The sequence below is a fragment of the Actinoplanes sp. NPDC051537 genome, assembly GCF_055586105.1.
This window is the reverse complement of sequence record NZ_JBVJIU010000012.1, coordinates 244960-297773: the sequence shown is the minus strand read 5'-3', so window position 1 is coordinate 297773 and position 52814 is coordinate 244960. Positions and strand designations below refer to the sequence as shown.

64 protein-coding genes (2 of these 64 only partly in view) are annotated in these 52814 nt (G+C 70.8%); 39 read left to right on the top strand and 25 right to left on the bottom strand.

Annotated features, from left to right (window positions below; all coding sequences use genetic code 11):
* A protein-coding gene (locus ACZ6TB_RS29535) for a PrsW family intramembrane metalloprotease (protein ID WP_465559152.1) crosses the window boundary here: on the top strand, positions 1–59 show its 3' end. It extends 1348 nt beyond the left edge of the window; 59 of the gene's 1407 nt are visible here — the last part of the coding sequence; the start codon falls outside the window, past its left edge; it ends in the stop codon at positions 57–59.
* Here ACZ6TB_RS29535 and ACZ6TB_RS29530 read toward each other — a convergent pair.
* A complete protein-coding gene (locus tag ACZ6TB_RS29530) occupies positions 50–346 on the bottom strand; it encodes a GroES family chaperonin (RefSeq protein WP_211216660.1) in 297 nt (98 codons plus the stop codon). The two genes, ACZ6TB_RS29535 and ACZ6TB_RS29530, sit on opposite strands and share 10 nt — an antisense overlap.
* On the opposite strand from ACZ6TB_RS29530, the gene ACZ6TB_RS29525 reads away from it, so the two are divergent.
* Complete coding sequence (locus ACZ6TB_RS29525) at positions 345–1775, top strand: AI-2E family transporter (RefSeq protein ID WP_465559149.1); 1431 nt, start codon at positions 345–347, stop codon at positions 1773–1775. The genes ACZ6TB_RS29530 and ACZ6TB_RS29525 overlap by 2 nt on opposite strands.
* 55 nt (positions 1776–1830) lie before the next feature.
* Here ACZ6TB_RS29525 and ACZ6TB_RS29520 read toward each other — a convergent pair whose 3' ends face one another.
* The 5 genes from ACZ6TB_RS29520 to ACZ6TB_RS29500 form a co-directional block, all read right to left on the bottom strand.
* Positions 1831–2163, bottom strand: coding sequence for a DUF1416 domain-containing protein (locus tag ACZ6TB_RS29520; protein ID WP_465559146.1), 333 nt, complete (start codon positions 2161–2163; stop codon positions 1831–1833).
* A gap of 5 nt (positions 2164–2168) precedes the next feature.
* Positions 2169–3017, bottom strand: coding sequence for a sulfurtransferase (locus tag ACZ6TB_RS29515; RefSeq protein ID WP_465559143.1), 849 nt, complete (start codon positions 3015–3017; stop codon positions 2169–2171).
* Between the two features lie 162 nt (positions 3018–3179).
* Positions 3180–3257 carry an Ms5788A family Cys-rich leader peptide gene (locus ACZ6TB_RS29510; RefSeq protein ID WP_322112171.1) on the bottom strand — a complete coding sequence of 26 codons (78 nt, stop codon included), beginning with the start codon at positions 3255–3257 and terminating at the stop codon, positions 3180–3182.
* A gap of 70 nt (positions 3258–3327) precedes the next feature.
* Positions 3328–4122, bottom strand: coding sequence for an LmeA family phospholipid-binding protein (locus ACZ6TB_RS29505; protein WP_465559141.1), 795 nt, complete (start codon positions 4120–4122; stop codon positions 3328–3330).
* Positions 4123–4186: 64 nt separating this feature from the next.
* Positions 4187–5188: a hypothetical protein gene (locus ACZ6TB_RS29500; protein WP_465559139.1), complete on the bottom strand. Its 1002-nt coding sequence runs from the start codon at positions 5186–5188 to the stop codon at positions 4187–4189.
* Positions 5189–5468: 280 nt separating this feature from the next.
* Between ACZ6TB_RS29500 and ACZ6TB_RS29495 the strand changes: the two genes are divergently transcribed.
* Both ACZ6TB_RS29495 and mshD read left to right on the top strand, forming a co-directional pair.
* Positions 5469–6185 carry a winged helix-turn-helix transcriptional regulator gene (locus ACZ6TB_RS29495; RefSeq protein WP_465559136.1) on the top strand — a complete coding sequence of 239 codons (717 nt, stop codon included), beginning with the start codon at positions 5469–5471 and terminating at the stop codon, positions 6183–6185.
* 9 nt (positions 6186–6194) lie between these two features.
* Complete coding sequence (gene mshD, locus ACZ6TB_RS29490) at positions 6195–7070, top strand: mycothiol synthase (RefSeq protein ID WP_465559133.1); 876 nt, start codon at positions 6195–6197, stop codon at positions 7068–7070.
* Here mshD and ACZ6TB_RS29485 read toward each other — a convergent pair.
* The 4 genes from ACZ6TB_RS29485 to ACZ6TB_RS29470 are packed head-to-tail and all read right to left on the bottom strand — an operon-like array spanning position 7051 to position 10099.
* Positions 7051–7464, bottom strand: a complete 414-nt coding sequence (locus tag ACZ6TB_RS29485) for a hypothetical protein (protein WP_465559130.1) — start codon at positions 7462–7464, stop codon at positions 7051–7053. The two genes, mshD and ACZ6TB_RS29485, sit on opposite strands and share 20 nt — an antisense overlap.
* Positions 7465–7475: 11 nt before the next feature.
* Positions 7476–7904: a MarR family winged helix-turn-helix transcriptional regulator gene (locus ACZ6TB_RS29480; RefSeq protein ID WP_465559127.1), complete on the bottom strand. Its 429-nt coding sequence runs from the start codon at positions 7902–7904 to the stop codon at positions 7476–7478.
* Positions 7905–7940: 36 nt separating this feature from the next.
* Positions 7941–8384: a universal stress protein gene (locus tag ACZ6TB_RS29475; protein WP_465559124.1), complete on the bottom strand. Its 444-nt coding sequence runs from the start codon at positions 8382–8384 to the stop codon at positions 7941–7943.
* Between the two features lie 8 nt (positions 8385–8392).
* The gene (locus tag ACZ6TB_RS29470; RefSeq protein ID WP_465559122.1) at positions 8393–10099 is read right to left on the bottom strand and encodes an MFS transporter; all 1707 of its coding nucleotides are present in this window, start codon (positions 10097–10099) and stop codon (positions 8393–8395) included.
* Between the two features lie 289 nt (positions 10100–10388).
* On the opposite strand from ACZ6TB_RS29470, the gene pstS reads away from it, so the two are divergent.
* The 4 genes from pstS to pstB are packed head-to-tail and all read left to right on the top strand — an operon-like array spanning position 10389 to position 14497.
* Entirely contained in the window at positions 10389–11489 is a 1101-nt protein-coding gene (gene pstS, locus ACZ6TB_RS29465; RefSeq protein WP_465559119.1) for a phosphate ABC transporter substrate-binding protein PstS, read from the top strand.
* A gap of 52 nt (positions 11490–11541) precedes the next feature.
* A complete protein-coding gene (gene pstC, locus ACZ6TB_RS29460; RefSeq protein WP_465559116.1) occupies positions 11542–12609 on the top strand; it encodes a phosphate ABC transporter permease subunit PstC in 1068 nt (355 codons plus the stop codon).
* Between the two features lie 50 nt (positions 12610–12659).
* Positions 12660–13709, top strand: a complete 1050-nt coding sequence (gene pstA, locus ACZ6TB_RS29455) for a phosphate ABC transporter permease PstA (protein ID WP_465559293.1) — start codon at positions 12660–12662, stop codon at positions 13707–13709.
* 11 nt (positions 13710–13720) lie between these two features.
* Positions 13721–14497, top strand: a complete 777-nt coding sequence (gene pstB / locus ACZ6TB_RS29450; RefSeq protein WP_465559115.1) for a phosphate ABC transporter ATP-binding protein PstB — start codon at positions 13721–13723, stop codon at positions 14495–14497.
* A 3-nt stretch (positions 14498–14500) separates the two neighbouring features.
* Here pstB and ACZ6TB_RS29445 read toward each other — a convergent pair whose 3' ends face one another.
* Complete coding sequence (locus ACZ6TB_RS29445) at positions 14501–15316, bottom strand: NUDIX hydrolase (protein WP_465559113.1); 816 nt, start codon at positions 15314–15316, stop codon at positions 14501–14503.
* 47 nt (positions 15317–15363) lie between these two features.
* Here ACZ6TB_RS29445 and ACZ6TB_RS29440 point away from each other — a divergent pair, with 47 nt between their 5' ends.
* Genes ACZ6TB_RS29440 through ACZ6TB_RS29430 form a run of 3 tightly spaced genes read left to right on the top strand, consistent with a single transcriptional unit; the run spans position 15364 to position 19054 of the window.
* A complete protein-coding gene (locus ACZ6TB_RS29440; RefSeq protein ID WP_465559111.1) occupies positions 15364–16341 on the top strand; it encodes a Gfo/Idh/MocA family protein in 978 nt (325 codons plus the stop codon).
* A gap of 13 nt (positions 16342–16354) precedes the next feature.
* Positions 16355–17401 (top strand): LacI family DNA-binding transcriptional regulator, encoded by a 1047-nt coding sequence (locus tag ACZ6TB_RS29435; RefSeq protein WP_465559110.1) that lies wholly within the window; start codon positions 16355–16357, stop codon positions 17399–17401.
* A gap of 30 nt (positions 17402–17431) precedes the next feature.
* Entirely contained in the window at positions 17432–19054 is a 1623-nt protein-coding gene (locus ACZ6TB_RS29430; protein WP_465559108.1) for a glycoside hydrolase family 13 protein, read from the top strand.
* A 12-nt stretch (positions 19055–19066) separates the two neighbouring features.
* On the opposite strand, the gene ACZ6TB_RS29425 is transcribed toward ACZ6TB_RS29430, so the two are convergent.
* The 3 genes from ACZ6TB_RS29425 to ACZ6TB_RS29415 form a co-directional block, all read right to left on the bottom strand.
* Positions 19067–20068 (bottom strand): inorganic phosphate transporter, encoded by a 1002-nt coding sequence (locus ACZ6TB_RS29425; RefSeq protein WP_465559106.1) that lies wholly within the window; start codon positions 20066–20068, stop codon positions 19067–19069.
* Between the two features lie 3 nt (positions 20069–20071).
* Positions 20072–20698 (bottom strand): DUF47 domain-containing protein, encoded by a 627-nt coding sequence (locus tag ACZ6TB_RS29420; protein ID WP_465559104.1) that lies wholly within the window; start codon positions 20696–20698, stop codon positions 20072–20074.
* A 106-nt stretch (positions 20699–20804) separates the two neighbouring features.
* Positions 20805–21764: a PI-PLC domain-containing protein gene (locus tag ACZ6TB_RS29415; protein ID WP_465559103.1), complete on the bottom strand. Its 960-nt coding sequence runs from the start codon at positions 21762–21764 to the stop codon at positions 20805–20807.
* 92 nt (positions 21765–21856) lie between these two features.
* Here ACZ6TB_RS29415 and sigJ point away from each other — a divergent pair, with 92 nt between their 5' ends.
* A complete protein-coding gene (gene sigJ, locus ACZ6TB_RS29410) occupies positions 21857–22726 on the top strand; it encodes an RNA polymerase sigma factor SigJ (RefSeq protein WP_465559101.1) in 870 nt (289 codons plus the stop codon).
* Here the strand turns inward: sigJ and ACZ6TB_RS29405 are convergent.
* The gene (locus tag ACZ6TB_RS29405) at positions 22709–23212 is read right to left on the bottom strand and encodes a DUF402 domain-containing protein (protein ID WP_465559100.1); all 504 of its coding nucleotides are present in this window, start codon (positions 23210–23212) and stop codon (positions 22709–22711) included. The genes sigJ and ACZ6TB_RS29405 overlap by 18 nt on opposite strands.
* A 55-nt stretch (positions 23213–23267) precedes the next feature.
* On the opposite strand from ACZ6TB_RS29405, the gene ACZ6TB_RS29400 reads away from it, so the two are divergent.
* Positions 23268–25340 (top strand): ATP-dependent DNA helicase, encoded by a 2073-nt coding sequence (locus ACZ6TB_RS29400; protein WP_465559098.1) that lies wholly within the window; start codon positions 23268–23270, stop codon positions 25338–25340.
* The gene (locus ACZ6TB_RS29395; RefSeq protein ID WP_465559097.1) at positions 25337–25759 is read left to right on the top strand and encodes an NUDIX hydrolase; all 423 of its coding nucleotides are present in this window, start codon (positions 25337–25339) and stop codon (positions 25757–25759) included. Before ACZ6TB_RS29400 ends, ACZ6TB_RS29395 begins: the two co-directional genes overlap by 4 nt.
* 85 nt (positions 25760–25844) lie before the next feature.
* Here the strand turns inward: ACZ6TB_RS29395 and ACZ6TB_RS29390 are convergent, their stop codons facing one another.
* Entirely contained in the window at positions 25845–26069 is a 225-nt protein-coding gene (locus ACZ6TB_RS29390; protein WP_465559096.1) for a helix-turn-helix domain-containing protein, read from the bottom strand.
* Between the two features lie 275 nt (positions 26070–26344).
* On the opposite strand from ACZ6TB_RS29390, the gene ACZ6TB_RS29385 reads away from it, so the two are divergent.
* Positions 26345–27214, top strand: coding sequence for a hypothetical protein (locus ACZ6TB_RS29385; RefSeq protein ID WP_465559094.1), 870 nt, complete (start codon positions 26345–26347; stop codon positions 27212–27214).
* On the opposite strand, the gene ACZ6TB_RS29380 is transcribed toward ACZ6TB_RS29385, so the two are convergent.
* Positions 27211–27573: a DsrE family protein gene (locus ACZ6TB_RS29380; RefSeq protein WP_465559093.1), complete on the bottom strand. Its 363-nt coding sequence runs from the start codon at positions 27571–27573 to the stop codon at positions 27211–27213. The two genes, ACZ6TB_RS29385 and ACZ6TB_RS29380, sit on opposite strands and share 4 nt — an antisense overlap.
* A gap of 25 nt (positions 27574–27598) precedes the next feature.
* Here ACZ6TB_RS29380 and mtfM point away from each other — a divergent pair, with 25 nt between their 5' ends.
* Complete coding sequence (mtfM, locus tag ACZ6TB_RS29375; protein WP_020513070.1) at positions 27599–27703, top strand: small membrane protein MtfM; 105 nt, start codon at positions 27599–27601, stop codon at positions 27701–27703.
* Entirely contained in the window at positions 27700–28308 is a 609-nt protein-coding gene (locus tag ACZ6TB_RS29370) for a heme-binding beta-barrel domain-containing protein (protein ID WP_465559089.1), read from the top strand. Before mtfM ends, ACZ6TB_RS29370 begins: the two co-directional genes overlap by 4 nt.
* Here ACZ6TB_RS29370 and ACZ6TB_RS29365 read toward each other — a convergent pair.
* Complete coding sequence (locus tag ACZ6TB_RS29365) at positions 28305–29024, bottom strand: aminotransferase class IV (RefSeq protein WP_465559087.1); 720 nt, start codon at positions 29022–29024, stop codon at positions 28305–28307. The genes ACZ6TB_RS29370 and ACZ6TB_RS29365 overlap by 4 nt on opposite strands.
* A 62-nt stretch (positions 29025–29086) precedes the next feature.
* Between ACZ6TB_RS29365 and ACZ6TB_RS29360 the strand changes: the two genes are divergently transcribed.
* The 8 genes from ACZ6TB_RS29360 (at position 29087) to ACZ6TB_RS29325 (ending at position 34500) form a co-directional block, all read left to right on the top strand.
* Positions 29087–29497: a Fur family transcriptional regulator gene (locus ACZ6TB_RS29360; RefSeq protein ID WP_465559290.1), complete on the top strand. Its 411-nt coding sequence runs from the start codon at positions 29087–29089 to the stop codon at positions 29495–29497.
* Complete coding sequence (gene ygfZ / locus ACZ6TB_RS29355) at positions 29498–30547, top strand: CAF17-like 4Fe-4S cluster assembly/insertion protein YgfZ (protein WP_465559084.1); 1050 nt, start codon at positions 29498–29500, stop codon at positions 30545–30547.
* Positions 30548–30562: 15 nt separating this feature from the next.
* Positions 30563–31393, top strand: coding sequence for a beta-keto acid cleavage family enzyme (locus ACZ6TB_RS29350; protein ID WP_465559081.1), 831 nt, complete (start codon positions 30563–30565; stop codon positions 31391–31393).
* Positions 31390–32310, top strand: coding sequence for an asparaginase (locus ACZ6TB_RS29345; protein ID WP_465559079.1), 921 nt, complete (start codon positions 31390–31392; stop codon positions 32308–32310). The genes ACZ6TB_RS29350 and ACZ6TB_RS29345 overlap by 4 nt, the downstream gene beginning before the upstream one ends.
* Positions 32311–32379: 69 nt before the next feature.
* Positions 32380–32784, top strand: coding sequence for a helix-turn-helix domain-containing protein (locus ACZ6TB_RS29340; protein ID WP_465559077.1), 405 nt, complete (start codon positions 32380–32382; stop codon positions 32782–32784).
* On the top strand, positions 32781–33233 hold the full coding sequence (locus tag ACZ6TB_RS29335; protein WP_465559074.1) for a hypothetical protein: 453 nt from the start codon (positions 32781–32783) through the stop codon (positions 33231–33233). Before ACZ6TB_RS29340 ends, ACZ6TB_RS29335 begins: the two co-directional genes overlap by 4 nt.
* Before the next feature lie 71 nt (positions 33234–33304).
* Complete coding sequence (locus tag ACZ6TB_RS29330; RefSeq protein ID WP_465559072.1) at positions 33305–33619, top strand: DUF2516 family protein; 315 nt, start codon at positions 33305–33307, stop codon at positions 33617–33619.
* Positions 33616–34500 carry an alpha/beta fold hydrolase gene (locus tag ACZ6TB_RS29325; RefSeq protein WP_465559069.1) on the top strand — a complete coding sequence of 295 codons (885 nt, stop codon included), beginning with the start codon at positions 33616–33618 and terminating at the stop codon, positions 34498–34500. Before ACZ6TB_RS29330 ends, ACZ6TB_RS29325 begins: the two co-directional genes overlap by 4 nt.
* Here the strand turns inward: ACZ6TB_RS29325 and ACZ6TB_RS29320 are convergent.
* Entirely contained in the window at positions 34497–35477 is a 981-nt protein-coding gene (locus ACZ6TB_RS29320; protein WP_465559066.1) for a PKD domain-containing protein, read from the bottom strand. The two genes, ACZ6TB_RS29325 and ACZ6TB_RS29320, sit on opposite strands and share 4 nt — an antisense overlap.
* A gap of 147 nt (positions 35478–35624) precedes the next feature.
* Between ACZ6TB_RS29320 and ACZ6TB_RS29315 the strand changes: the two genes are divergently transcribed.
* Both ACZ6TB_RS29315 and ACZ6TB_RS29310 read left to right on the top strand, forming a co-directional pair.
* Entirely contained in the window at positions 35625–36041 is a 417-nt protein-coding gene (locus ACZ6TB_RS29315) for a hypothetical protein (protein ID WP_465559064.1), read from the top strand.
* A gap of 125 nt (positions 36042–36166) precedes the next feature.
* Positions 36167–36952: an EI24 domain-containing protein gene (locus tag ACZ6TB_RS29310; RefSeq protein ID WP_465559060.1), complete on the top strand. Its 786-nt coding sequence runs from the start codon at positions 36167–36169 to the stop codon at positions 36950–36952.
* 107 nt (positions 36953–37059) lie between these two features.
* On the opposite strand, the gene ACZ6TB_RS29305 is transcribed toward ACZ6TB_RS29310, so the two are convergent.
* The 4 genes from ACZ6TB_RS29305 to ACZ6TB_RS29290 all read right to left on the bottom strand — a co-directional run bounded on the left by ACZ6TB_RS29305 (position 37060) and on the right by ACZ6TB_RS29290 (position 40899).
* On the bottom strand, positions 37060–37233 hold the full coding sequence (locus ACZ6TB_RS29305) for a hypothetical protein (RefSeq protein ID WP_465559058.1): 174 nt from the start codon (positions 37231–37233) through the stop codon (positions 37060–37062).
* A gap of 369 nt (positions 37234–37602) precedes the next feature.
* Complete coding sequence (locus ACZ6TB_RS29300; RefSeq protein ID WP_465559056.1) at positions 37603–38613, bottom strand: LacI family DNA-binding transcriptional regulator; 1011 nt, start codon at positions 38611–38613, stop codon at positions 37603–37605.
* 4 nt (positions 38614–38617) lie between these two features.
* Positions 38618–40042, bottom strand: coding sequence for a GH1 family beta-glucosidase (locus tag ACZ6TB_RS29295; protein WP_465559055.1), 1425 nt, complete (start codon positions 40040–40042; stop codon positions 38618–38620).
* A gap of 92 nt (positions 40043–40134) precedes the next feature.
* Entirely contained in the window at positions 40135–40899 is a 765-nt protein-coding gene (locus ACZ6TB_RS29290; RefSeq protein ID WP_465559053.1) for a maleylpyruvate isomerase family mycothiol-dependent enzyme, read from the bottom strand.
* 57 nt (positions 40900–40956) lie between these two features.
* On the opposite strand from ACZ6TB_RS29290, the gene ACZ6TB_RS29285 reads away from it, so the two are divergent.
* Entirely contained in the window at positions 40957–42024 is a 1068-nt protein-coding gene (locus ACZ6TB_RS29285) for a UDP-N-acetylmuramate dehydrogenase (protein WP_465559052.1), read from the top strand.
* A 6-nt stretch (positions 42025–42030) separates the two neighbouring features.
* Here ACZ6TB_RS29285 and ACZ6TB_RS29280 read toward each other — a convergent pair whose 3' ends face one another.
* Complete coding sequence (locus ACZ6TB_RS29280) at positions 42031–43320, bottom strand: carbohydrate-binding protein (protein ID WP_465559050.1); 1290 nt, start codon at positions 43318–43320, stop codon at positions 42031–42033.
* A 68-nt stretch (positions 43321–43388) separates the two neighbouring features.
* Positions 43389–43889: a CAP domain-containing protein gene (locus ACZ6TB_RS29275; RefSeq protein ID WP_465559049.1), complete on the bottom strand. Its 501-nt coding sequence runs from the start codon at positions 43887–43889 to the stop codon at positions 43389–43391.
* 383 nt (positions 43890–44272) lie between these two features.
* On the opposite strand from ACZ6TB_RS29275, the gene ACZ6TB_RS29270 reads away from it, so the two are divergent.
* From ACZ6TB_RS29270 to ACZ6TB_RS29220, 11 genes are all read left to right on the top strand, one after another.
* Positions 44273–44971, top strand: a complete 699-nt coding sequence (locus tag ACZ6TB_RS29270) for a response regulator transcription factor (protein ID WP_020513053.1) — start codon at positions 44273–44275, stop codon at positions 44969–44971.
* A gap of 71 nt (positions 44972–45042) precedes the next feature.
* Positions 45043–47400, top strand: coding sequence for a chemotaxis protein CheW (locus ACZ6TB_RS29265; protein WP_465559048.1), 2358 nt, complete (start codon positions 45043–45045; stop codon positions 47398–47400).
* A 1-nt stretch (position 47401) separates the two neighbouring features.
* Positions 47402–47839: a chemotaxis protein CheW gene (locus tag ACZ6TB_RS29260; RefSeq protein WP_433298547.1), complete on the top strand. Its 438-nt coding sequence runs from the start codon at positions 47402–47404 to the stop codon at positions 47837–47839.
* The gene (locus ACZ6TB_RS29255; RefSeq protein WP_465559046.1) at positions 47839–48711 is read left to right on the top strand and encodes a hypothetical protein; all 873 of its coding nucleotides are present in this window, start codon (positions 47839–47841) and stop codon (positions 48709–48711) included. Before ACZ6TB_RS29260 ends, ACZ6TB_RS29255 begins: the two co-directional genes overlap by 1 nt.
* Positions 48712–48724: 13 nt before the next feature.
* Positions 48725–49918 (top strand): protein-glutamate methylesterase/protein-glutamine glutaminase, encoded by a 1194-nt coding sequence (locus tag ACZ6TB_RS29250; RefSeq protein ID WP_465559044.1) that lies wholly within the window; start codon positions 48725–48727, stop codon positions 49916–49918.
* Positions 49915–50760 (top strand): CheR family methyltransferase, encoded by an 846-nt coding sequence (locus ACZ6TB_RS29245; protein WP_465559042.1) that lies wholly within the window; start codon positions 49915–49917, stop codon positions 50758–50760. The genes ACZ6TB_RS29250 and ACZ6TB_RS29245 overlap by 4 nt, the downstream gene beginning before the upstream one ends.
* 7 nt (positions 50761–50767) lie before the next feature.
* Complete coding sequence (locus tag ACZ6TB_RS29240; protein ID WP_465559040.1) at positions 50768–51151, top strand: response regulator; 384 nt, start codon at positions 50768–50770, stop codon at positions 51149–51151.
* Positions 51151–51639 carry a chemotaxis protein CheX gene (locus tag ACZ6TB_RS29235; protein WP_465559038.1) on the top strand — a complete coding sequence of 163 codons (489 nt, stop codon included), beginning with the start codon at positions 51151–51153 and terminating at the stop codon, positions 51637–51639. Before ACZ6TB_RS29240 ends, ACZ6TB_RS29235 begins: the two co-directional genes overlap by 1 nt.
* Positions 51636–51998, top strand: coding sequence for a response regulator (locus ACZ6TB_RS29230; protein WP_465559037.1), 363 nt, complete (start codon positions 51636–51638; stop codon positions 51996–51998). Before ACZ6TB_RS29235 ends, ACZ6TB_RS29230 begins: the two co-directional genes overlap by 4 nt.
* Before the next feature lie 7 nt (positions 51999–52005).
* Positions 52006–52494 carry a hypothetical protein gene (locus tag ACZ6TB_RS29225; RefSeq protein ID WP_465559035.1) on the top strand — a complete coding sequence of 163 codons (489 nt, stop codon included), beginning with the start codon at positions 52006–52008 and terminating at the stop codon, positions 52492–52494.
* A gap of 125 nt (positions 52495–52619) precedes the next feature.
* Positions 52620–52814, top strand: the beginning of a protein-coding gene (locus tag ACZ6TB_RS29220) for a flagellar hook assembly protein FlgD (RefSeq protein ID WP_465559033.1). Its footprint extends 312 nt past the window's final position; 195 of the gene's 507 nt are visible here — the first part of the coding sequence; it begins with the start codon at positions 52620–52622; the stop codon falls past the right edge of the window.

Sequence of the window (52814 nt, the reverse complement as noted above, 5' to 3'; positions counted from 1 at the left end):
ACGGCTACCCGGGTTACGGCCCCCCGCCGTACGCGCCCTATCCGGGTCCTCAGAGGTAGAGGCCGGTACCGTCCGATTCGACCCGGCTGGCCGCCACGGCGTGCACGTCGCGCTCGCGCAGCAGCACGTACTCGCGGCCGTGCAGCTCGACCTCGGAGCGGTCGTCGGGGTCGAAGAGCACACGGTCGCCGACGACGATCGATCGCACGTTCGGCCCGACGCCCACGGCCGTCGCCCAGGACAGTCGCCGGCCCACCGACGCCGTCGCCGGGATGACGATGCCGGCCGAGGAACGCCGCTCGCCCTCACCCCCGTCCTGCCGGACGAGAACGCGGTCGTGGAGCATGCGGATCGGTAGCCCGGCCTCGGTGCGGGTGTCGGCACTCACGCTTGCAGACGGTACGCCCCCGGGCAGGCCGGTTTCCCGGTGGTGGCTGAGGGCCGGGAGGCGCCGGACTACTACGGTGGTACCGCGCGCCGTGCCGCGGTGCCGCGAGGCAAGGAGGGTTGGCCGGTTGAGCCGCTTGCAGCGTGTCCGTGACAACCTGCGCCGCGCCTACGACTCGGGTCGCGAGTCGGTGCGCCAGCGCGCGGACGAGACGGTCGAGGAGCCCGAGCCGGACGACGAGTTCGTCCCGCCGCCGGCCGATCCCGAGCCGGTGCACGGCTCGACGAACAGCCTCGACGACGCCGAGGTGCCGCATTCGCTGCGCATCGCCGCGGCCTGGAGCTGGCGGCTGATCGTGGTCGGCGTCGTCGGCTGGGCGCTGCTGCACTTCATCGGCATCGTCAGCATCGTGGTGGTCCCGCTGGCGATCGCCATGCTGCTCTCGGCGCTGCTCACCCCGGCCGTGAGCTGGCTGCTCAAGCTGCACGTGCCCCGCTCGCTGGCGACGTTCCTGGTGCTGATCTGCGGCCTCGCGGCGGTCGCCGGCACGCTGACCCTGGTCATCTCCCAGTTCATCGACGGCGTTCCGGAACTGACCCAGAAGACCAGCGACGGCGTACGCCAGATCCAGGACTGGGCCCGCACCGGTCCACTGCATCTCTCCGACGCTCAGGTGAACCAGGCGATCAACAACGCGCAGGACTGGGTCAACACGCACACCTCGCAGCTGACCTCGACCGGCATCGCCACCGCGGCGACGCTGTTCGAGCTGATCACCGGCATGCTCCTGGTGCTGTTCTCGACGTTCTTCTTCCTGCGCGACGGCCGCAAGATCTGGCGGTTCATCGTCCGGCTGTTCCCGATCAACGCCCGCTGGTCGCTGGCCGACGCCGGGGACGCGTCCTGGGCGACGCTGACCGCCTACGTGCGGGCGACCGTGCTGGTGGCGTTCATCGACGCGGTCGGCATCGGCACCGCCCTGGTGATCCTCAACATCCCGTTCCCGTTCCCGCTGGCCGCGCTGGTCTTCCTGGGCGCGTTCATCCCGATCGTCGGCGCCAGCGTGTCGGGCGCGGTCGCGGTGCTGGTGGCGCTGGTCGACCAGGGCTGGGTGATCGCGCTGATCGTGCTCGGCGCGGTGATCCTGGTGCAGCAGGTCGAGGGCCACGTCCTCCAGCCGCTGATCATGGGCCGGGCGGTGGCCGTGCACCCGCTCGTCGTGATCATCGGCATCGCCTGCGGCGCGACGCTGGCCGGCATCATCGGCGCGCTGGTCGCCGTGCCGCTGATCGCGGTGCTCAACACCGGCATCCGCCGGCTGTCCCGGCGCCGGCCCGAGGTGCCGGCCAGCGCGGTCGTCGTCGGGAGCGCCTTACCGGAGGCGTGAGAAAGGGCGGGACCCGATCGGGTCCCGCCCTTTCCTAACAGAGCGCGGGCTGTGGTCAGGCCGCCGCGACGTTGAGGGAGACCTCGTTGACGCCGCGGGTCACGTCGACCGCCAGCTCACCGTTGCCGAGCCGGCTGAGTGCCCGGAGCGTCCACGACCCGGGGGCCGCGAAGAACCGGAACACGCCCTCGGGCGAGGTCACGACCTCGGCGGTGAACTCGCCGGAGGAGTCGAGCAGACGCACGTACGCGCCGCCGACCGCCTCGCCGTCGGCGGTGCTCACGATGCCGGTGATGACGGTTTCCTTCTCCAGGTCGACGCTCGCGGGGAGGGGCGCCGACTGGTCGGGGGCGGCGCAGCCGGCCGCGGTGTTGGAAGGCGAAGTCATCGTGATCACGCCTTTCCGGGCTCGTCGCCGAGGGCGATCGGCACGCCGATGAGCGAGCCGTACTCGGTCCAGGAGCCGTCGTAGTTCTTCACGTTCTGCTGGCCGAGGAGTTCCTTGAGCACGAACCACGTGTGCGAGGAGCGCTCGCCGATCCGGCAGTACGCGATGGTGTCCTTGCTGCCGTCGAGGCCGGCGTCGCCGTAGATCTTGGCGAGCTCGTCGTCGGACTTGAAGGTGCCGTCCTCGTTCGCGGCCTTGCTCCACGGCACGCTGATCGCCGTCGGGATGTGGCCGGCCCGCTGCGACTGCTCCTGCGGCAGGTGGGCGGGCGCGAGCAGGCGGCCCGCGAACTCGTCGGGGCTGCGCACGTCGACCAGGTTCTTCACGCCGATGGCCTGGACGACCTCGTCGCGGAACGCGCGGATGGTCAGGTCGGGCGCGGAGGCCTGGTAGGAGGTCTTCGCACGGCTCGGCACGTCCTTGGAGTACGGCCGGGCGTCGAGCTCCCACTTCTTGCGGCCGCCGTCGAGCAGCACGACGTCGCCGTGGCCGTACAGCTTGAAGTACCAGTACGCGTACGCCGCGAACCAGTTGTTGTTGCCGCCGTAGAGCACGACCTTGTCGTTGTTGCTGATGCCGCGCTCGCTGAGGAGCGCGGAGAACTGCTCCTGGTTCACGAAGTCGCGGCGGACCGGGTCCTGCAGGTCCTTCTTCCAGTCGATCTTCACGGCGCCCGGGATGTGCCCGCCGTCGTAGGCGGTGGTGTCCTCGTCGACCTCGACGAAGACGATGCCCGGAGTTTCGAGGTTCTTCTCGGCCCAGTCCGCCGAGACGAGTGCGGTGTCGCGACTCATCGGTCTACTCCCTTGATGGGTGAGAGATGGGGGAGAGTCAGCGCACGAGGGTTTTGTCGCACCCCGCGCGGGACCCTGATGACAGATCTCGTGCTTGTGCGACGGCGCCACTGCCGGGCTCTTACGAAGGCGAGCGAAAGGTGCTCAGCGCGAGTGGCCCCGTCAGATGACAGGGCGACACAGGCAGGCGGCCATGCGGCACAGGTCGACCGCACGCCTCTTGGTGAGCAACGGGCTCATGGAAAACGACCCTACCAGCGGTTCCAGACCCCGGAACAGCCTCGACCACGATCCGGGAACGAGTCCGGCGTCACAGACCGGTCGAGTTGAGCGCCACGTTGGTCGCCCCGGCGGTCACCAACAGGCCGTCGGGCTGCGGCTTGACGCTCTTGACCTTGAGATTCAGCGGCAGGGCGGGCACGGTCAGATCGAAGGCGAGCTTCTGCACGTACGAGTTGATCAGCCCCCGCACGACCGCGTTGTCGGGCAGACCCGCCGCCGTTACGTCGGTGAAATGAACCTGGACGATGTTGTCGGCCTTCACCGTCAGCTCGGCGGTGCCGCTCACGTTGACGGTCTGGCCGAGCACCTGGACCGGCGCCGAGCCGGTCAGCTTGCCGTCCTTCTCGGCCAGTTTCACGCCGGGCTGGCCGACGAGCTCGACCAGTTGCGGGTAGTCGACGAGGCCGGCGCCGGTCACCGTGCCGGCCACGATGTCGCCGTTGCCCGAGCGCAGGGTCTCGAGCGGCGCGCGTACGTCGTTGGCCGTGATGTCCAGCGACTTCATCTTGATCGTCCGGCCGTCGCCGGCCGGGCCCGCGAAGCTGGCCAGCCCGATCTTGATCTCGTGGTACTCGCCCCGCGCGACCTGGGTCAGGAACGGGAAGCCCTCGATCGTGACGTCCGGCTTCTCGCTGGTCGCCTTCTGGTTCGAGACCTGCTCGGCCACCCGGTCGCTGATCGTCCGCTCGGCGTAGGAGGCGGCGACCCGGTCGGCCACCGCCGCGGCCGCCAGCAGCAGAAGCACCAGCACGATGAACGTGATCAGAAGACGGCGGCCCCACCGCCGCCGCGGACGGACCCGCTCGCCGTAAACGTCGCCCACCGGTCCTCCCGACCATCGACTGTGGTGGACCGTACATGCCCGGTTCCAGCCCGGGCCGAAACCGCTACGAGAGGTACCAGTGTGTGAGCGCGTAGGCGAACGGCGCGGTCAGCGCGAACGCGCCGAGCGGGCCCTGCATGTGCCGGGCCACCCAGAAGGTCGGCGCGTCGCCGGCCAGCCGCCGGCCCGCGTCGCCGAAGTTCACCGCGAGGTCGACGACGCTGGCCACCACGGCGGCGACCAGGCCGACGACGGCGCCCTTGGCCGGGGTGAACGGCAGCACCAGCACGCTGCCCAGCGCGGCCGAGGCGAGGGTGCCGAGCATGGCGCCCAGCACCACGCCGGTCGCGCCGCGCGGCACCTGGAGCGCGATCCGCGGCTTCGGGAAGATCGCGTCGGTCACCCGGGCGACGAGCAGGGCGACACCCGCGCCGGCGGCGCTGACCACGATGGTCTGGGTGCCGATCTCCTGACGGCTGAGGACGATCGGGATCGCGTACGCCACGACGCCGAGCACGATCACCAGGGTGGTCCGATACGAGTCCGTCACCCGCTTGCGGTCCACCGCCCGGACGAGCTGGCCGGCCAGCGCCGCGACGAAGCCGGCCAGGGCCACCAGGAACAGCGGGAACAGGCCCGGGGTCGTACGCGTGGTGGCGAAGTAGTCGGCGGCCAGCGCGACCACCACGCACACCCCCGCGGTCGCGCCCGCGGCCGGCGGGTGCAGCGCCATGATCCAGGCGAGCAGGTAGAGCAGCTGGATGCCGAAGAGAATGATCGTGTAGGGCAGGCGGTGGTCCGGTGCGGACGTCTGCGCGCCCAGCGCGAGGGCGAGCGCCAGCAGACCGGAGAAGCCGCCGATGGCCAGCGACAGCTGCCGCCGGACCGGAGCGACCTCGATCTCCTCGAACTCCTCCTCGTCCTCCTCCGGCTCCTCGGAGCGGCTCGCCGGATCCTCGTCGGGCACGGCGCCGTAACCGGCCGGCGGGCGGCCGGGACCCGAGCGCGCGATCTCGCGCGACGCGTCGGCATCCCAGGCATCTTCCTGCGGCATGGAGGGGAACACGCCTGCGATGGTGCCAGAGTCCGCGACCACGGCCCAATTCCCGGCCCGGTGCGAGCGCCCTATGTAAAAGGCCTGTTACGAGTAGGCCGTTTGGCCACCTTACGGGCGTTTGATGCGTCACTTGGTCACGCGAACCGGCCGTGAGAGGCGATGCATCGGTTAAGGTAACGCCAGCCCTCCCGTCGGTGACGCCGGGGAAACCATCCTCCGGGAGCGGTGTGCAAAACGCCGCCAACCGGGTCACCCGAGCGGCTCCGCGCCGCCAAGGACGGAGGTGAGTGTGGAAATCCTTCTGTTGGTGACGGCACGGGCCGGCGAGCCATCGGCCGTACTCCCCGCGCTGGACCTGCTTCCCCACTCGGTACGCACCGCCCCGCGCGACGTCCGCACCCTGGTGTCCGGGCCGAGCCCCGACGCCGTCCTGGTCGACGCGCGCTCCGAGCTCTCCGAGGCTCGCGCCACCTGTCGCATGCTGCACGCCACCGGCATCGGGGTCCCGCTCGTCGCGGTGGTCACCGAGGCCGGCCTGATCGCGCTCAACGCCGACTGGGGCGTCGACGACGTGATCCTGGCCAGCGCCGGCCCGGCCGAGGTCGAGGCCCGGCTGCGCCTGGGCGTCGGCCGGCTCAACAACGCGACCGCCGGCGCCGGCGGGTCGATCCGGGCCGGCGAGCTCAACATCGACCCCGACACGTACGCGGCCAAGCTCAAGGGCCGCCCGCTCGACCTCACCTACAAGGAGTTCGAGCTGCTCAAGTTCCTGGCGCAGCACCCGGGCCGGGTGTTCACCCGCGACCAGCTGCTGCGCGAGGTCTGGGGCTACGACTACTTCGGCGGCACCCGCACGGTCGACGTGCACGTGCGGCGCCTGCGGGCCAAGCTCGGCTCCGAGTACGAGTCGATGATCGGCACGGTGCGCCAGGTCGGCTACAAGTTCGTGGTCCCGCCGAGCGGTCGCCAGCTGCACGACAACGAGCCGGTCGCGCTGCCGGTCTAAGTTCTCCTCATGAGCAAAGTCCGGTCGCTTGACCGGTTGAGCGCCGCCGAGGTGGCCGACGTTCTCGCGTTGGCCACCGCGGCGGAGCAAGCCGACGGGGTCTATCCGCTCTCCGAGGACGTCGTTCTGCGCGTCCGCAACGGGGGCGGCACCCACCTGCTCGCCACCACCGATGACGGCCTGGTCGCGGGCTACGCCTTTGCCGAGGAGTCGGGCGAGTCGGGCGAGCTGGTCGTTCACCCGGCGCATCGGCGGCACGGCTTCGGCTCGGCCCTGCTCGCGGCGGCCGGGGGTGGCCCGCTGGCATTCTGGGCGCACGGCGACGCGTCCGCCGCCCGGCTTTTCGCCGAAAAAAGCGGGTTTGCCCGGGTACGGGTGCTGTGGCAGATGCGCCGCTCGCTGGTCGGCTTCGACGAGGAGTCGGTGCTGCCCGAGGGCGTGACCCTGCGGCACTTCCGGCCCGGCCACGACGAGCAGGCCTGGCTCGGCGTCAACGCCCGGGCCTTCGCCCACCACCCCGAGCAGGGCCGCTGGACCCTCGACGACCTGCGCCTGCGCGAGGCCGAGCCGTGGTTCGACCCGGCCGGCTTCCTGCTCGCGGTCGACATCGAGGACACGCTGCTCGGCTTCCACTGGACCAAGGTCCACCCGGCCGCGGGCGACGATCCGGCGCTCGGCGAGATCTACGTGCTCGGCGTCGACCCGGGCGGCCACCGGCGCGGGCTCGGCCGGCAGCTGAGCGTGGCCGGCCTCCGCCACCTCGCGGACTCCGGCCTCACCCAGGCCATGCTCTACGTCGACGAGTCGAACACGGCGGCGGTGGCCCTCTATCGCCGGCTCGGCTTCGAGATCTACAAGACGGACGTCAACTACCGGCGGGGCTGAGCTCCCCGGCCCGGGCGATCACGTCGGTGAGCACTCGCTGCGCGGTGGCCAGGTCGTCCGCGTCCATCGGCCCGTAGAGCTCCGCGGTCACCGCCGCCACCTTTCGCTGCGCCTGCCCGAGCGCTTCGGCGCCCCTCGGCGTGATCGCGTCGTCGCAGAGCAGCCCGCGCATCCGCAGGCCGTCCAGCAGGGCGGCCGCCTGGGCCGGGTCGAGACCCAGCTGCGGCTGCCCGGCGAGGAATCCCGCCAGGTCGCCGCCGGCCCGGCGCGCGTCGGCCACGCGCAGGGCCACGAACTCGTTGCTGTCCAGCCCGCTGTCCACGAGCGTGCGGTCGAGCAGCGCGCGCACGGCGCCCTGCGCTTCGGCGATGGTCTGTCCGGTCAAGGCAGGCATGAGCCCTCTCCTTACGTCAACCTCAGCAGTGTGCGAAGGACTTCGGCCAGCTCGCGGGAGCGCTCGCTCGCGGGGCCGCCGATCGGCGCGGTCAGCTCGGCCTGCAGGTCCCGGACGATCGGGATGGCCCGGGTGACGACCTCGACGCCGCGCTCGGTGAGAGCGAGCCCGAAGGCCCGCGGATCGTTCGGGTGACGGGCCCGGTCGAGCAGGCCGGCCTGCTCGAGCCCGCGCGCCACCTTGGAGACGTACATCGGCTCGAAGCCCGCCCGCTCACCCAGCTCGCGCTGGCTCGGGGTGAGGCCCTCGTGCCCCATCCCGTAGAGCGTGGCGAGCAGCGAATATTGCGCGTGGGTGAGCCCGACCGGCGCCAGCGCCCGATCGACGGCGGCCCGCCACCGGTTGGTGACCCGCCACAACAACGCCCCGACCGTCTCCACACCCGATAGTAAACATGGATATGGTAAACATGGCAACTACGGGACCACGGTGACCGGCCAGCGGCCGCAGCGGACCAGGCGGATGGCCAGCGAGCCGGCGATGCGGTGGCCGACGCTGGCCGACGAGCCGACCACGACCGCGTCGGCGCGGGTCTCCTTCGCCACCTCGGCGAGGACGGTGAGCGGGTCGCCCTGCCGCACGATCAGCTCGATCTCGGCGCCCCAGCCGCCGATCTCCCGGCGCAGATGCGTCTCGAGGTCCTCCTGCGCCTCCAGCACCGCGTTCATCGCCATGCCGCTGTGGTCGGCCAGGGTGATGAGCGTGCTGGGGGCGGAGCGGGCGTGAACGGCGTACAGCCTCGTGCGCTGGCGCCGGGCCAGGCCGGCCGCGTACGCCGCCGCCCGCATCGAGGTGGGGGATCCGTCGACCCCGACCACGATCGCGCCGGGACCGTCGGTGCCCAGCTCGAAGGAGCCCATGGCGAACCCTAAGCCCCGCGCAGGGTGGCGAGCACGTCGGCGTTCAGTTGGTGCGGGGACTGGTCGGGCGCGACCAGGACGACCGTGCGCGAGGTGGCGTGGGTCAGGGCCGAGGTGAAGCTGCCCTCGGCGAACTGGGACGCCGGTCCGCGCGGCGAGCGGCCGACCGCGACGGCCCGGGCGGCCACCTCGTCGGCGTGCCGGGCCAGCACCCGGCCGGCCGCGGCGTGGTCGCCGACGCTGTGCAGCAGCTGGCCGGTGGCGGCGACGCCGTGCGCGGCGAGATGCTCGAGCAGGGCGGTCAGCCCGCGCCGGGCCTCCTGCTCGTCCTCGGGGTCGATGGCCAGCTCCTCGATCACCACGGTCTCCCGGACCCGTACGACCTCGAGGGTCGCGCCGGCGTCCCGGGCGATGACCGCGGCCGCGTCGACGATCTCGCGCGCGCCGGCCGAGGCGCCGACCGCCACGACGACGGGGCGGGAATCGGCCGGGACCGGTTCGCCGAGCGATTCGAGGTGCGAGGCGGGGGCGGACAGCTGGGTCTCGGCGGCGTCGACGAGCCGGCGACCGCTGGCCAGCACGAAGATCGCGAGGACGAAGGCGACACCGCCGACATAGAACGGCACGCTCAGATCGGTGGCTTCGGCGATCTTCCCGGCCACGAACGGGGCGAGCCCGCCGCCGATGAAGCGGACGAAGCCGTACGCGGACGAGGCCACCGACCGCTCGACGGGGGTGACCAGCATGACCGCCTGCGTGGTCAGGGTGTTGTTGATGCCGATGAAGGCGCCGCTGACGATCACCGCGACGATGACCGTGGCCGGGGTGTTCACGCCGAAGCCGATCACCGCCATGACGATGCCGAGCGCGAGCATGTTGACGTAGAGGACCTTGACCGTGCCGAAGCGGGCCTGCAGCCGCGGCGCGAACCAGACGCTGAACGCCGCCACCAGCAGCCCCCAGCCGGTGAAGACCAGGCCGAGCTGCTCGGCGCCGAGCTCCATCGGGTACGGCGCGTAGCCGAGCATGGTGAAGAAGCCCCAGTTGTAGAGCAGGGCCATGATGCCCATGGTCAGCAGGCCGCGGTGGCGCAGCGCCTTGAGCGGGGCGGAGAGCGGCGTCTTCTGCGCCGGCTTGGGCAGCGACGGCACGAAGAAGACGGTCGCCACCAGCGCGATCGCCATCAGGACGGCCACCCCGTAGAACGGGCCGCGCCAGCTGATGCTGCCGAGCTCGCCGCCGAGCAGCGGGCCGACCGCGATGCCGAGACCGAGCGCCGTCTCGTACAGGATGATCGCCCCCGCGAAGCCGCCGCTCGCCGAGGCGACGATGACGGCGAGGCTGGTCGCGATGAACAGGGCGTTGCCCAGGCCCCACCCGGCCCGGAAGCCGACGATGCCGCCGACCGTGCCCGACGTGCCGGCCAGCGCCGCGAAGACCACGATCAGGGCGAGGCCGGCGATCAGCGTGCGCTTGGCGCCGATCCGGCTCGAGACCCAGCCGACCACCAGCATCGCGATCGCGGTGACCACCAGGTAGCTGGTGAACAGCAGGGACACCTGGCTGGGCGTGGCGTGCAGATCTTTCGCGAGCGCGGGAAGGATCGGGTCGACCAGGCCGATGCCCATGAACGAGATGACACAGGCGAAGGCGACGGCCCAGACGGCGCGCGGCTGACGGAACGGGTTCGAGGTGGGTTCGGCTCGTGCGCTCATAACTGCATTATGCAGCTATCTGGTCTCGACGGCGAGTCTCATGCGTCACGGGACGGACAAGCCAGGATCTCGGGGCGGTAAACACCCGCCTCGCATTCGCGACATGTCGGACTTCTTTAACCCGGTTCACGGAACGGACAACTCGGGCTCAGGAGAAAGCAAACTTGGGTGGCATACGTGTTCACCGCGCGTTCATTTGTGGCCGGGTAACCGGCTACCTGGCCCTTTTACTTTTCGGGTGTGCCGATGAGAGATCGGCCTGTGCACCTCACCCCCCGAAGGGAAAATCGTGAAGCTCCAGCGGTCCGGTTACCTCGCCGGTATTGCTTTGACTGCGACTGCGACGCTTGCGCTCGCCGCTTGCGGGTCGGACAACACCTCCGACACTCCGGCCGGCGGCAGCTCCGCCGCGGCTGGCAGCTGTGGCACCGGCAGCCTTACGGCGCAGGGCTCGACGGCCCAGAAGAACGCCATGGACGAGTGGATCAAGAAGTACAACGCTCAGTGCTCCACCGCCAAGATTGACTACCAGGGCACCGGCTCCGGCGCCGGCATCCAGGCCTTCATCTCCGGCACGGCCGACTTCGCCGGTTCCGACTCGGCCCTGAAGGACGACGAGCAGAAGCAGGCCGACGCCAAGTGCGGCAGCGGCACCGCGCTCAACATCCCGATGGTCATCGGCCCGATCGCCGTCGTCTACAACGTGGACGGCGTGGACGGTCTCCAGCTCGACGCCTCGACCCTTGCCAAGATCTTCGCTGGCAAGATCACCAAGTGGAACGACCCGGCGATCGCCGCGCTGAACTCCAGCGCGAAGCTCCCGGCGACCGCGATCCAGGCCGTGCACCGCTCGGACGAGTCGGGCACCACCGACAACTTCACCAAGTACCTGAGCAAGTCCGCCGAGGCCGACTGGACCTTCGGCAACGCGAAGGCGTGGAAGGCTCCGGGCGGCACCGGCGCGGCCAAGTCGGACGGCGTGGCCAGCCTGGTCAAGAGCACCCCGGGCACCATCGCGTACGTCGAGCTCTCGTTCGCCGAGAACAGCGACCTGAAGATGGCGAAGGTCAAGAACGGCGCGGGTGAGTTCACCGAGCTGACCGGCGAGAGCGCCGGCAAGACCATCGAGGGCGCCAAGGTCACCGGCACCGGCAACGACCTCAAGATGTCGATCGACTACGCCACCACGACCCCGGGCGCGTACCCGATCGTGCTGGTCACCTACGAGATCGCGTGCGAGAAGGGTTCCGCGAAGGCCGCCGACATCAAGGCCTTCCTGAACTTCACGTCGAGCACGGCCGGCCAGTCGGCGCTCAGCGACCTGGGCTACGCGCCGCTCCCCGCTTCGGTTCAGTCGAAGGTCGCGACCTCCGTCGCCGCCATCAGCTGACGCTGCTCCGCCCAGCGGAACAAATCCCTCCGAGACGACAGCGAGCGAGCAGATGGGTGACTACCCCTCCCGCTCGACGGACGCCACCGGCGGCCCGGGTGTGACAGGACGTCACGCCCGGTCCGCCGGTACCGGCGTTTCGCCGAGTAGTTACGAAGAACCCCCGATCGGCGGCGGTGGCGCCCTGCCCAAGAAGAGCCGGCTCTCGATGGAGTCCGGCTTCCGTGGCCTCTCCGTCGGCGCCGGCGCGATGGTCCTCGTGATCATCGTGGCCATCGCGATCTTCCTGATCTCCAAGGCCGTCCCGGCGCTGCAGGCCAACACGGTGAACTTCCTGAGCTACAAGCAGTGGTTCCCGAACGACGCCCAGCCCAAGTTCGGCATCGCGGCGCTGGCCTTCGGGACGGTGCTGAGCTCGGTGATCGCCCTGCTCGTCGCCGTGCCCATCGCCCTGGGCATCGCGCTGTTCCTCTCGCACTACGCGCCCAAGCGGCTGGCCAACCCGCTGGGCTTCGTCATCGACCTGCTCGCCGCCGTGCCCAGTGTGGTCTTCGGACTCTGGGGCCGCGACGTCTTCGCCCAGCCGGTGCAGGACTTCTCGGTCTGGCTCAACAAGTACTTCGGCTGGATCCCGATCTTCGGCGGCGACGGCCCGTTCGGCCGCTCGATCATGCTCGGCTCCCTGGTGCTGGCGATCATGGTGCTGCCGATCGTCACCTCGCTCTCCCGCGAGGTCTTCCAGCAGACCCCGGCCATGAACGAGGAGGCCGCCCTGGCCCTCGGCGCCACCAAGTGGGAGATGATCCGCACGGCCGTGCTGCCATACGGCAAGCCCGGCGTGATCGCCGCCGTGATGCTCGGCCTCGGCCGCGCGCTCGGCGAGACCATCGCCCTGGCGCTGACCCTCGGCACGGTCTTCAGCATCTCGTTCAACCTGATCGAGACCGGCGGCAACTCGATCGCCGCGAACATCGCCAACACCTTCGGCGAGGCCAACGCCACCGGCCGCGGCGCCCTGATCGCCTCCGGCCTGGTGCTGTTCGCCATCACCCTGGTGGTCAACATGGCGGCCCGGGCGATCATCTACCGCCGCCGCGAGTTCCGGGACAGTGCCGCATGAGCATGACGCAGAGTTACCTCATCGGCAGCGGCCGCGGTTCCGGCGTCGCCATGACGCCGGACAACATCCGCACCAAGACGCTGCCGCTCGCCCTCAACTTCGGCATCGCGGTCGTCGCGTTCGCGCTCTCGGCCGCGGTCGTGCTCGGCGCCGGCATCGGCAACTGGGTTCTGGTCGTCGTGCTCGGCTGGATCCTCTACCTGGTCGGCCTGCTGGTCACGGCGGGCCGGATCGAGGGCCGGCGCGCCGCCCGCAACCGGGCCTGGAAGTCGCTGATCTACTCGGCCTGCATCCTGGCCATCCTGCCGCTCGCCTCGGTGGTGTGGACGCTGGTCTCCAAGGGCGCCTCGCGCCTCGACGGGGACTTCTTCGGGACGTCGATGAACAACATCGGCGCCCGCGACGCGAACGGCGGCGCGTACCACGCGATCATCGGCACGCTCGAGCAGGTCGGCATCGCCGCCCTGATCGCGGTGCCGCTGGGCGTGCTCGGCGCGATCTACCTGGTCGAGTACGGCCGTGGCCGGTTCGCCAACACGGTTCGCTTCTTCGTCGACGTCATGACGGGCATCCCGTCGATCGTGGCCGGTCTGTTCATCCTGTCGTTCTGGGTGCTGATCGTGAGCCCCTGGTTCAACAACGGGCAGCCGCGCTACTCGGGCTTCGCCGCGGCGCTGGCACTGTCCGTGCTGATGCTGCCGACCATCGTGCGGTCCACCGAGGAAATGTTGCGCCTGGTGCCCGGCCCGCTGCGGGAGGGCGCCTACGCCCTCGGCGTTCCGCAGTGGAAGACGATCCTCAAGATCGTCCTGCCGACCGCCCTGCCCGGCATCGTCACCGGCGTCATGCTCGCCATCGCCCGCGCGGCCGGCGAGACGGCACCGGTGCTGCTGGTCGCGGGTGGCGCCGCGGCGATCAACTTCGACCCGTTCAACGGCAACCAGTCCTCGCTGGCGCTCTTCGTCTACCAGCAGGCGGGCGACGCTTCCAAGTACGCCCCGGCGCGGGCCTGGACGGCCGCGCTGACCCTGGTCACCCTCGTTTTGGTCCTGACGATCGCCGCCAAGATGCTCGCCCGTCGCAACAGTTTGACCCGTTAAGAGGTAACCCCATGGCCAAGCGCATCGAGGCGAGCAACGTCTCCTCCTACTACGGCACCTTCAAGGCCATCGACAGCATCTCGATGACCGTGGAGCCCAAGACGATCACGGCCCTGATCGGCCCGTCGGGCTGCGGCAAGTCCACGTTCCTCCGGTCGATCAACCGGATGCACGAGGTGCTGCCGAACGCCCGCATCGAGGGCCGGCTGACCATCGACGACCAGAACATCTACGACGCGGACGTCGACGTCACCGCGGTCCGCCGGCTGATCGGCATGGTCTTCCAGCGGCCGAACCCGTTCCCCACGATGTCGATCTACGAGAACGTGGTGGCGGGCCTCAAGCTCAACGGCGTCAAGAAGAAGTCCCTGCTGGACGACGCCGCCGAGCAGTCGCTGAAGTCGGCGAACCTCTGGAACGAGGTCAAGGACCGGCTCAACCGGCCCGGCGCCGGCCTCTCCGGCGGTCAGCAGCAGCGTCTCTGCATCGCCCGCACCATCGCGGTCGAGCCGCAGGTCGTGCTCATGGACGAGCCCTGCTCGGCGCTCGACCCGATCTCGACGCTGGCGATCGAGGACCTGATGTTCAAGCTGAAGGACCGCTTCACGATCATCATCGTCACGCACAACATGCAGCAGGCCGCCCGGGTCAGCGACAAGACCGGCTTCTTCTCGATCGACAAGACGGGCGACCCCGGCCGCCTGATCGAGTACGACGACACCCAGAAGATCTTCAGCAACCCGACCGAGAAGAAGACCGAGGACTACATCACCGGCCGTTTCGGCTGAGTCTCAGTCTTGTCCGGAGGACGGGAGCGCTACGTGCAGGACGGCGCTCCCGTCTTCCTGTAGCTCCACGCGCGGCATGACCGGGGTCGAGGCATCGCGGCGGCTCGCGGCCGCGATCACTTCACCGATCTCCCCGTACGGCAAGAGTGAGCGCACGGTCGTGCGGGTGGGCGGCAGCATGGCCAGTTCGTCGGTCTCCTCCGGCCGCACCCAGCGCGCGCCGTCGCTCTCGCCGGAGACGTCCCGTGCGTGCTGACCCTCCGGCAGGAGAGCCACGAAGAACCAGGTGTCGAAGCGCTTGGGCTCGAACTCCGGCGTGATCCAGCGGGCCCACGGAAGCAGCAGGTCGTCGCGCAGACCCAGGCCCCGCTTCGCCAGCAGCTCGGTCATGGTCAGCGTGCGGGCGGCGAGCGCGGCCCGGTCGGCCTCCCAGTCGTCGGTGCTGACGTCGCCGATGGTCTGGTCGACCTGGTTCACCGGGCCCGCGAGCAGGACGCCGGCCTCCTCGAACAGCTCGCGGGCGGCGGCGCCGACGACGGCCCGCGCCCTCTCGTCGGGCAGGCCCAGGCGCTCGGCCCAGTCGGTGCGGATCGTCTCCGGGTGGTCCGACGGGTCCACGCCACCGCCCGGGAACGCGTGGAGGCCACCGAACACCATCGTGGCCGCGCGCTTCAACACGTACAGCTGGAATGTGCCGCCCTCGGGGCGCAGGAGGACGACGGTGGCCGCGGGCCGGGTGGGCGCCGGTTCGCCGCGGAACTCGCGCGCCCGCCGCACCATCATCTCGGGAATCGGAAAGACAAGCGGTGAGTCGGTCACCCACTGATCCTGCCACCCGCCGCGGCCGGGACGATAACGTAGCGATCATGTCCGAACGTAAGGTCCGCTGGGGCATTCTCGGCCCCGGCGGGATCGCCGCCCAGTTCGCCAACGACCTGCCCCTCGTGCCCGGCGCCGAGCTCGCCGCCGTGGGGTCGCGGTCCGCCGAGAAGGCCGGGGCCTTCGCCGAGCGCTACGGCTTCGCGCGGGCCCACGGCTCGTACGCCGACCTCGCGGCCGACCCCGAGGTCGATGTCGTCTATGTCGCCACCCCGCACGCGCAGCACCTCGAGGCCGCCCTGACCTGCCTGGAGGCCGGCAAGGCGGTGCTGGTCGAGAAACCGATCACGCTCGACCTGACCTCGGCCGCCCGGCTCGTGCAGGCCGCGCACGCCAACAACGTCTTCCTCATGGAGGCGATGTGGATGCGCCTCAACCCGGCCGTGCTGCGGATCGCCGAGCTGGTCGAGGAGGGCGCGATCGGCTGGGTCAGCGCGATCCACGCCGACTTCGGCCTGCAGGGCCCGTTCGACGCCGGGCACCGGTTGCGCAACCCGAGGCTGGGCGGCGGCGCGCTGCTCGACCTCGGCGTCTACCCGATCAACCTGGCCCACCTGATCATGGGCGCGCCCAGCTCGGTGCAGGCCTGGGCGCACCTGACCCCGGAGGGCGTCGACGAGAACACCGGCGTGCTGCTCGGCTGGCAGCCCGGCGCGGTCGCGGCCCTGACCTGCAGCATCAACGGCGAGAGCCGGAACGCCGCGTCGATCACCGGCACCGACGGCCGGATCGACCTGCCGCCGGGGTTCTTCGTGCCGCGCGAGTTCACGCTGCACCGGGCGGGCAAGGCCGCGGAGACCTTCGAGCTCCCGTTCGAGGGCAACGGCTACCAGTTCGAGGCGGCCGAGGTGCAGCGCTGCATCCTGGCCGGTGAGCTGGAGAGCCCGCTCATGCCGCACGCCACCACATTGGAGATCATGGGTCTCCTCGACACCATCCGTGACCAGATCGGCGTCACGTACTGACTAGAGTGGCCTGATGCCGTCGAGAAAGGTCGGCGGCAAGCCGACGTCGAGCGATGTGGCCGCGGCCGCGGGTGTCTCCCGGTCCGCCGTCTCGTTCGCGTTCAACAACCCGCAGCGCATCTCGGCGGCCACCCGCGAACGGATCCTCGCGGTGGCCGCCGAGCTCGGTTACGCGCCGAACACGCTGGCCCGCATGCTTCAGGCCGGCACCACCAACTCGATCGGCGTCCTGCTGCCGCAGCGCCTCGCGCAGATCCTGGAGAACCCCTATTACGCCCGGTTCCTGATGGGCGTCGGGCAGATTTGCGACCAGGAGGGCTACACGCTGCTGCTCACGCCACCGTTGCAGGACTCGGTGCTGAAGGCGATCCCGTACGCGGCGGTCGACGGTTTCATCGTCTGCGGGCTCGAGACCGAGGGCGCCGAGGTGATCGAGCTGGAGCGGCGCGGCATCCCGTTCGTGCTGATCGACTCGGACCGTTACGAGAACGCGCCCAGCGTCGAGGTCGACGACGTCGGCGGCGCCCGCGAGGTGACCCGCTACCTGCTCGAGCTGGGCCACCGGCGGCTCGGCGTGCTCTCCATCGACCCCGGCCCCGACGTCGAGACCCGCGGTTACCGCGGCCCGCTCGGCCGGCGGATGACCGGCATCGCCGAGGCGCTCGCCGGCTCGGACCTGACGATGGCCGACGTGGCGCTGGCCGAGGTGCCGGTGACCCGGGTCGACGGCTACCGCGCGACCAGGGAGCTGATGGCCCGCGACCCCCGGCCGACGGCGATCATGGCGCTATCCGACGTGCTCGCGTACGGCGCCGTCGACGCCCTGCAGGAGCTCGGGCTCTCCGTCCCCGACCAGGTGTCGGTGACCGGTTTCGACGACCTCGCCGAGTCGGCCTGGTTCCGGCCGCGCCTGACCACGGTCCGCCAGCCCATCGTCACCAAGGGCCGCAGCGCCGCCGCGTTCCTCATCTCCGCCATCCGGGGCGAGGACCAGCACCCGCATCAGCTGCTCGGCACCACCCTCATCGTCCGCGACTCGGCAATCAAATCGCTGATGTAACACGAGTTAGTAACCTGCTACCGTCGCCCGATGAGCGATCTTCTCCCGGCTTGGTGGCGCGACGCGGTGATCTACCAGATCTACCCGCGCAGCTTCGCCGACGCGAACGGCGACGGCATCGGTGACCTGCCCGGCATCCGCAGCCGCCTGGCCTACCTGCGCGACCTGGGCGTCGACGCGGTCTGGCTGTCCCCCTTCTACCTGTCCCCGCAGGCCGACGCCGGCTACGACGTGGCCGACTACCGCACGGTCGACCCGATCTTCGGCTCGGTCGAGGACGCCCGCGGCCTGGTCGCCGACGCGCACGCCCACGACGTCCGGGTGATCGTCGACCTGGTCCCGAACCACTCGTCCGACCAGCACGAGTGGTTCCGGCAGGCGCTGGCCGAGGGTCCGGGCTCGCCGCTGCGCGCCCGCTACCACTTCCGCGACGGCCGCGGCGAGCGCGGCGAGCTCCCGCCCAACGACTGGCCGTCGATCTTCGGCGGTCCGGCCTGGACCCGGGTCGCGGACGGCCAGTGGTACCTGCACCTGTTCGCGCCGGAGCAGCCCGACTTCAACTGGGAGCACCCGGCGGTCGCCGACGAGTTCCGCACGATCCTCCGCTTCTGGCTCGACCTCGGCGTCGACGGCTTCCGGATCGACGTGGCCCACGGCCTGGTCAAGGAGCAGGGCCTGCCGGACATCGGCCGGGACACGACGTGGCACCTGCTGGACGTCGGCGAGAGCCCGTGCTTCGACCGGGACGGCGTGCACGAGATCTACCGCAGCTGGCGCGCGATCCTCGACGAGTACCCGGGTGAGCGCATCGCGGTGGCCGAGGCCTGGGCGCCCACGCTGTCCCGGGTCGCCGCCTACGTCCGCCCCGACGAGCTGCACCAGGCGTTCAACTTCAGCTACCTGGGCACCGCCTGGGAGGCCGGCGCGCAGCGCGAGATGATCGACGCCTCGCTCGCCGCCATGGGCGCGGTCGGCGCGCCGACCACCTGGACGCTCTCCAACCACGACGTCGTCCGGCACACCAACCGGCTGATGGGGGCGCACGACGGCGAGGTGGCGGGCAAGCGCCCGACCGCGGTCGACGAGGTCGCCGGCCTGCGCCGGGCCCGGGCCGCCTCGCTGCTGCTGCTCGCGCTGCCCGGCTCGGCGTACCTCTACCAGGGCGAGGAGCTGGGCCTGCCGGAGGTCGTCGACCTGCCGCCCGAGGTGCGCCAGGACCCGGCGTTCCACCGCGCCACCGGCCAGGACGGCTACCGCGACGGCTGCCGGGTGCCGATCCCGTGGTCGGGCACGGAAGCGCCGTACGGCTTCGGTCCGGTGGGTGGTCCTTCGTGGTTGCCGCAGCCCGACTCGTGGGCCGGGTTGAGCGTGGCGGCGCAGGACGGCGTCCCCGGCTCGACGCTGACCATGTACCGCGACGCGCTCGGCCTGCGCCGCAAGCTGTTCGCGGGCGACGACTTGACCTGGGTCGACGCGCCGCCCGGCGTGCTCACCTTCGACCGCGGCGGCGAGTTCCGCTGCGCGGTCAACATGGGCGGCGCCCCGGTGCGCCTCGACCCGCCGGGCGACGTGCTGATCGCCAGCGGCCCGATCACCGTCGAGGACGGTGTCGCGGTGATCCCGCCGGACACCGCCGTCTGGTGGTCGATCTAGCCGCCGGACGGCTCAGGAGAACATCGGGCGGGTGACGAAGTAGAGGACCGCGGCGATGGCGCCGGCTCCCGGAAAGGTCAGGAGCCAGGCGCCGACGATGTTGCCGGCCACGCCCCAGCGGACGGCGGAGAGCTTCTTCGTGGCGCCGACGCCCATGATGGCCGAGGTGATCGTGTGGGTGGTGCTGATCGGGGCGCCGAGGCCGATGCCGAAGACGAAGAGCAGGCTGCTCGCGACCGTCTCGGCGGCGAATCCCTCGGGCGGGCCGAGGTCGATGATCTTCCGGCCCAGGGTGCGGATGATCCGCCAGCCGCCGGCGTAGGTGCCGAGCGCCAGCACGGTCGCGGACGTCCAGTAGGCCCACGGCGGGATGTGGTCGGTCGAGCTCTGGTAGCCGCCCACGTACAGGGCCAGCACGATCACGCCGATCGTCTTGGCGGCGTCCTGGAGCCCGTGCCCGATCGACATCGCCGCGGCCGAGACCGTCTGCGCGTACCGGAAACCGCGGTTGAGCTTCGACGGCCGGCCGGTCCGGAAGATCCACATCAGCGCGAGCATGAAGAGGAAGCCGGCCACGAAACCGATCAGCGGCGAGGCGACCATCGGGATGACCACCTTGTCGAGGATCGCGTGCCACTGCACCGAGTAGCCGGCGATCAGCGCCGCGCCGACCAGGCCGCCGATCAGCGCGTGCGACGAGGAGGACGGCAGGCCGAAGTACCAGGTGATCAGGTTCCAGGCGATCGCGCCGAGCACGGCCGCGAAGACCACGCCGAGGCCGGCCACCGACGGCGGCACCGAGATGATCCCGCTGACCGTCTTGGCCACGTTCTCGCCGAAGTGGGTGCCGATGAAGTTGCCGGCGGCGGCCATCAGCAGCGCCACCCGCGGGGTGAGGGCGCGCGTGCTGACGCTGGTGGCGATCGCGTTCGCGGCGTCGTGGAAGCCGTTGGTGTAGTCGAACACCATCGCCACCACGATCACCGCGAGGACGGCGATGAGCTCGGCGGACAAGGCCTATGACTCCTTGACCGCGATGGTCTCGACCGTGTTCGCCACGTGCTCGAAGGCGTCGCAGGCGGCCTCGAGCTCGTCGGCGACCTCCTTCATCTTCAGCACGGTGAGCGCGTCGTACTCGCCCGAGAAAAGACGGACCAGCAGCATCCGGTACGCGCGATCGCCATCGTTCTCGAGACGGTTGATCTCGATCCAGTACTCGTCGAGGTCCTTCATCGAGCGCAGCCGGGGCATCGCCTCGGCGGTCACCTTGGACTGCTGGTCGAGCACGGTGATCAGCTCGTGCATCTCGCGCGGGAGCGACGGCAGTTCCGTCAACCCGTACAGGTAAAGGAGGTTGCCGACCGCCTCGAGATGGTCCATCACGTCGTCGAGCTGGGAGCCGAGCGAGTAGATGTCGGCCCGGTCGAACGGCGTGATGAAGGTCGAGTTGATCTTCTTGTAGAGATCGTGCGTGATCTGGTCGCTGTCGTGCTCCACATCGGTCAGCCGGTCGCTCACCGACTGCACGTCCACGCCGGGCAGCGCCAGCTCGTTGAGAAGCTCGGTGCCCTTGACCAGATTCTGCGCGGCGGACGTGAAGAGATCGTAGAAGGCGCCCTCGACGGGGCGGAAGGAGAACTTCACGGCGCGGACCTCGATCGACGGGCAGGGGATGGATCTCCAGGAATGCTAGCGGTCCTCGCTTCTTAACCTGCTGTTCGCCCGCCTGGTTGCCCCGGGATGCCGGTTTCTACACCGGTTCGTAACTCCGATCGGGGCGGGGCGCGTTCGGTCGCGGGGACGATCGGCGGACCGCGCGGGTGGGCAGCGGGGCGCGCGGAACCCAGCGGGCGACCGGATGGCGGCGGAGGTGACGGACCAGTCCGCGCTGGTCGGCGTCGGCGATCACGTCGACCCCGGCGGCGCCGAGCTCGGTCCAGACGGCGCGGCGGGCGCGGCGCGAGCCGTCGGGGAGGCCGGCGATCCGCACCGTACGGCCGTCGTCGTGGGCCTGGCGCACCAGGGCGTGCAGCAGGTGCCGTTCCTCGGCCGAGATCGGCTCGCACCCGTCCCAGCCGAAGCGGCGGCCCCACGGCTCGCTGATCATCGGGACCAGGGTGGGCGGCGCCGATCGGGAGCCGATGTCGTCGAAGGTGCCGTCGGCGAACGCGTACCTCTCGCTCTGCTCGGCCAGCAGCTCGCGCACGTCGACGATGCCGGTCACCGAGACGGTCACCGCGCCCGGCACGAGGGTCTCGCCGTCGAAGTGGCTGAGCAGGGCGGCGTGGTCGCGCAACTGCTGGTCGAGCATCCGGTACGCGCGAAGCAGCGTCTCCGCCTCGCGATTGGCCCCGGCGAACTCGACCACCAGCCGGAACGGCACCTGCTGATCGCGGGCGAGCCGGCCGCCGCGGGTCCGGGCCCGGGCGAACAGCGGGGTCAGCACGAGCCGGCGCAGCGTGCGGCCCGGTTGCGGCCCGCCCGGCCCGAGGAACAGCTCGCCGTGCGGCCCGGGTGTGACCGGCACGGTCAGGCCGCCGAGGCCGAGCTTGAGCACGCTCGGGAGCGGGTCGACGCTCCGCGGCGCCGCGAGCGCGTGCCCGGCCGGCAGGTACGGCTCCGGGCGGCGCATCAGGACGGTCGCGGCCGATGCCGCGCCGGCCACCCCGGCCAGGCCGGCGAGACCACCGGCGATCGTTGTGCCGTTCACCGCGCGCCACCACCCGTTTCGTACGAAATGCGTGTTTATTACTGTGTCACATCCGATACCCGCGTCCGGGCAATGTCGCGCAGAATTTCCCCATGCCGGACGAGTTCGAGGCCGAGCGGCCGCACCTGCTCGCCGTCGCCTACCGGATGCTGGGCAGCCGGGCCGAGGCCGAGGACGCGGTGCAGGAGGCCTGGCTGCGCTACGCGAAGGCGCGCGACGGCGGCGAGATCCACGACCTGCGCGGGTGGCTCACCACCGTCACCGGGCGGATCTGCCTCGACGTGCTGAAATCCGCCCGGGTGAGCCGGGCGGCGTACCCGGGCCAGTGGTTGCCGTCCTTCGTGGTCGAACCCGAGGCCGGTCCCGCCGCCCGGGCCGAGATCAGCGACCAGGTCGGCCTGGCCCTGCTCGTGGTGCTCGAGAAGCTGACCCCCGAGCAGCGCGTCTCGGTGGTGCTGCACGACGCGTTCGGCATGCCCTTCGAGGACGTGGCCACCGTGCTCGGCACGACCGAGAGCGCCGCCCGGCAGCACGCCTCCCGCGGCCGGCGGGCGGTGGCGCAGGGCGGTGTCCGGCACAGCGCCGGACCGGCCGAGCGGCGCAAGGTCCTCGCGGCGTTCCTCGAGGCGGCCGGCAACGGGGACCTCGAGGCGCTGGCCGCCGTGCTCGCCCCCGACGTGGTGGCGATCGGCGACGGCGGTGGCCTGCCCGGCGTCGGCACCCGGCCGGTGACCGGCGCCGACAAGGTGGCCCGCTTCTTCCTCGGCATTCTCGGCGGGATCGACGAGATGACCGTCGACACGGTGCTGATCAACGGGGAGGTCGGCCTGCTGGCCCGCGGGACGCAGCTCAACGGCCGGCCGGTGCTGTCGGCGCTCGCGATCACGGTGGCCGACGGCCGGATCACCGGGATCTTCAACCAGCTGAACCCCGACAAGCTGGTGCTAAGCGACCTCTTGTAGGTATTTGTGGTACTGCGCGGCGAACGGCTCGGTGCCGTCGCCGAGCGCCACCATCAGCTTGCCGGCCGCGGCCCGGGCCTCGGCGACCAGGTCGTCGGGGTAGCCGAACTGCACCCGGTGCTCGTCGAACTCGTCCTCGTCGCGCAGCTCGACCAGGCCGGACTCGCGGCGGCGTACCACGTCGAGGTCGAGGTCGATGATGTGCACCGTGTCGCCCTCCCACCGGGCCGGCGTGGTGATGTCGCAGTAGACCTCGCTGGTGCGCGGCGCCGGGTTGAACATGCCGGTCCACCACGCGTGGTGGGGGATGAGCAGCACGAACGGGATCTGCTCCACCGACGGGCGCCCGTGGTAGACCGAGGGCGTCCCGCGATTGACGCCGACCCACACACCCAGGTCGTCGGAGTCGAAGCGGCGGGCCGGATAGTCCCGGTGGGCCGAACCGTCGTACTTCGTGTAGACGACCCGGACCATCTCGTGCGGCATGCGAGAACCCTAACGGTGGTCGGCTTCTGTCGGTGGTGGCGGGTACCGTCTCTGCGTGCCCAGCGCTACCCGGAAGAAAGCATCCGCCGACGAGCTCCTGACCGCGGCGGTCGGAGCGGTCCCCGGTGGCGCCGCGCGCCCCGGTCAGCAGGCCATGGCGAGCGCCATCGACAAGGCCGTGCGCGATCGTGAGCACCTGCTCGTGCAGGCCGGCACGGGCACCGGGAAAAGCCTGGCCTACCTGACCCCGGCGTTGCTGGTCGACGGCCCGGTGGTGGTCTCGACCGCCACCCTGGCGCTGCAGAACCAGCTGGTCGAGCACGACCTTCCGCGGCTGGCCGACGCGGTCGAGCCGGTTCTCGGCCGGCGGCCCACGTTCGCCGTGCTCAAGGGCCGGCACCACTACCTGTGCCTGGCCAAGATGGAGCACGCCGACGAGGACGAGCCGACCGACACGCTGTTCGACGACGCGCCGCCCAAGGCCACCCAGTGGCTGGGCGAGGCGGGCAAGCTCGGCAAGCAGATCCAGCGGCTGCACGCCTGGTCGGAGAAGACGACCACCGGCGACCGCGACGAGCTCGACCCGGGCGTCGACGACACGGCCTGGCGGCAGGTGTCGATGCCGGCCCGCGACTGCGTGGGCGCGTCCAAATGCCCGTACGGCGCGGAGTGTTTCGCCGAGGCCAGCCGGGCCCGCGCCCGCGAGGCCGACATCGTGGTCACCAACCACAGTCTGCTCGCCGTCGACATGCTCGCCGACCGGCACATCGTCCCCCCGCACAAGCTGCTGATCATCGACGAGGCGCACGAGCTGGCCGACCGGGTCTCCTCGGCGGCCCAGGCCGAGCTGACCCCCGACGCGATCGAGCGCTCGGCCCGGCGCGCCGGCAAGCTGATCCCGCAGGCGGCGACGGACGCGCTGGCCGAGGCGGCCGACGCGCTCACGGTGGGCCTGGCCGACGCGCCGGCCGGCCGGTTGACGTCCGGGCTGCTCGAGCCGCTCCAGCAGGCGGTGACGCTGCTGGAGATGGCGGCGCGCTCGGCGCTGAGCGCGATCGGCGAGATCAAGAGCGACGATCCCGATCCCGTACGCAAACAGCAGGCCAAGGCGGCGCTGGATGACCTGTTCGGGACGGCCCAGCGGCTGCTCGAGGAGTCGGATTTCGACGTGGCCTGGGTCGAGAAGTCCGACATGGGCAGCGGCCGCCGGGCGCTGGTGGTGGCGCCGCTGTCGGTCGCCGGCACGCTCTCCCAGGGCCTCTACTCCGACCGGACGGTGGTCGCCACCTCGGCCACGCTGACGCTGGGCGGCCGCTTCGACACCGTGGCCCGCTCGCTCGGCCTGCCGGTCGCCGCCCCCACCGTGCCGTCGGCCCGCGCCGTCGCCGAGACCGCGGCCCCCGGCGCCCTGGCCCCCGGTTCACTGGCCGCCGAGGCCCCGCCCGCGTCCGGCGACGGCTGGACGTCGCTCGACGTCGGCTCCCCCTTCGACTACCCCAAACAGGGGATTCTGTACGTGGCGGCGCACCTGCCCCGGCCCGCCGCGTCCGGCCTGCCCGCCGGCGCCGGCGAGGAGCTGGTCAAGCTGGTCGAGGCGCTCGGTGGCCGTACGCTCGGGTTGTTCTCGTCCCGGCGGGCCGCCACCCAGGCGGCCGAGCTGTTGCGCGCCCGCACCGACTTGCCGATCCTGTTGCAGGGCGAGGAGGCGCTGCCGCTGCTGGTCCGCAAGTTCCGGGAAGACCGCCAGAGCTGCCTCTTCGGCGTGATGTCCCTCTGGCAGGGCGTCGACGTCCCCGGCGACGCGTGCCAGCTGGTGGTGATCGACCGCCTGCCGTTCCCCCGCCCCGACGAGCCCCTGGCCGCGGCCCGCTCGGCCGCCGTCGACGCGGCCGGCGGCTCCGGCTTCGCCGCGGTCAGCGTGCCGATCGCCGCGATCCGCCTGGCCCAGGGCGTCGGCCGCCTGATCCGCTCGACCGGCGACAAGGGCGTGGTGGCGGTCCTCGACTCCCGCCTCGAGACGGCCCGCGGCTACGGCGCGTTCCTGCGCCGGTCGCTGCCGCCTTTTTGGTATACAACCCGCGCCGAGGTGGCGATGGGCGCCCTGCAGCGCTTGGCGAAGGCGGAATGATGCTCGAGATCGCCTGCACGTTCCTGGTCGCCGAGACCGGCGCCGTGCTCCTCCAGCTGCGCGACGACAAGGCCCCCTACTACCCGAGCGTGTGGGGCCTCCCCGGCGGCGCGGTCGAGCCCGGCGAGACCCCGCAGCAGGCGGCCACGCGCGAGCTGTGGGAGGAGTCGGGCCTGCGCCCCCAGGCCGCGCTGCGCCTGTTCCTGCGCCAGGAGCTCCCGGCCGAGGACCGCGTGAAGAGCTACTTCTTCGGCCCGACGACGGCCACCCAGACCGACGTGATCCTCGGCGAAGGCGCCGCCATGCTCTTCATCCCGGCGCGCGAGGTGCTGGATCGCCCCTTCACGCCGGGCTCGGCCGAGGTGATCGCCGAGTTTCTGCGCTCGCCCGAGTACGCGTCGCTGGTTCCCGGGCGCTGATCCGGCCGGGGCTCGCCCGCCCGCAGGCTTGCCCGACCTCGGGCTTGCCCGACCTCGGGCTTGCCCGACCTCGGGCTTGCCCGCCTCAGGCCACGGTGAGCCAGACCTTGCCGACGCGGGCGACGATGTCGACCTCGCCACCGAGGCCGGCCACGTAGGCGCGCAGCACGGTGAGACTGACCGGCTGCCCGCACTCGAGCCGGCTGATGTTCTCGCGGCTCAGGCCGGTTGCCGCCTGGAACCGCACCTGGGTCATGCCGAGGTCCTTGCGAATCTCGGCCAACCGCGCGCCATTCACGGAGGTGAGCATCATCCCTCCTTTATACGCGACAACTAGTCGCCAAGCTAGGCCACGTTGAGCGCGATGTCGCCGATCCGCACGACGACCCCGACCCGTCCGCCGAGGCCGATGGCGTAGGTACGCAACACGTCGAGGCCGACCGTCTCCCCGCGCTCGATCCGGCTGATCCGAGCCTGGCTAAGTCTCCCCGGTTCGTGAGCTCACTCATCCTTGTCCCTTTCCGGCATCGCCAGGCCCGGGGCGGTCCTTCGGGTCGGGTGTGCGGACGTGTCACCATGGCTGCCGTGACGGGACCGCAGCTCAGTACGCCGCCCGGTCGACGCCGGCGGTGGTGGGTCGGCGGGATCGTCGTCGGGTGGATCGCGGTGGTGGCGGGGCTCGGGGTCTGGTCGGTGCGGCACAGCCCGGCCACCGTGCCCGAGCAGCGGGACATCGCTCAGGCGGTGCCGGAGCTGCAGCGGGCCGCGGGGACGGTCTTCGCGGCGGCCGGTGGGGATCGGCGGGTCGCGGTGCTCGGGCAGCTCGAGCTGATCTCGGGGTGCCGGATCACGCCGGTTCGGCACGGGATCATGGCGGCTCGGGACGTCACCGTCTACGTGACTCAAGGGGAAGCCGAGGCGGGGCTCGACGCGATCGCCGAGGGGCTGCCCGCGAGCTATCAGGCCGGGGTGGCGGTCACGCGGGGGGCCACCCGGCTGTCGTTCCACGCGGACGCCGGGAACTTCGTCGGGGTCGACACCTCCGCCGACGCCGCGGCCAAGGTGCTCACGCTGCGGCTCACCAGCGGGTGCCGGCCGGGTGACGCGAGCGATGCCGACACGAGCGATCCGGCGGCGGGGACGGCGCCGGCCGAGCTGGGAGCGGTGCTGAGCGGGCTGGGCGTCGGCGACGGTCAAGGCGGCGACGGGGGCGGCGGGACCGGGGCGCCGGCGGTGCGGGCGGTGGCCTGCCCGGATGGTGGGGTTGCGGCCGGCTACACCGTGGACCGGATTGCGACACCCGGTGATCTGGATGCGCGGATGCGGCGGCTGACCGCGGGGTCGGTCGTCGTGCGGTCGGACGCGGCCGCGTGGGCGTACCGGAAAGGCAATGAATCCGTTGTTGTCGTGCCCGACGACCAGAAGCTGCGAGTGACCGTCAGCACCGGCTGCTAGTAGACCAGGGCCTGCGCGCCCTCGGTGGTGACCTCCTCGACGAAGACCGCGGCGCCGGCGATGCGGATGCCGGGGAGGACGTCGTCGGGGGTGATGTCGCGGCGGGCGGCGCACTGGGTGCAGGCGGTGACCCGGCCGTTGGCGAGCAGCAGGTCGAGCAGGTCGGGCAGGGGAGCGGCGTGCGGCAGCTCGAAGTCGGCGGCACGGCCGGGCAGCGCGAACCAGGTGGACTCGCCGGTCAGCCAGAACGAGACGTCCACGCCGGACGCGGCGGCGGTCGAGGCCACCGTGAAGGCCTGCGAGCAGCGCTCCGGAGCGTCCGCGCCGGCGGTTGCCTTGACGACCAGCAAACGTGCCATGCGGTCAGCATAAGATGGTCCGGTCATGGTTACCGAGATCGGGTTCGTGAGCCTGCTGGTCGCCGGTTTGGGCGCGCTGGCGGGCGGCTTCGGCTATCTGGCCATTCGGATTTCGAGGGGGCGTTGGTGAGCGGCGAGGCAGAGTCGGAGAATCCGCTGGGCCCACCCCCGTGGCTGAACGCTCCGCCGGTCGACGCTTACCCGTACGAGGACACGCACGATCTGCGTCAGGGCGCCGACCTGCACCCGTCGTTGCTCGGGCTGCTGCCGTTCGTCGGGCTGTGGCGCGGGCGTGGGCAGGGCGGGTTCCCGGCCGACGACGACTACAACTTCGCCCAGGAGATCCGGGTCAGCCACGACGGCCGGCCGTTCCTGCGCTTCGAGTCCCGGTCGTGGCTGCTCGACGAGGAGTCGAAACCGGCCGGCGAGTGGATCCTCGAGTCGGGCTTCTGGCGGCCGGTGCTGGTCGACGGGCGGCCGGGCGACGAGATGGAAGCCACGATCATCACGCCCGAGGGCACCGCCGAGCTGTACCTGGGCAAGACGATCGGCACGACCCGGCTCGAGATGGAGGCCGACGCGGTCGCCTACACGCCGACCGGTCAGCACGTGACCGGGGCGCAGCGGCTGTTCGGCGTCGTCGAGGGCGCGCTGCTCTACGCCCATGAGATCGCCATCGACGACAGCGGCCTGCGCCCGCACATGTCGGCGCGCCTGCTCCGCATCGGGGGCTAGTAGCCCAGCAGCTCCGACAACACCGGCGTCCAGCGAGACCGAGGCCGCGGGGTGCCGTCCAAGGAAAAGACGAACGCGAGACCGCGCAGGGCCGAGGCGAACCAGATCGCGTCCGCCCCGCGCAGCTGGTCGATCGTGATCATCCGCTCCTCGCCGCGGAGGCCCACCTCGGGTGCGCGGGCGAGCAGCTCGGCGGCGGTGGTGCCGGGCAGGATCGGGGCCTCGGAGGACGGCACGGTGCACAGCGTGTTCCCGGCCAGCCAGACGAGCGAGGCGGTCGGGGCCTCGAGGGCATGGCGGGAATCGGTGAGCCACAGCATGTCGTCGGCGCCGCGGGACCGGGCCCAGCGCCGGGCCGCGAAGCTCTCGGCGTACGAAAGCGTCTTGGCCTGGGAAAGAGACCACGGCGGCCGGGAGCCGGCGACGGCGCTGATCACCCGGATGCCTTCCCGGCGCTCGCGCAGCGAGTCGGGCGCGATCGGCGAGACCGTGACGTGCTGCGACCGGCGGGTGCGGATGAGGCGCAGGGCCTGCTCGTGACCGGTCAGCCCGGCGAGATCGTCGTCGGGGACGAACGGCGGAAGGTCGAGCAGCGCCGCCGACCGGGCCAGCCGGTCGAGATGGGCGGCGAGGAGCCACGGGCCGGACGGGCGCAGATGAACCGTCTCGAAGACCCCGTCGCCGAACAACTCGTCCGGCTCGATCGAGAGCGTCACCGCCGGAGCGTAACCGCGGATCGAACTATGCTCGTAGCGTGTCCGCCACATCGCTAGCCGAGATGCTCCGGGAGCGCGGGCTGCGCCTCACGCCGCAGCGCCAGCTGATCCTGGAAGCGGTGCACGAGCTCGGTCACGCCACGCCCGAGCAGGTGCACACCGCGGTGCGTGAGCGCGTCGCCGGGGTCAACATCACCACCGTCTACCGCACCCTCGAGCTGCTGGAAGAGCTCGGGCTGGTCAACCACACGCACCTGTCGCACGGCTCGCCGACCTATCACGCCGCGGGTGAGGATCAGCACGTTCACCTGGTCTGCCGTGGATGCGGGTCGATTTCTGAGGTAGACCCAAGTGTGATGCAACCGGTGACCGACCGGCTGCTGGCCGAGCGTGCCTTCCGGGTCGACGTCGGCCACGTCTCGCTTTTCGGTGTCTGCGGCCAATGTAAGGGAACACAGCGCAAGGAGTCGTAAATGACCGTCGTCATGGTCGAGGACCTCGATCCCTCGTCCGCCGACGCGGGGGTGGCCGCGCACTACGGCGACCCGATGCGGGAGCAGCGCACCCTGGCCACGGCCGTCGGCCTGGTCGATCGCTCGAACCGGGACGTGATCGCGGTACCCGGCGACGAGCGGGCCTCCTGGCTGCACACTCTGACCACTCAGCACTTGTCGGATCTGTCGCCCATGAACGGCAGCGAGCTGCTCGTCCTCTCGCCGAACGGGCACGTCGAGCAGCACGCCTACGTGACCGAGGACGGCACGACGGCGTGGCTGGACACCGAGCCGGGTGCGGGCGCGGGCCTCCTGAAGTATCTGGAGATGATGCGCTTCTTCACCCGCGTCGAGCCGCGTGACGCCACCTCCGAGATCGCGGTGCTGTCGCTGGTCGGTCCGGGCGCGGCCGATCTCTTCCCCGGGTTGGGGGAACCCCGGATCGGCGCGGTGCCGGGTCCGAAGTTCGCCGCCGGGTCCGTGCCTCCGCACGCCACGAGCACCTATGCCGTACGCGAATTCGAGGGCGGCCTGGCCCGGCGGGTGCCCCTGGGCGTCGACCTGCTCGTCCCGCGCGCCTCGAAGGCGTCGGTGATCGAGAAGCTTGGTGTGCCACTGGCCGGGCTCTGGGCGTACGAGGCGATCCGGGTGGAAAATCGCATCCCGCGTCTGGGGTGGGAGACCGACCACCGGACGATCCCGGCCGAGGCCGGCCTGATCGCGAGCGCCGTGCACCTGGACAAGGGCTGCTACCGCGGCCAGGAGACGGTGGCCCGCGTACACCATCTGGGTCGTCCTCCTCGCCGCCTCGTGCTGCTTCATCTCGACGGCATCGCCACCGACCAGCCGCCCGCGCAGGGCACCCCGGTGCAGCTCGGCGACCAAGCCGGTCGTGAGATCGGCTTCATCGGCACCGCCGTGCGCCACCACGAGCTCGGCCTGGTCGCGCTGGCCGTGCTCAAGCGCAGCGTCGCCGACGACGCCGAGCTGCGAGTGGGAGAGTCGGTCGCGTCCGTCGACGCGAGCTGAACTAACGTTCACGTCATGACCGGGACCGTGATCACCGTTGCTCCGACCGGCGCCGAAGTCAGCAAGGCGGAGGTGGCGGCGCTGCCCGTCACGCTCGACGAGCTGGTGCAGACCGCCAAGGAGTGCGAGGCGCTGGGCGCCTCGATCATCCACGTGCACATCCGCGACGACCGCGCCGAGCCGACGCTCGACCAGGGCCGCCTGCGCGCCACCGTGGCGGCGCTGCGCGCGTCGACCGACCTGATCGTGCAGCTCTCCTCGGGCGGGGCGGTGACCGACCCCGAGTCCGACCGGCTGGCCGTGCTCGACGCCGCCCCCGACATGGCGTCCTGCACGATGGGCACGGTCAACTTCGGCGACGGCGTGTTCCTGAACCGCTGGGAGTTCATCGTCGACCTGCACGCCCGCATGCAGGAGCGGGGCATCGTGCCGGAGTACGAGATCTTCGACCTGGGCCAGCTCACGACGCTTCAGCGGCTGCTCGGCAAGTACGGCCTGCCGGCCGGCGGCCACGTGCACGTCGACCTGGTGATGGGCGTGCCGGGCGGGATGCCGGGCACGACCGGCGCGCTGGCCGCGTGCGAGCAGGCCATCCGCGACCTGCCCGCGGGCACCACCTTCTCGGCCACCGGCATCGGGCGCAGCACCATTCCGGTCATGCTGGCGTCGCTTTCGGCGGGCGGTCACCTGCGGGTCGGCATGGAGGACACGATCACGTACGCGAAGGGCCAGCCGGTCGAGTCGAACATGCAGCTCGTGGCCCGGGCCGCCGGGTTCGCCCAGCTCGCCCAGCGCCCGCCGCTCACGCCGTCCGACACCCGGGCGCTCCTGGGCCTGGAAAAGTGATCATCGCGGAGGTGGTGCGCTCCGGCTTCGTGGAGAGCGTCCACCACGGCTCGGTGGCGGTGCTCGGCGGCTCAGTTCCCGATGCCTCGCGGGGCGACGTCACCAGCCCGATCTTTCCCCGGTCGTCGAACAAGCCGCTGCAGACCGTCGGCATGCTGCGGGCCGGGCTGGCGCCGCGCGACGAGTCCGACCTCGCCCTGATCAGCGGCAGCCACTTCGGCGAGCCGCTGCACGTGCGCCGGGTGCGGGACATCCTCGAGGCGGCCGGCCTCGAGCCGGGCGCCCTGCGCTGCCCGGCGTCGCTGCCCCTCTCCGAGCGGTCCCGCGACGACTGGCTGCGCAACCAGGGCGGCCCGGAGCGGATCCTGATGAACTGCTCGGGCAAGCACGCCGGCATGCTCGCGACCTGCGTGGCCAACGGGTGGCCGCTCGACTCGTACCTCGACCCCAAGCACCCGCTCCAGCTCGCGATCACCGACGCGGTGACCGATCTGGCCGGCGAGCCGATCGCGGCGGCCGGCGTGGACGGCTGCGGCGCGCCGGTGCTGGCCTTCTCGCTGACCGCCCTGGCCCGGGCGTTCGCCCGCCTGGTCGAGGCCGCGCCCGGCAGTCACGAGCGACGGGTGGCCGACGCCATGCGGGCGCACCCGGCGCTGGTCGCGGGCACCGACGCCGACGACACCGTGCTGATGGGGGCGGTGCCGGGCCTGCTGGCCAAGGGCGGCGCCGAGGGCGTCGTGGCGGTCGCGGTGCCGGGGGTGGGCGCCGTGGCCATCAAGATCGAGGACGGGGGGATGCGGGCGCGCACGCCCGTGCTCCTCGATGAGCTGCGCCGGCTCGGCGTACGCGTACCGGTGCTCGAGGAATTGATTTTGGGTGGTGGGGAGCCCGTCGGGGAGGTTCGTCCGGTTCGGTGACCCGTCTCACGCTAGCTGAAGTTAGCGTTTTGCTTGCAACAGCTAGCACCCCGAGCTACCTTCGGATGCATGGCCACGCCCAAGGATCTGCCTCAGGACATCGGAAGCTTCATCCGTGACCTGCGGCAGACCGCGAAGATCTCGCTGCGCCAGCTCGCCGACAAGGCGGGCGTGAGCAACCCGTATCTCAGCCAGATCGAGCGTGGCCTGCGCAAGCCGAGTGCCGAGGTGTTGCAGCAGATCGCCAGCGCGCTGCGGGTTTCGACCCCCGCGATGTACCTGCGTGCGGGTTTGCTGGACGGTGAGGGCCAGCAGGGGGTTCTGGCCGCGATCGCGGTCGACCCCGATCTCACGATTGCCCAGAAACAGTCGCTGTCGCAGATCTACGAGACGTTCCGGAACGAGAGCGCCCGGAACGCGCCTTCGGCATCGCCCGCGCCCGAGACCACGCACGAACCCGAGGAGACGAAATGACCGACCAGACCAAGACCCGATTCCCCGCCCCGCTCTACGCCGCCGCCGGCGCCGGTGAGCTGGCCTACCAGCAGCTGCGCAAGCTGCCGGCCGTGGTCAACGAGCTGAGCGAGAAGGCCGCCGCCTCGCTGCGCACCTACAACGAGCAGGCGAACGTCAAGGCCACCCAGCTTCGCGAGAAGGCACAGACCACCGACTTCGACGCCCTGCGCGGCAACGCCGCCAGCGTGGCGACCTCGCTGGCCCAGCTGGCCCAGGAGCGCACCGTCGCGGCGTACACCGCGCTGGTCGCCCGCGGCGAGCGCGTGGTCGGCTCCGGCGTCGTCGACGCCGCCGACGTGGTGAACGCCGACCTCGAGACCACCGAGGCCCCGAAGGCCGTCGAGGCGGCCAAGCCGGCCTCCACCCCGAAGCCGCGCAAGCGCGTCACCAAGCCGGCCGCCGAGTAAAACCGGCCCGGTCAGATACATGATCAGCAGGCCCCGGCAGACGCCGGGGCCTGCGGCATAGAATTTCCCTCATGGCCTCTTCCGCGCCGATCTTCTACGACGACGTTCGGTATTACATCGAGATCCTCATCATGATCCTCTCGCTCGTCGTGCAGGCCGTGGCGCTCATTCACTGCCTCACCCAGCGAGGCGACGGTTTCCAGGCCATCGGCACCCTGCCGAAGGGCGCCTGGGCCGCGATCCTGGCCGTCTGCATCGTGCTGACGTTGCTGGTCAGCGGCGCCGTCGGCATCTTCAGCCTGATCGGCATCGGCGCCGCGATGGTCTACCTGCTCGACGTCCGCCCCGGGCTGAAAGACCTGTCGGACGGTAAAGGGTTCTGGTGAGGCGGTTCGGTCCGCCACCGCCGGACGGCGGGCCCCGCCTGCACCGGCCCGATCCCACCGGCCCGCGCTCGGGCCGGCCCACCCTTCCCGGCGCGCCCACCGAGCTGATCTCCACCCCATCGGGCGTACGCCTCGAGCAGCTGACCACCGGCGTGGGTGACCCGGTCACCGTCTTCGCCCATGGCCTCGGCGGCGACATCGCCGGCACCCGGCCGCTGGGCAGCGCGGTGACCGGCCGCCGGGTCTTCTTCCACTTCCGTGGCCACGGCCGCTCCGACGCCCCGGTCGGGCCGTGGACGTTCGGCGACCTCGCCGACGACCTGCGCGCGGTGGCCGACCGGGCCGGCGCCACCCGGGCGCTCGGCGTGAGCATGGGCGCCGGCGCACTCTGCCGTCTGCTCAGCGAGACGCCCGATCGCTTCGAGCGGGCCGTCTTCTACTTGCCCGCGCCGCTCGACGGCACCCGCCCGGCCGCGGCCGAGGTCCGGGTCGAGCGGCTGCTGGCGGCGGTCGAGTCGGGCGAGGCGGCGTCGATCGCGGCCGCCGCCGAGTTCGAGCTGCCGCCGTCCGTGCGCAACACGCCGACCGGGTGGAGCTATCTGCGCCAGCGGGTCGAGCAGTTGCAGCGGGACGGGCTGGCGGCCGAGCTCACCACGCTCTGGCATCAGCCGGCCGTGCCCGACCTGTCGGCGCTGCACGCCTTCCGGGGCCGGGCGCTGGTGCTCGGCTGCCTCGGCGACGACGTGCACCCGGTGGCCTGGGCCGAGAAGCTGGCCGCCTCGCTGCCGGGCGCCGAGCTGTACATATACGACCGCCCGGCCGTCCTGTGGACGGACCGGGCGGAGTTGCGTACGCGTATCTCGTCGTTCCTGAACGGCTAGCTCGTCAGGCTGTACGTCGCGTTGTACGAGTCGGTGTCGTTGCCGACCTTGTCCCAGGCGTAGTACCAGACCTGCAGCGTGTATCCCTTGCCGAGCCCGTCGACCGGGGTCGACCAGTTGCCGGCGCCGTCGACCGGGCGCAGCGCCTGGGCCGCGTCCGGCAGGTTCTGGCCGGTGTACTTCACCCAGGTCCGGCTCGAGAAGTTGTAGTAGTACGTGGTCGAGGCGTTCCATTTGTACGCCTGGACACCCACTACGTCGGCGCCCGACTCGGTGTCGGTGGCCCGGCCCTTGACCGTGCTCCACGACGACGCGGTGTGCGGGGTGGCCGGCACGGTCAGCGACACCGAGGGCGCCGTGACGTCGGGCAGCACGTTCAGCGAGGCGGCCGGGCGCGGGGTGGCCTTGCCCTGGGCGTTCTGCGCGGTGACCGAGGGCGTCCACAGGCCGGCGCCGTACCAGTGCGCGACGGTCGTGCTGGTCGCGTCGGCGAGCAGGCTCGTCTCGCCGTCGCCCCAGCCGGTCCACACCTGGCTCGCGGTCGGCAGGCCGGTGGCGAGCATCCGGCCCTGCTCCATGTAGCCGGGATAGGTGTAGATCGTGGGGCGCTGCCAGGCGAACAGGCCGGGGGAGGTGGTGACGGTGACCGTCGAGCCGGCCGGGAAGACGCCGGCGCCCTGCCCGGTGCCGTCGTTCAGGGTCACCTTGATGTCGTAGGCGCCGGGAGCGGCGTACGAGTGCGTGGTCGTCGGCATGGTCTCGACCGTGCCGTCGCCCCAGTCCACCGTGCGCGTGGTCGTCGCCGGGGCCAGGCCGCTCTCGGTGAGAGTGACCCGCTGTCCGGCCCAGATCGCGGTGCTGTCCAGTGTGTAGGTGGCGGTCGGTGGCGTCCCGACCGGCGGGTCATCGGCCCGGGCCGGGGTGCCGATCGCGACAATCCCGGCCGTGAGCGCGAGCGCGAGTAAGGGCAGCTTCATTCGTTCCCCCGTGCATCAGCCCATCGATGGCGACAGGACATTAACGGCCGGTCGCATATTGATCAAGCGGGTTGGCCGTAACCTTTTCGCCTCGCCGACCGGTGTTCTAACGTGCGGTTATCCCCTAAATCCATCTTTTTCGGACTCGTGGCGTTCGGTTTGCCGATCTCGGTGGCTGTCGGCTGGACCCTGGCGGCCCCGCCCCGGCGCCCGGCCGAGGTCGGCGCGACCGCCGGAACCGGTGCCCTGGGCGCCGGCGGCGGCAACGGCGCGATCGGCACGGCCCCGCGCCGCGGCGGCTCGGGCGGCGGGTCGCAGCCGCTGACCGAGGTGCAGTACTCGCCCCGGCCGATGCTGACCTCAGCCGCGGCGCCGCCGGTGGCGACGGCGCCCTCGTCGGCGCCGACGCCGACGACCGTCCCGCCGGTGGTGACGATCACGGAGTCGTCGCTGCCGCCGCTGGACGAGCCGCCGGTGCCGACGCCCACCGAGATCAGCGTCACGCCCAGCGCGTCGGCCGATCCTTCGTCGAGCGCCGATCCCTCGGGGAACGCGTCCTCGTAGGCGGTTCGGTGGCGCTTCGGCCGCGCTTCGCTGGCGCTTCGGTGGCGCTTCGGTGGCGCTTCGGTGGCGCTTCGGCCGCGCTTCGGCCGCGCTTCGCTGGCGCGTAGGCCCTAAGCTGCCTGGTCGTGACCGCAGTTCGCCAGTTCCTGCTCGGCGTGACCCTGCTCGGCCGCGGCCTGGTCCTGGTTCTGCGCAGCCCCAAGCTGCTCGGCCTCGGCCTGCTGCCCGCCGTGATCGCCGGTGTGCTCTACGCGAGCGCCCTCGCCGCGCTGATCGACTTCCTGCCGCGGCTGTCCCGGGGCGTCACCTGGTTCGCCGACGACTGGCCGCAGGGCTGGCGCGACGTCATGCAGATCCTCGGCGGCGTCGGGCTGCTCGGCACGTTCGCGCTGCTCGGCATCCTGACCTTCACGGCGGTGACGCTGCTGATCGGCGACCCGTTCTACGAGAAGATCTCGGAGCTGGTCGAGGCCCGCTTCGGCGGCGTGCCGGGCGAGGTCGAGGTGACGTTCTGGCAGTCGCTGCGGCGCGGCCTGGTCGACTCGGTCCGCCTGATCGGACTGTCCATCTTGGTCGGCATCCCGCTGTTCCTGCTGGGCTTCCTGCCGTTCGTCGGGCAGACCGTGATCCCGGTGCTGGGCGCCCTGGTCGGCGGTTGGCTGCTCGCGGTCGAGCTCACCGGCGTGCCGTTCCAGCGCCGCGGCCACCGCCTGGCCGGCCGCCGCGCGGCGCTCAAGACCAACCGTCCGCAGACGCTCGGCTTCGGCGTCGCGGTGTTCTGCTGCTTCCTGATCCCGTTGGGCGCCGTCCTGCTGATGCCGGCGGCGGTGGCGGGGGCGACGCTGCTCGCTCGGTCGGTGCTGGGCCAGCCGATCGAGGAGCGCCCGTCGCCGAGCCTGGCGCGTCAGTAAGCGTCGGAATGCTCGCCCGCCTGTGGATGGCGGCGGAAAAGTGTCAGAGGCTGCTGCTTTACTCCACCCCCACCCAGAACGGGTGGGGGTGGGTCGTCGGCCGGGTGTCAGGTGTCGTAGTCGCCGAGATCCCAAGGCGGGGCGAAGGCCATGTAGTCGCCCGGCTCGGCGGTGACCCACCAGATGGCGTCGCTGTCCGCGGGCGGCTCGACGATCAGTCCGAAGCTCAGGCCGAAGCGCTCCACCGTGAACGGCTCGACCTCGATGCGGTCGAACTTCACCGTGCCGAGCTCTCGGAGCCTCGCCCGGTAGACCTTCGACGCGGCCGCGTCGTTCTCCGAGAAGGCGTCGATCTTGGCGGTACGAAAGCGGCCGTCGGAGTCGAAGAGGTACAGCGCGACGAAGTTTCGCGCGGTCTCCGGGTCGAACGGCCTGGTCAGAAAGAACTGGCCACCGTCGGCGGTGCGCCCGACGTGCTTGGCCTCGAAGCCGTTGTGGTTGATGGCGATCCGGGTCGGGCGGCCTTCGGTCGGATACGCGGGATGTTCGCTTTCGGCGGGCGAAGCGGCGGCCGAAGCGGCGGCCGAAACGGCGGGCGAAGCGGCAGGCGAAACGGCGGCCGAAGCGGCGGGCGCGAAGAGACGGCCCGGTCAGGCCGATTCGCGGATTACCAGCTCGGTCGGCAGGACCACGGCGTCGGCCAGGTGGGGCTCGCCGTTTATCAGGCCCAGCAGCTGCCGGGCCATCGTGCGGCCCATCTCGACGATCGGCTGGCGCACGGTGGTGAGCGGCGGCTCGCTGTAGCGGCTTATCTCGAAGTCGTCGAAGCCGATCACCGCGACGTCGGACGGCACCCGGCGGCCGGCGTCCTTCAGGGCCAGCAGCGCGCCGTGGGCCATCATGTCGGAGGCCACGAAGACCGCGTCCAGGGCCGGGTCGTCGGCGAGCAGGGAGCGCATCGCGACGATCCCGGACTCGCGGGTGAAGTCGCCGACCGCCACGTGCTGGGCGAGGCCGGCCTCCTCGAGGGTGGTGCGGTAGCCGGCCAGGCGGTCGATGCCGGCCACCATGTCCTGCGGGCCGGCGATGGTGGCGATCCGGCGGCGGCCGGCGGTGACCAGATGGCGTACGGCCGAGCAGACACCCCCGAAATGATCCACATCGACGTACGGCACGGCGGCCGCGCCGATCGGGCGACCGCTGCAGACGACCGGGATGCCGAGCCGCACGAGCGTCCCGGGCAGCGGGTCGGCGCCGTGCATCGAGGCGAACATGACGCCGTCCACGTGGCCGGCCACCGCGTACCTCTCGACGCGGTCGTGGCTCTTGGCCGAGCCCGCCATCATCAGCACCAGCTGCTTGTCGGCGGCCTCGAGCTCGCCGCCCACGCCGCGGATGATCGCCGGGAAGAAGAGGTCGTCGGAGAAGACGCGGTTAGCGGTCTCCGGCAGGATCAGCGCGATCGACTCGGTGCGCTGGGTGACCAGGCTCCGGGCCGCTTGGTTGGGCACGTAGCCCAGTTCCTCGACGGCCCGGTTGACCGCCTCGCGGATCGAGGCGGCCACCGATGTCGAGCCGTTGACGACGCGGGAGACGGTCGCCCTGGATACTCCGGCGCGTCGCGCCACCGCCTCCAGGGTCGGCCGCTCCCGCGTCACCACCAGGTCACCCCTCGCTCTCTCCCGGGTCGGCGATGCCGTTGCGGCGGATCACCTCCCGGTACCACTTCGCGCTGTCCTTGAGAACGCGCTTCTGCGTCGCGTAGTCGACGTGCACGATCCCGAAGCGCTTCGCGTACCCCTCGGCCCACTCGAAGTTGTCCATCAGCGACCACACGAAGTACCCGCGCAGATCGACGCCGGCCGCCAAGGCATCATGGCAGGCTCGCAGGTGGCCGTCGAGATACTCGATGCGACGGGTGTCGTGAACGTCGCCGTCCTCGGCCGGTCCCTCCGGGTACGCCGCGCCGTTCTCGGTGATCAGCATCGGGATGCCGTCGTAGTCGTCGTGGATCCGCTTGAGGATGCTGGTCAGTCCGGACGGCTCGATCAGCCAGTTCATGTCGGTCACCGGACCGTCCGGGTCACGGTAGGCGATGCCCTCGCTGCCGGGCTGGTCGGGCGCCGCCGGCGTTCCGGGCTTCGCCGACACGTACGCCGGCTGATAGAAGTTGATCCCCAGCACGTCGATCGGGGCCTTGATGGTCGCCAGGTCGCCGTCCTGGATGTAGGACAGGTCGGTGAACCGGGCCATGTGCGCGAGCATGTCCGCCGGGTACTGACCCTTGAGCAGCGGGTCGAGGAACATCCGGTTGGACAGGCCGTCGATGATCCGCACCGCCTCGCGGTCGGCGGCGCTGTCCGGGTCGACCGGGAAGGCGACCGACGGGTTGAGCGTGATGCTGACGCTGCGGGCGCCGGCGTCGCGCAGGGCGCGTGCCGCCAGGCCGTGGCCGAGCAGCAGGTGGTGCACGGCCGCGAAGGCCGCCGCCGGGTCCTGCTTGCCGGGCGCGTGCCGGCCGCTGGCGTACCCCAGGTAGGCCGAGCACCACGGCTCGTTCAGCGTGGTCCAGGTGCCGACCCGGTCGCCGAGCCGGGCGTGGACGATCCGCGCGTACTCGGCGAACGCTTCGGCCGTGAGACGGTTGGTCCAGCCGCCCAGGTCCTCGAGCGTCTGCGGCAGGTCCCAGTGGTAGAGCGTGACCACCGGGTCGATGCCCTTGCCGAGCAGCTCGTCGGTGAGCCGGTCGTAGAAGTCCAGCCCCTTCACGTTCACCGGGCCCGTGCCGTCCGGCTGGATCCGCGGCCAGGCGACCGAGAACCGGTACGACGCGAGACCGAGATCCGCCATCAGCGCCACGTCGTCGACGTAGCGGTGGTAGTGGTCGCAGGCCACGTCGCCGGTCTGACCGGCGAAGACCCTTCCCGGCGTACGGCAGAAGGTGTCCCAGATGGACGGGCCGCGACCATCCTCCCGCGCCGCGCCCTCGATCTGGTACGACGCGGTGGCCGCGCCCCAGATGAAGCCGTCGGGGAAGGTGATCCCGGCGAGGGCCGGCTGCGCCGACGTGGACGTGACGGTTGCCGTCATGCGTTCCCCGCTTCCTGGTGTGTCAACTTAACCGGTTAATCATAGGGGCCGAAACCGGCCCGCGACGTGCCGGTAAGACGAATTTAAACGGGTCAGCCCGTACGCAGGGCGCTGATCAGGCGAGGATCACCGGTCACGACCAGGCGATCCATCCGCTGACGGCCCATCAGCGCGAGCAGCAGGTCACTCGCCGTGCCGGTCGCCTGGGCGCGCGCGTGGTGGTCGTCGGTGTCGAGGATCGTGCCCGTGTCGAGCAGCGCCACCCCGGGGCCGCGCAGCCGCACGAACCACTCGTGACCCGAGTCGCCGGCCACCAGGTGCACGACGCCGTGCAGGTCGGTCGGGCCCTTCCGCTTGCCGGCGGGCAGCCAGGTGTCGAGCACCTCGCCGACCCCGTCGGCCGCGAGCTTGGTCTCGATCGGCGTGGCCCGGCCGGCCGCGGCCTCGGCGTCCCACCGGTGGATGGAGATCTCGTGCGCCATCCGGCGGTGCCAGAACCCGGCCTGCTTGGCCTGCGGCGCCCAGTTCCAGGCCGGGAAGTCGGCCTCGACCGCGTCGAGGGTCTCGATCGTGCCGGTCAGCTCGCGCCGCAGCTCGTCGAGGGCCTGATCCCACTCGGGCCGGTCGCCGTCCCGCTCCGGGCGGGTGGTCGGGCCCGCGGTCGTGCCCCGCGGCACCGTCTCGCGCACCCAGTGCAGCAGGGTGGTGACGTGCTCGACCAGGTCGGCGCCGGTCCAGCCGGGGCAGGGCGGTACCTCGGCCGTCGGCCCGGCCTGCGCCACCGCGTCCTGCAGCGCGGGGCTGTCGGCCCGCAGGGCCGCGAGCCAGAAGTCCTTCGTCGCGTGCAGCCTGTTCATCCCGCTTCTCTCCAGTCGGAGGTGCCGATGAGGTGCGCCCGGCTCCCTGAGCCTAGGGTGAACGCCGTGCCTGACCTTAGCGCCGACCGCCAAACCGACACATCCGCGAGTCGTCTCGCGGCGTACACGACGCTACGCCTCGGCGGCCCGGCCGGCACCCTGACGGTGGCCACCGAATCGGACCAAGCGGTCACTACCGTGCGTAACGCGGCGGCGGCCGGGCGCCCGGTGCTCGTCCTGGCCGGTGGCAGCAACGTGGTGATCGGCGACGACGGCTTCGACGGCGAGGTGCTGCTGCTGCGCACGCGGGGCGTGCGGGTGGTGGAGACGCGGGCCGAGAGCGTGGTGCTGCGGGTTGCGGCGGGCGAGGTCTGGGACGATTTCGTGGCGTACGCGGTGACGAACGGTTACTCGGGCATCGAGTGCCTCTCCGGCATCCCGGGCTCGGCCGGGGCCACGCCCATCCAGAATGTCGGGGCGTACGGGCAAGAGGTTGCCCACACGATCGTGGCGGTGCACGCCTACGACCGCGAGCACGACACCGTCCGGGCCATGTCGCCGATCGAGTGCGCGTTCGCGTACCGGTCCAGCGTCTTCAAGCACAACGACCGCTTCCTGGTGCTGCACGTGGACTTCCGCCTGGCGGTCACCGACGCGTCGGCGCCGATCCGGTACGCCGAGCTCGCCCGCAACCTGGGCGTCGAGGCCGGCGACCGGGTGCCGCTGGGGCAGGCCCGCGACACGGTGCTGAAGCTGCGGGCCGGGAAGGGCATGGTGCTCGACCCGGACGACAAGGACACCTGGTCGGTGGGCTCGTTCTTCACCAATCCCGTGGTGTCGGCCGCCCGGTGGGCGTCGCTGGGCCTGGAGGCGCCGCACTGGCCGGGCGACGACGGCTCGGTCAAGATCCCGGCGGCCTGGCTGATCGAGAACGCGGGATTCCCCAGGGGGTACGCGGGCGACGGTGTCGCGATCTCGACCAAGCACACGCTGGCGCTGACGAACCGCGGCGGCGGCACGGCGGAGGCTCTGGTCGCGCTCGCGCGGGTCATCCGGGATGGCGTGCGGGACCGATTCGGGGTCGAGCTGCACCCCGAACCGGTCCTGATCAACTGCACCCTCTGATCGGGCTTACAGCGGCAACCAGAGCGCCAGCACGTTCGGCGGCTCCCAGCCCGGCAGCGACGTGTGCGACTGCCGGCACTGGTAACGCTTCCCGTTGTAGGTGACGACCTGCCCCACCGTGTACGCGGTGTACGGCGCCCACGTGGTCGAGCCCGGCGAGGTGGTCGGCGGCGTCGTGGGCGGCGTCGTCGGCTTCGTTGTCGGCGGAGTTGTGGGTGTCGTGGGAGTGGTGGTCGGCGGCGTGGTCGTGGTGCCCCCGGACGTGAACGACTGCATGATGTGGCTGAACTGCCAGGTGCTCTGGGCCACCCCCGAGCAGGTGTCCGACGCCCCGCCGCCCGGGCAGCCCCCGTTGTCGCGCTGCAGCGCCCAGAACGAGAGCGACCGGATTCCCTGCGTCTTGGCCCAGTTGGTGACGGTCTGGGCGTTGGCCAGCGTGAACGTCTCGGCCGCACCGAAGTCGTCGATGCCGATCATCTCGGTGATGCCGACCATCTGCCACAGCTGTGCCGTGGTCTTCGACGGGTAGAGCGACCGCAGCTGGTTGACCAGGCCGTTGGCCGAGGTCTGGGTGTCGGTGGCCATGTTGTGCGACGCGTTGTCGTAGTAGTCGAACGTCATCATGTTGACGATGTCGATGCGGGCGCCGTTGCTGACCGCGTTGCGCAGCACGGCCAGGCCCGAATCGGCGAGACCGGCCGTGGTGGTCGGCAGCGTGTAGCTGAACTCGACCAGCCGCCCGTTCGCGGCCGCCCAGTCCTCGACCTTCTTGATCGCCTTGTTCCGCCGGTCGATGCCGGCCGTGTTGGTCAGCGAGTTGTCCTCGATGTCGAGGTCGATCCGGGTGACGTCGTAGGTGGTGACCACCTTCTCCAGCTGGGCGGCGATCGAGTCGACGTTCGTGCAGCTGTCGGCGATCTCGGTGCCGCCGTTGTCGGCCGCGTACCCGCCGAAGGACGGGATGACGTCGCCGCCGGCGGCGCGGATCGCGGCGATGTCCGAGCCGAACGTGCCGGACGCGATCGGCATCGAGGTGTCGCCGTTGAAGTAGACCGTGCACGAGCCGGGCGACGGGGTCTGCACGAAGGCCAGCGTGAGGAACTTGTCGCCGGACTGGCTGGACAGGCCGGAGAGGCTGTCGCCGTTGTAGGCCTCGAAATACGGCGCGAAGACGTGGGCGGGGATGCGCGACGTGGTGGCGGCCTGGGCGGTGGGGGAGGTGGCGGCGACGAAACCGGCGACGCCGACGGCGGCCGTGAGGGTCGCCGCCAGGGTGGCGATACGCGATCTGCGCATTGGGGACCTTCTTCGGGGGAAGTTAGGTGTTAGTAAACCTAACTAATAGAAGGTCGCAGTGAGATCTGTCAATCCCAACCGAAGACCTGCGTGTAATACGGCAGGCCGTTCATCCCGTACGCGACGCCGGTCCCGATCGAGTGCGCGCCGCAGTTCAGGATGTTCTCCCGGTGGCTGGGGCTGGCCATCCACGCGGCCATCACCTCGGCCGCCGTGCGATAGCCCCAGGCGATGTTCTCGCCGGACGGCTGGGCGTACCCGGCCGCGTGCGAGCGCGCCACGAAGGTCGTTCCGTCCCGCCAGACGTGGGTGAACAGGCCGGTGTGCGCCATGTAGAGGCTCTGCCGGATGGAGGCGAGGGTCAGCTCGCGGTCGACCGCGAGTGGGCCACACCCCTTCGCCGACCGTCGCTGGTTGGTCATGGTGACCACCTCGGACATCAGCTCGGCCGGGGCGACGGCCGACTCCGGCGCGTTCGGCGGCAGTGGTGGCGCCGGCACCCTGGCCTGCGCCGGCGAGCCGGCGAACAGCAGCGTGGGCGTCACCAACAGGGCGAGCAGTCGATGCACCTGATCCTCCGAGTCCGGGAGTGGGCCTGATCGCCCACCAGGGATATCGCACCCTTTTCCGGGCTGTACGTCCCTTATTTGGCGGAAACCGGTATTGGCCTACGCAAAAGTGTCAGGCTGAGGGGATGGCCGTGCGCACCGGCCTCATCGGCACCTCCGCGCCCAAACGCGAAGACCGCCCGAAGACCATCCAGCCCGGCGGATAGCCCGCTAAACTGTCACTGTCTGTAAATAGGCCGTGACATCACGCTATCGTGGCGTTTGCGCGGTAATCCGTCGCTCGCGGTCGCGCGAACGATGCTCTGGCGAAAAGTTGAGCCGCCTTCGGCATGTCCGCCGACGGCCGCGGACGCGAGCGAGGGGTGGGGCAGGGTGAGCACACGATGAGTCGCCTTCTCGTCGTCGAGGACGACCCGGACATCGCGCTCGCCCTCCGGCTGCTGTTCAGCCGAGCGGGCTACGAGGTCGCGCACGCCGGGGACGGCCGGACCGGCCTCAAGGAGGCATACGCCGAGCATCCCGATCTGGTCGTGCTCGACGTCGGCCTGCCCGAGATGGACGGCTGGCAGGTGCTCGAGCGACTGCGCGACGTCTCCGACGTGCCGGTGCTCGTGCTCACCGCGCATGGCCAGGAGGCGGAGAAGGTGCGGGGTCTGCGCGGCGGCGCCGACGACTACCTCACCAAGCCGTTCGCCAACAACGAGCTGCTGGCCCGGGTCGAGGCGCTGCTCCGGCGCTCCTCCAGCGGGCAGAACAGCTGGGCCAGCCAGGTCTACGACGACGGGCTGGTGCACCTCGATCCGACCAAGCGCCGGGTCTACGTCAAGGGCGACGAGAAACGTCTCACGCCCACCGAGTTCCGCCTGCTCAACGCGCTGGTGCGGCACGCCGGCGCGGTGCTGAGCCCCAACCAGCTGCTGACCCAGGCGTGGGACGACCCGACCGGCATCGGTCAGGAACGGGTGAAGTTCGCCGTCCTGCGGTTGCGCCGCAAGCTCGGCTGGTCCGATCCCGACGAGTCACCGATCGAGTCCGTTCGCGGATTCGGCTACCGCTACCGCCGCCCCGGCGGGGAGTCCTGAATCACAGTCGTTCTCAGGTGATGACAGAGCCCGTCGATGAGAGCTGTGGAAGCCGAGTTGGAGGTACGTAGGTGGAAGACCTTGGTGAAATCGTCGGCGAATTCCTCTTGGAAAGCCACGAGAACCTCGACCAGATCGACCGTGACCTGGTCGCCCTCGAGCAGGAGCCGAACTCGCGCGACCTGATCTCGCGCATCTTCCGGGCGATCCACACGATCAAGGGCACCAGCGGTTTCCTGGCGTTCAGCCGCCTCGAGAAGCTCGCCCACGCCGGCGAGTCGCTGCTCTCCAAGCTGCGCGACGGCGTCATGCCGGTGACCCCGTCCACGATCACCACGCTTCTGGCGACGATCGACGGCGTCCGGTCCATCCTCTCCTCGATCGAGGAGACGCAGGCCGAGGGCAACGTCGACATCGACAGCATCATCGCGCAGGTCAACGCCCAGATGAAGGCGGGCGAGCAGGCCGCCGAGGAGGCCCCGCCGGCGGCGCCGGCAGCCGAGCAGACGCCGGCCGAGACGCCCGAGCCGCTCGAGGAGAGGCCGGCCCGCCCGGCGCCCGACCCGGTCGAGAACCAGCGCAAGCCGCTCGGCGAGATCCTGGTCGAACAGGGCGCCGCCCAGCCCGCCGACGTCGGCTCGGCGCTCGCCCAGCAGATCGAGGGCGACGAGCGCAAGCTCGGCACGATCCTGCTCGACGAGGGCAAGGCCAAGCCGGCCGCGGTCAGCGAGGCCCTCCAGGCGCAGACGCCCAAGCGGAGCATCGCGGACAGCGCGATCCGGGTCGACGTCGACCTGCTCGACACCCTGCTGAACATGGTCGGCGAGCTTGTCCTCGCCCGGAACCAGCTGGTCCGCGGCGTGATGGAGATCGGCGACTCCGGCCTCGTCCGCAGCGCCCAGCGGCTCGGCATGATCACCAGTGAGCTGCAAGAGGGCATCATGAAGACCCGGATGCAGCCCATCGAGCACATCTGGTCGAAGCTGCCCCGAGTCGTCCGGGACCTGAGCAACTCGCTCGGCAAACAGGTCCAGCTGGTGATGGAGGGCAAGGAGACCGAGCTCGACCGCAGCCTGCTCGAGGCGGTCAAGGACCCGCTGACCCACCTCGTGCGCAACGCGGTCGACCACGGCATCGAGGAGCCCGACCGGCGCACGGCGTCCGGCAAGGGCCCCGAGGGCACGCTGACGCTGCGGGCGTACCACGAGGGTGGTCATGTGGCGGTCGAGGTCGCCGACGACGGCGCCGGTCTGGACGTGGACCGGATCGCGCAGAAGGCGATCGAGAAGGGCCTGCTCCGTCCCGAGCAGGTGTCGAACATGGACCGGCGCGACATCATGGCGATGGTCTTCCAGCCGGGCTTCTCCACCGCCGCCAAGGTCACCAACGTGTCCGGCCGTGGCGTGGGCATGGACGTCGTGAAGACCAACATCGAGAACATCGGCGGCGCGGTCAGCGTCGACTCGACGCCCGGCGAGGGCACGGTCTGGCGGCTCACGATTCCGCTGACGCTCGCGATCATCCAGGCGCTGACGGTCGACTGCGGCGAGCAGCGCTACGTGGTTCCCCAGGTCGCAGTGCTCGAGCTGGTCTTCATCGACGGCAATTCCACCAAGATCGAGTACGCGTCGGGCGCGCCCGTCTATCGCCTGCGCGGCAAGCTGCTGCCCCTGGTCCGGCTGGACAAGGCGCTCGGCCTCGAGCCCGGCGGCGATCAGGGCGTCTACATCATGGTGCTGCAGGCCGACGGGCGGCGGTTCGGTCTCATCGTGGACCGCGTGCTGAACACCGAGGAAGTCGTGGTCAAGGCCCTCAACAGCAGATTCAAGGACATCGGCCTGTACGCGGGAGCGACCATCCTCGGCGACGGCAAGGTGGGCCTGATCCTGGACGTCTCGTCGCTGGCCCGGCGCAGTCACCTCACCGCCGACGCCGAACGGCAGAACCTCGAGGCCTCGTCCCGGGCGTCCGCGAGCAGCGGCACCGGCGAACGCCTGTTGGTCACCGCCGTCGGCGAGCGCCGGGTCGCGATCCCGCTCGACACGGTCACCCGGCTCGAGGAGTTCCCGCGCGACCGGATCGAGCACGCCGGCTCCCGCGAGGTGGTCCAGTACCGCGGCCAGATCCTGCCCCTGGTGCGCCTGTCGCACCTGCTCGGGGCGTACGGCGAGGAGCCGGAGGGCGACACCGTGTCGGTGGTCGTCTACAGCGAGGGCGGACGGAGCGTGGCACTGGTCGTGGACCGGATCGTGGACATCGCCGAGAACTCGACGACCGCCCGCCGGGACGCCGAGGAGGACGGCCTGGTCGGCACCGCGGTCATCCAGCAACGGGTGACCGAGCTGCTCGACGTGCGCCGGGCGATCCTCGCCGCCGACCCGAACTTCTACACCGACCTGGAGAACGACGAGATGCTGGTGGAGGCCTGAGATGGCGAGCCGACAGTTCGCCACGTTCGAGGTGGCCGGTCAGCTCTTCGGCGTCGAGGTGCACACGGTGCAGGAGGTGCTCTCGTACAACGAGTACACCCCGGTGCCGCTCGCGCCGCCGGCCGTGGGCGGGCTGTTCAACCTCCGCGGCCAGGTGATCGCCGCGGTCGACCTGCGGGTCCAGCTCGGCATGGCGCGCAAGGCGCTCCAGGGCCCGGTCATGAACGTGATCCTGCGCGGCGACGGCGAGCCGGTGAGCCTGCTGGTCGACAAGATCGGTGAGGTCGTCGACCTCGACGACGAGCGATTCGAGCCGCCACCGGACACGCTCAGCGGCCCGACCCGCGAGCTCGTCGTCGGCACGTTCAAGTTGGACGGACGACTGATGCTGGCGCTCGACGTCAACGCGGCCGTCGACACGTACCGCGCCACGACCTGATGTACAGCCTCGTCAGCGCCCCGGTCCTCGGGTTCGACCTGACCCGCCTCGCCGGCGGGTCGGCCACGGCCGAGGTGGTGCTGCGCGGCCTCCGGCTGCAGAGCGCCGACCTGCCGGTGCTCGCCGAGCGGCTGCCGGACGAGGGCGTCCGCGGCCCGCTCTGGGTCGAGGTCGAGAGCGCGGCCCGCCGGATGCCGTCGCTGAAGGGCATGTCCAAGGAAGATCCGGCCGGCAGCCTCGCGCTGGTCGAGCGGGCGCCGATCGGCTCGGTCGACGCGCTGCTCACCTGCATGCGCTACGACGTGATGGCCTGGACCTGGAGCGGCACCGGGCGCGACGCCCAGCAGAGCGAGACGGCGGCGTCCGCCACCGCGCTGCTCTGCGACGCGGCGGTCGCCAGCTATCTGCGCGAGGTGCTGGACACCGACACCCGCCGGATGCTCGGCGCCGGGTGGGTGTCGGCGATGCGCCGGCTGCCCGTCGGCGCGCCGATCGACCTGGGTCCGCACCACTACGTGGTCTCGGCCCTGCTGGACCGGCTGCGCTCGCTGCGGTCGACGGACCTCGCCCGGCTCGCGACCTCGGCGGAGGACGCGCGGCGGAACGCGGGCGGCTGGTCACCGGCCGTCCACTCGGCCTCCTGGGCCGCGTATCTCTCGGATCGGGTCCGCACCGCCGCCGCGGCGCAGATGCTGTTGGTACAGGCCGTGGACACGGCCGACATCCCGCTGGCCGATCGGGCCGGCGGCGTCTGGAACATGCTCAGCGGTGCCGTGCAGGCGCTGGTGGTACGTGACCTCCTGGACACCTCCACCGCGCACCGCCTGCTCGCACCGGTGGTCGCCGCACTGGGCCCGGCGTGGCTCGGGTGAAGGGGGTGGTCGGATGATTTCGGTCCTCGTCGTCGACGATTCCGTCGTGGTCCGTCGGCTCATCGTCGACGCCCTCGGCGGCGCCGAGAACATCGAGGTCGTGGGCACGGCCTCGAACGGCCTGCTGGCGCAGGCGAAGATCGACCAGCTCAAGCCCGATGTGATCACGATGGACATCGAGATGCCGCAGATGGACGGCATCGCGGCCGTCAAGGAACTGCGCAAGCGGCACAAGCAGATCCCCGTGATCATGTTCAGCACGCTCTCCGCGGCCGGCGCCAGCGCCACGCTGGAGGCGCTGGCGGCCGGGGCGACCGACTACGTCACCAAGCCCAGCAACGTCGGCTCGGTAGCGGAGTCCATCGCGGCGGTCCGGGACGAGCTGGTTCCCAAGATCCACGCACTCGGCGGCCGTCGCCGAGTCGGCGCGGCGCCACCCGGAGCGCCACCCGGCCGGCCCGGCGCCACCGCACCGGCCCGGCCCACGCGGCCCGGCGCCGCGCCGCCCCGGACCGGCCTGCCGCCGTCCGGTCCCGGCCGTCCCGGCGCCGCGCCGCCCGGGCCGCCGGCCGCCGGCGCGCGCCCCACGGCCCGGCGTGCGCCCGGCGGAAAGATCGACATCCTCGCCATCGGCTCGTCCACCGGGGGGCCGGACGCGCTCACCAAGGTGCTGACCGGGCTGCCGTCCGACCTGCCGGTGCCGATCGTGATCACCCAGCACATGCCGCCCGTCTTCACCCGGATGTTCGCCGAACGGCTCGACCGCAGCACCCCGCTGCGCGTGGTCGAGGCCGGCGACGGGATGGAGCTGACGCCGGGCTGCGCCTACATCGCTCCCGGCGATCACCACCTGGTGCTGCACCGCCGGGGAACGGCGACGCTGACGCAGCTCAGCGGCGCACCACCGGAGAACTCCTGCCGCCCGGCCGTGGACGTGATGTTCCGGTCGGTCGCCGCCCTCTACGGGGCATCGGCATATGCCACGGTACTGACCGGAATGGGACAAGACGGACGAGGTGGTGCGAAGGTGCTGAGAGACGCGGGAGCCGAGGTGCTGGCCCAGGACGAGGCCACCTCGGTCGTGTGGGGCATGCCCGGGGCGGTGGTCACCGCGGGGCTGGCGGACGAGATCCTGCCGCTGGACCGGATCGCGGCGTTCCTGGTCAACCGGGTGAAGTCCGGGCGGTCGGCGGCGGTGGCCCGATGACCCTCTCCCAGGCCGAGTTCACCTTCGTCTCGACGCTCGTCCGCAAGGAGGCGTCCATCGTTCTCGCGCCGGGCAAGGAGTACCTGGTCGAGGCCCGGCTCATCCCGGTCGCCCGGGCGGTCGGCGCGGCCAACGTCAACGAGTTCCTGGCCGACCTCCAGCGCCGGCCGAACCCGGCGAACCAGCGCCGGATCATCGACGCGCTGACCACCAACGAGACGTCGTGGTTCCGCGACCGGGAGCCGTTCGCCGCGCTCACCGACGTGGTCCTGCCCGAGCTGGTCAAGTCGCGCGCGGCGACCCGCAAGGTCCGCGTCTGGTCGGCCGCGAGCTCCAGCGGTCAGGAGGCGTACAGCCTGGCCATCACCCTGCAGGAGAATCTCCCGCCGGGTTGGTCGTACGACATCATGGGCACCGACATCTCGACCGAGATGGTGAAGCGGGCCGAGACCGCCGAGTACAGCCAGGTCGAGGTCAACCGTGGCCTGCCGGCCAGCCAGCTGGTGCAGTACTTCGAGCGGGCCGGCGCCCACTGGCGGATCACCTCGCAGCTGCGCAAGAACGTCTCGTTCCGGCTGATGAACCTGACCGCGCCGATTCCGGCCATGCAGCCGTTCGACGTCATCTTCCTGCGCAACGTCCTGATCTATTTCGACGTCGCGACGAAGCGAACCGTGCTGCAGAACGCCGCCAAGCTGCTGCGCCCGGACGGGTGGCTCTTCCTCGGCGCCGCCGAGACGACCATCGGGATCGACGACAACTACGAGCGGGTGGCCGCCGGCCGTACCTCCGCATACCGAGTCCGAAGCGGGGTGCCCGCGGGCGCTCCGAGAAGGGGATGACGCCGCGATGCGCGCGATGGTTATCGACGACTCCCGCGCAATGCGCATGATCCTCAAGCGCATTGTCACGAAACTCAACTTCGAGGCGGTGGAGGCGGGCGACGGCAAGGAAGCGCTCGACCTGCTCGCCGAGATGACCGAGGTGCCGGAACTGGCCCTCATCGACTGGAACATGCCCAACATGAACGGGCTCGAGTTCGTCACGAACGTCCGGGCCGACCCGCGTCTGCGTGAGATGACGCTGGTCATGGTCACCACCGAGAGCGAACAGAGCCAGATCGTACGAGCGCTCGCCGCGGGCGCGCACGAGTACGTGATCAAGCCCTTCACCGAGGGCGCCATGATCGAAAAACTGGCCCTGCTGGGCCTCGTCCCGTCCGGAGCGAACTAATGAGCGTGGAAGTCGAGGTCAACGAGAGCGACCTCGCCGAGATGGTGGAGCAGGTGTGGGAGTCGTACCTGGATCCGGAGGGCATCAGCCCGCTGATTCCGACGTACGACGAGAACCAGCCCTCCGAGGTGCATTCCTCGGTCTCCATCACCGGCTCCTGGACCGGGTACATCGTGTACGCGTCCTCCACCGATGCGGCCCTTCGCGCGGCCGCCGCTTTCCTCGCCATGGAGATGGACGAGGTGAGCCAGGAGGACATGTCCGACGTGCTCGGCGAGCTCGCCAACATCGTCGGCGGCAACGTCAAGGCCATGCTGCCGCCCGGCGCCCTTCTCTCCCTGCCCCAGGTCGTGCTGGCGCCGGAGTCGACCGCGCGGTTCCCCAACACCGAGCGGATCGGCGGCGTGTACGGCATCTGGGAAGGCGAACCGGTGTCGATTTCCATGTGGCAGAGCCGCGCGGACAACAATGAGGAGGCAGGCGCATGAAAATTCTCATCGCCGACGACAGCCGGGTCATGCGGCAGATCGTGGTCCGCACGCTCCGCCAGGCCGGGTTCGGTGACCACGATCTGATCGAGGCCTCGAACGGCCGCGAGGCGTTCGAGATGACCAAGTCGGAGAACCCGGATCTGGTTCTCTCGGACTGGAACATGCCGGAGATGACCGGTATCGAAGTGCTCCGGCAGCTGCGCGCGGCCGGCAACGACATCAAGTTCGGTTTCGTGACCTCGGAGAGCACGCCCGAGATGAAAGATCAGGCGGAAGCCGCCGGCGCGCTCTTTTTCATCGTGAAGCCGTTCTCAGCTGAGCGATTCGATGAGGTCTTCGCTCCTATTTTGGGATGATTACGACATGTCCGATGTCTCGGTACTTCCTGGCACTCTGGCCGTCCGCAACCTCTTCGAGGACCTGCTCGGCCGCGAAGTGACCGTCAGCCCCGGCGACCCGCTCTCCGCGGATGCGATCGCCACGGCCACGGTCGCGATTTTCACCGACACCTCGCAGAACATCTACGGCGTGCTCGGCATGGACCTGCCGCTGGCGGCCAACGCGGGCGCCGCCCTGGGCCTGCTGCCGGCCGGCGCGGCCGAGGACAGCATCGACGAGAAGCAACTGTTCCCGAACCTCGCCGAGAACGTCTTCGAGCTGTGCAACGTCCTGACGAGCCTGCTCAACCGCGAGGGTGGCCCGCACATCAAGCTCTACCAGGTGATCTACCCCGGCGACCCGCTGCCCGCGGACGCCCGGGCCCACCTGATGGCGCTGGGCCGCCGGGTCGACCTCACGGTCGAGGTCAACCGGTACGGCAAGGGGAAGTTCAGCCTGTCCCTCGCGCCCTGACCGAGCGCATCGAGAACACGACTGATCGCGGGTCCCACACGGTGGGGCCCGCGATTTTTTGCGGCTAAGCAAAATCCGCGGTCTGACGAACCTTAGGTCGAGCAAGCAAACGGACAGGAGAAGTCATGACCTCGCCGACCTCGGGAATCTCCGGCACTTCGGGGACCACTGGCGCGACGCCCGGCAAGAGCATCGCGGACAAGAGCAAAGAGCTCGGGGACAAGGACACCTTCCTCAAACTGCTCGTGGCACAGCTGAAGTACCAGGACCCCAGCAACCCGGCCGACTCGACCCAGTTCCTCGCGCAGACCGCGCAGTTC

Bases quoted from the DNA above. Each gene is read 5' to 3' on its own strand.
- ACZ6TB_RS29270 (WP_020513053.1), top strand. From the start codon at position 44,273: ATGAGTCGCCTTCTCGTCGTCGAGGACGACCCGGACATCGCGCTCGCC.
- ACZ6TB_RS29230 (WP_465559037.1), top strand. From the start codon at position 51,636: ATGAAAATTCTCATCGCCGACGACAGCCGGGTCATGCGGCAGATCGTG.
- ACZ6TB_RS29340 (WP_465559077.1), top strand. From the start codon at position 32,380: ATGGCCACGCCCAAGGATCTGCCTCAGGACATCGGAAGCTTCATCCGT.
- sigJ (WP_465559101.1), top strand. From the start codon at position 21,857: ATGCCGGACGAGTTCGAGGCCGAGCGGCCGCACCTGCTCGCCGTCGCC.
- ACZ6TB_RS29320 (WP_465559066.1), bottom strand. From the start codon at position 35,477: ATGAAGCTGCCCTTACTCGCGCTCGCGCTCACGGCCGGGATTGTCGCG.
- ACZ6TB_RS29360 (WP_465559290.1), top strand. From the start codon at position 29,087: ATGCTCCGGGAGCGCGGGCTGCGCCTCACGCCGCAGCGCCAGCTGATC.
- ACZ6TB_RS29280 (WP_465559050.1), bottom strand. From the start codon at position 43,320: ATGCGCAGATCGCGTATCGCCACCCTGGCGGCGACCCTCACGGCCGCC.
- ACZ6TB_RS29485 (WP_465559130.1), bottom strand. From the start codon at position 7,464: ATGCCTGCCTTGACCGGACAGACCATCGCCGAAGCGCAGGGCGCCGTG.
- ACZ6TB_RS29530 (WP_211216660.1), bottom strand. From the start codon at position 346: ATGCTCCACGACCGCGTTCTCGTCCGGCAGGACGGGGGTGAGGGCGAG.
- mshD (WP_465559133.1), top strand. From the start codon at position 6,195: ATGAGCAAAGTCCGGTCGCTTGACCGGTTGAGCGCCGCCGAGGTGGCC.
- ACZ6TB_RS29240 (WP_465559040.1), top strand. From the start codon at position 50,768: ATGCGCGCGATGGTTATCGACGACTCCCGCGCAATGCGCATGATCCTC.
- ACZ6TB_RS29255 (WP_465559046.1), top strand. From the start codon at position 47,839: ATGTACAGCCTCGTCAGCGCCCCGGTCCTCGGGTTCGACCTGACCCGC.
- ACZ6TB_RS29260 (WP_433298547.1), top strand. From the start codon at position 47,402: ATGGCGAGCCGACAGTTCGCCACGTTCGAGGTGGCCGGTCAGCTCTTC.
- ACZ6TB_RS29520 (WP_465559146.1), bottom strand. From the start codon at position 2,163: ATGACTTCGCCTTCCAACACCGCGGCCGGCTGCGCCGCCCCCGACCAG.
- ygfZ (WP_465559084.1), top strand. From the start codon at position 29,498: ATGACCGTCGTCATGGTCGAGGACCTCGATCCCTCGTCCGCCGACGCG.
- ACZ6TB_RS29330 (WP_465559072.1), top strand. From the start codon at position 33,305: ATGGCCTCTTCCGCGCCGATCTTCTACGACGACGTTCGGTATTACATC.
- ACZ6TB_RS29510 (WP_322112171.1), bottom strand. From the start codon at position 3,257: ATGAGCCCGTTGCTCACCAAGAGGCGTGCGGTCGACCTGTGCCGCATG.
- ACZ6TB_RS29475 (WP_465559124.1), bottom strand. From the start codon at position 8,384: ATGGGCTCCTTCGAGCTGGGCACCGACGGTCCCGGCGCGATCGTGGTC.
- mtfM (WP_020513070.1), top strand. From the start codon at position 27,599: ATGGTTACCGAGATCGGGTTCGTGAGCCTGCTGGTCGCCGGTTTGGGC.
- ACZ6TB_RS29335 (WP_465559074.1), top strand. From the start codon at position 32,781: ATGACCGACCAGACCAAGACCCGATTCCCCGCCCCGCTCTACGCCGCC.
- ACZ6TB_RS29380 (WP_465559093.1), bottom strand. From the start codon at position 27,573: ATGGCACGTTTGCTGGTCGTCAAGGCAACCGCCGGCGCGGACGCTCCG.
- ACZ6TB_RS29430 (WP_465559108.1), top strand. From the start codon at position 17,432: ATGAGCGATCTTCTCCCGGCTTGGTGGCGCGACGCGGTGATCTACCAG.
- ACZ6TB_RS29525 (WP_465559149.1), top strand. From the start codon at position 345: ATGCGGATCGGTAGCCCGGCCTCGGTGCGGGTGTCGGCACTCACGCTT.
- pstC (WP_465559116.1), top strand. From the start codon at position 11,542: ATGGGTGACTACCCCTCCCGCTCGACGGACGCCACCGGCGGCCCGGGT.
- ACZ6TB_RS29440 (WP_465559111.1), top strand. From the start codon at position 15,364: ATGTCCGAACGTAAGGTCCGCTGGGGCATTCTCGGCCCCGGCGGGATC.
- ACZ6TB_RS29290 (WP_465559053.1), bottom strand. From the start codon at position 40,899: ATGAACAGGCTGCACGCGACGAAGGACTTCTGGCTCGCGGCCCTGCGG.
- ACZ6TB_RS29350 (WP_465559081.1), top strand. From the start codon at position 30,563: ATGACCGGGACCGTGATCACCGTTGCTCCGACCGGCGCCGAAGTCAGC.
- ACZ6TB_RS29295 (WP_465559055.1), bottom strand. From the start codon at position 40,042: ATGACGGCAACCGTCACGTCCACGTCGGCGCAGCCGGCCCTCGCCGGG.
- ACZ6TB_RS29435 (WP_465559110.1), top strand. From the start codon at position 16,355: ATGCCGTCGAGAAAGGTCGGCGGCAAGCCGACGTCGAGCGATGTGGCC.
- ACZ6TB_RS29235 (WP_465559038.1), top strand. From the start codon at position 51,151: ATGAGCGTGGAAGTCGAGGTCAACGAGAGCGACCTCGCCGAGATGGTG.
- ACZ6TB_RS29405 (WP_465559100.1), bottom strand. From the start codon at position 23,212: ATGCCGCACGAGATGGTCCGGGTCGTCTACACGAAGTACGACGGTTCG.
- ACZ6TB_RS29250 (WP_465559044.1), top strand. From the start codon at position 48,725: ATGATTTCGGTCCTCGTCGTCGACGATTCCGTCGTGGTCCGTCGGCTC.
- pstB (WP_465559115.1), top strand. From the start codon at position 13,721: ATGGCCAAGCGCATCGAGGCGAGCAACGTCTCCTCCTACTACGGCACC.
- pstA (WP_465559293.1), top strand. From the start codon at position 12,660: ATGACGCCGGACAACATCCGCACCAAGACGCTGCCGCTCGCCCTCAAC.
- ACZ6TB_RS29225 (WP_465559035.1), top strand. From the start codon at position 52,006: ATGTCCGATGTCTCGGTACTTCCTGGCACTCTGGCCGTCCGCAACCTC.
- ACZ6TB_RS29515 (WP_465559143.1), bottom strand. From the start codon at position 3,017: ATGAGTCGCGACACCGCACTCGTCTCGGCGGACTGGGCCGAGAAGAAC.
- ACZ6TB_RS29470 (WP_465559122.1), bottom strand. From the start codon at position 10,099: ATGAGCGCACGAGCCGAACCCACCTCGAACCCGTTCCGTCAGCCGCGC.
- ACZ6TB_RS29395 (WP_465559097.1), top strand. From the start codon at position 25,337: ATGATGCTCGAGATCGCCTGCACGTTCCTGGTCGCCGAGACCGGCGCC.
- ACZ6TB_RS29390 (WP_465559096.1), bottom strand. From the start codon at position 26,069: ATGCTCACCTCCGTGAATGGCGCGCGGTTGGCCGAGATTCGCAAGGAC.
- ACZ6TB_RS29245 (WP_465559042.1), top strand. From the start codon at position 49,915: ATGACCCTCTCCCAGGCCGAGTTCACCTTCGTCTCGACGCTCGTCCGC.